The sequence below is a fragment of the Bacillus cereus group sp. BfR-BA-01380 genome (genome assembly GCF_022663535.1).
Taxonomy (GTDB): Bacteria; Bacillota; Bacilli; order Bacillales; family Bacillaceae_G; genus Bacillus_A; species Bacillus_A cereus_BB.
On sequence record NZ_JAKUFS010000029.1, the window covers coordinates 1 to 57,671 of the forward strand.

Consider the following 57,671-nt stretch of genomic DNA (forward strand, 5'->3'; position numbering starts at 1 on the left):
GTGTAACATGAGTAAGCTTAGACATAAAATGGGTCATCCTTCCATGCAGTATGCATGGAAGGATGACCCATTTCGTTAAATTTTATTCATTTCCTTAACTTGATGGCTATGGCCTCATAATGGCTGGTTTTTTCGTTTACTGAAATATTTGAGGGAACTGCTTTACTATTCCTTCAGTAAGCGCATCCGCCATTTCTAAGGCTTCCTTCTCAATTTTGTCATACAATTTCACACTTGATTGATAATCTTTCTTTAGCATGGATACTGCTTCAGATTTAGTCAATGCTAGATGCTCATAAAACATTTTCCTGAATTTTTCTTTAGGTATATAAGGATTTATACTGCTTAAGAACTCAACAATTTCGTCTCCATTGGCGTACCATTTTTTTTCTGCGATTGATGCAGCGTGTTGATCGCCGGCCTTTGCTGCCTTGACAAGGTCTGCGGCAATTACTAAATGATCTTTTATCAAATTACTATATTTTGTCGCTGCATTTTGACCATAGAAAGGTTTGAGTAAATTCCCCATATCTGGAGCGTTTTGAAGGAGCCGTGTAATAGTAACGTTAACATCTGGTAAATTAAAAATAATGCTAATGATAGCCAGTCTTGTCCAAGCGACATGCTGTTCCCATAGTGAGCGCATATAACTTTTCAAATCAACTTCATTTTTACTGATATGGTTATGTCGTGCCATTGAAAACGCATATTGTGGATCCCAACTTACATAAGGTATATCATATGTGAAATAATTGGGTTGCCAATAAGGGTACATAATGATTACACTCCTTTGAACATATATATTTCACGATATGATAAACTTCATTTTTAAGTTCTGTGTCCAAGTGCGGGATAAAAAAAGAACGCTCATTAGTTGGCGTCCTTTTTATCTTCTATAATGATTTCTTCAATCTCATATGTTCGTATAAAGTGAAACTGCCATCAGTGAGGGTTTTTCTTCATTCCCCCACTGATGGAAAGCTCTCACCAATCGGGCTCTTACTGCCCTAAAGTAGCGGGATAAAATCATCTTCTGAAATCACCGTAAAACCATGTCGTCTAAATAATGCGGTGGTAACGCCGTAACCATCTTGTTTTTGGCCATTAAATTCCCCTGTGTAAATGACGGAACTTCCGCATGATGGACTGCGTTCTTTTAGGATCATATACTCTGGGTTTAAATCTTTGATTTGATCTAATGCTTTGTAAGCACCCGCAATAAAGATTTCTGTCACGTCATTTCCGCTGCGATCTATAACCTTCGCATTTCCATCTAGCACATCATCCCCGTTGCCTCCAATGATTTCAGCAGGCATGCGAGGCGTTGGTAATCCGCCTAATACTTCCGGACAAATAAGAATTGTTTCTTCTTTTTCAAGTAGTTCTTGAATCTTTGCGATGGGATTATCGTTTCCGTCATAACGACAAGCAATTCCAGCTAAACACGCACTAATGACAATCATGTCTTCACCTCATTTGGAAGAATTTATTTCCATCATACAATAAATTTTCCCGCCAATTGTATAGATTTACTTTTATTTATAAATGGGGTGATATATATGAGTAAATTGTATTTATTAATGAAGGAACATAGTGAATTTCAAAATAAAGAAGAATTTAATACATATCAGCAGCAAATTTTGATGCAGTATCAAAATCAGATCAACAAAACGGATTTCCTTGTAATTTGTTTGCTAGGAAGATATGCGATTAATGAAAAACAAAAAACAGTTGGCGTTGCATGTCCGTTAATGGAAACGATCGCTCTGAAAATAGAAAAAGGTATTCGAACTGTGCGCCGTTCTGTCGCGAAGCTTGAACAACTCGGGATTATTAAGCGTGTGTTTACGAAAGAAAGACATAAGCGAGGCGGATATAGTGCCAATTTGTATGTTTTTTGTAAACACGCAGCTGACCGCATGAGTGACCGTATGCAAATGACCGCATGTGAAAATGGCGAAAGTGCAGGAGACCGTAAGAAGGAACTGTTAAATGAGACCGCGGAAACTAGTGTTTATGAAAACAATTTAAAGATACAACAGAAAACAAAAACGTATGACATGGATGCAACGTATTGTCGTCATGATATACCACAGCGATTTATAAATGCAATTGTGCCCATGTCACAAAATCCACAAACAATTAATTTTGCTTGGAGTAAAGTGGAACTCGCTTACAAAAAGAGCGAGTTGTTCGAGGTAGGGTTGTTGTGGGAACAACTTATGAAGCATGATGATATACAAATACAAGTCATTCGGCGGACAAAAAGTGTTGTCAGAGCGTATAAGTGCGGTGAGATTCGCAAAGATTTTGGGGCGCTTTTATATAGTACGATGCGGGAGTTATTTCTAGATGTCGAATTAGAGTGGGGGGCGGCAGCGAGAAGGAACGGCGGGATTGTTTTATATAATCCATTTGAAAGGGAAAAAAGAAAAGAGTCATGCTTATGGAGCATAACTCCTTTCTTTTAATCAAATTTCCGTACAGTTGGAACGCGGATCGCGATAAAGAGTACAAAGACAATGACAGCAACTGCACCGCTTGTCATAACTGTAACAATAGGTATTCCAGCTGCTAAGGCAAGTGATGTAACTGCATAAGAAATAGGGATAAAGCCCATCGATGATAGCATAAGTAAGCTCATAACGCGGCCCATCATTTCTTCTTTCACAGTCGATTGAATCATGGCCATTAACGGCACAATTGCCATTGCGATTGTAATGCCGTAAAAGCAGCCTGAAAGTAGTGCTTGCCAAAGTGTTGTACTGAAATTAATAGACAAGAAGAAAACACCTGACAGCAGCATCATAATAATGCAAAATAACCCGCGGCGGCGACTAATATTTCGAAGTCCAACGATAACAGCGCCAATGGCCATCCCGCCGCCAACGGCTGCCTCTAAATAACTAAATTGTAAAGAATCACCGTGCAATACATTTTTAACAAATAGCGGAAACCCAACTTGCATCGGCCCGATTAAAAATAAATTCAAAAAGGCGCTGCAGATAAGAAATGTTGATAAAAATGAAGATTCTTTCACATAAAGAATGCCTTCTTTAATAGATGTAAACATGCCCTTATTTTCATGTTTATCTTCTTGACCTACACTGGAGTGAACTTTTTGAATCAGTATAGCAGCGATAATTAATAATAAAATCGTTATTGTAAAGATTGTCTCATAATTACTGAATTTGATCAGTATCCCGCCAAGGACAGGACCGAGAATAACTGATGCCTGGTTCGTCATTTGTGTAAGTGAATTTGCTTGTGTAAGACGACGTTTCGCTACAAGCTCAGGTAAGATAGAACCATCAGCTGACCAGAAAAAGGCATCGGCTAAGCCAAAGAAAAGTGCAAATAAAGCAAATGTGTATAGTGTGACGTGACCAATAATAAACCAAATAAGGATGATAGTGACAAGAAACGCCCGAACAATATTAGAATAAAACATGATATTCTTTTTCGGGAATTTGTCTGCAACAGCTCCGCCAATAATCATGAAAATGAGGCGCGGAACACTAAGAGCCACAAAGACAACACCGAGTGATGCTTCTAAATTTAATGTTTTTGCTATGTACCACGTTTGGGAAAATGTAAAAAATGCTAAGGCAAAGCTTGAAAATAGAGTGGCCGCCCAAAGAAATAGGAAGTTTGTATTTTTTAATAAAGGCATTTCCGTTTCTTCTAGAACAAGTTTACTTTTCTGTAATTCCTCCATATGAATTCCTTTCTGTCATATGTCTTTTTATCTTTGTTAACAGTTTCTAATTTTTCTATACAGATACTTTTTTATTGTATTCAAAAAAGTAGAATTTGCCCAGCGGATTTTTCATGTTGAAAAAGGAAAAACCACCAAACGTCTCTTATGTGAGATATGGGGTGGTTGTGTTTTTAGCTTTGGGAACCTTTCTTTAATTAATTGAAAGAAGTTATCCTTTAAGTACTTGAATTCCTTTTACCATATTCCAAATAAAGTAGTATAGGCTAAGTAGGGCACAAATGCATACGACAATCACTGCGCTAAGGGCAAGTGTCTCATCTGGTTGATTAAAACCAACACCCATAACTCCTAATACTGCAAGCCCTATAAAGATAGCGATGCTCGGAAGAATATGTGTCCATAGAGCGCGTTTAGCATGAGTTCTTGTTTCATAATCGCCTACAATCCAAACGATTATCGGGAACAAGATAGGTGCAAAGAGAACACTAAAGTAAGAAAGCGAAGATAATATTTTATTTCCATTCATATATATCACCTCATAAAGTTGTGTTTGTTTGTTGTTTATCCCGCTATTTGTAGGCAGTAATACTCCCACCTCAAAATTCGGCGAAAGCATTGTCCAGCTCTAGCGGCTAGAATCTCCGGTCGTTTCGCCCCCTCGGACGAGGCAGAAAGCGCCTCTCCGCCCTGTGCGTGGGCGTCCTGCGATTCTGAACGAGCCGCTTCCGCCTTTCTTAAGAAGTTAGGTGGGAGATAAACTGCCCGTAAAAGCCCGATTGGGCGGGCTTTCCATCAGTGGGGGATGAAGAAAACCCCCACTGATGGAAGTTTCACTTTATACGTTAATTATGTAGGAGAACATATGGACTCGCTATCGACGAATCTTACAGAAACATAACAGTTTTGTAAGATTTGTCGATATGTAATGTAAGGATTTTTTTGGAGTTAGATGTTATATTCGTATATTTATTAAAAATATATATATATATGAAAAAGACACAGCAGTTACTGTGTCTTTTTTGGTATTAAGCAAGTGCAATATAAATATCAACTTGAGCATCATTTGGATCGAAAGCACGTTCATCATACAGCTCGAAGTCCGTTGTAAACGCACGTTTATTTTCTTTTGACCAGTTCCAAATAACTTGCCATGTTTCTGCGATGATTTCGGATAGTGGCCCTCTGCGTGTTGTAAATACGGCGTATGTAGCAGCTGGGATAGTGAATGATGTCATGTTTTCTGGTGTATCAATGACAGTGGAAACAGGAATACCAATTGTAAACGTATAGCGACCTGTTTCATCGGATTCATAGTTGGAATACAATGCGAGCGTTTCTGTTTGTGTCGCCTTGTTTGGAATTTGGTTGGTGATTTGTTCTTGGAAGAATTGATTCCATAGATGAGGAATTTTTCCGTCGCCCGACATTTCCACTTCATTGTTTGTAGTAATAGAAATACCAATAGCGTGAAAAGCTTCTTTTTTTACAATTGTAGGTTGAATCATCGTATCATCCTCTCTTTTTAACGGGAACAAACGTTCTTGTTAATTGTACCATAATTATACAGTGTGAGGATAGAGGATTGTGTGCCGAACATCGTCGAAGGCTCTTTAAATTGCGTTGAACCGCCGATATATTGTCGGGCACATAAAAAAGAGGCTGATTCCAAAGGTACATCTTTGGAATCAGCCTCTTTCTATTAAAACATACTAGAACTATGCATTGGTTGCAGCTTCGCATTTGGATCGAAGTACGCTTTTGCATTGTTTACTGCTGTTGGTGCTTCGCCAAAGCCGCATGCGATTAGTTTTACTTTTCCTTCATATGTGCAAATATCACCAGCTGCGTAAATGCCAGGGATGTTTGTTCCCATTTTAGAATTTACAATGATGCTGTTTTTTTGGATGTCTAATCCCCAATCTTTAATTGGACCAAGGGAAGAGACGAATCCGTAATTGACGATGACATCATCAACATCAATGACAACTTTCTCTTCTGTTTTCACATGTTGAAGGACAACTTGTTCAATTTTCTCTTCACCGATCAGTTCAACTGGAACGTATGGTGTTTTTACTTGTGCGCGCGAGTTCATTAACGTTTCGACGCTATGCTCATGTGCGCGGAATTTATCACGGCGGTGAACGATTGTTACTTCTTCTGCGATTGGCTCTAACATCATTGTCCAGTCTACAGCAGAATCTCCGCCACCAAAGACGACAACGCGTTTGCCGGCAAATTTATTCATATCATCAACGAAATAGTGTAAGTTTGCTTTTTCGAATTTCTCTGTGCCTTCTAATTCTAAGCGACGTGGCTGGAATGCGCCGTTTCCAGCTGTAATGATGACGGACTTAGAATAGTGTGTTTCTTTATTTGTTACAAGTTTGAACACGCCATCTTCTTGTTTTTCTAACGTTTGTACAGCTTCTTCTAAGCAAATGGTTGGTTCGAACTTGTTCATTTGTTCTTTTAAGTTGTTAATAAGTTCTTGTGCACGAATTTTTGGAAAACCTGCGATATCATATATGTACTTTTCAGGATACAATGCGGATAATTGACCGCCGAGTTGTGGCAAGCTTTCGATAATTTTTACGCTTGCTTGTCTCATACCGCCATAAAAAGCTGTGAATAATCCAGTTGGGCCTCCACCAATAATAGTGATGTCGTATACCTTTTGATTTTCTGTCACTGTTTACTCCCCCTATAATTAGGAAATTTTTCGTGCTTCTCCTATATATACACTCGTATGTATGTTATACGAAACTTCCATGAGCGGAGTGCAAGCGCACTCAAGACAAATGATATCATATTTTATAAAAAAAAACCGTAGTAAACGATTGGATTGTGTATGCGCCTTGTATAGATTTGTTATACAAAGAAGAAAATAACCAATAAGTAAAGGATGTAATGTTTGGTAATTATGTGTATTTTTTCGTAATTTTAATATATATAAGACATAACAGAAAGCGAAAGAATCCGGTAAAAAGCTTTATACGCTTAGCAAATAAGTGAATGTCGAAAACCTTAAAAAGACTACGTTATTTTAAAATATTGATAATTCTACAAGTGCTTGAAAAGTAAAGAGAAAACGACTAATATAGGAAAGTGAATGTATTAATTTTTTATGACAAATTTCGTAACATTTTTCAAACTTGTTTTTGGTTTTGTTAAGAATGTGAGGAATTTTACATTCTTGGCATTTTATTTGTTTTAGCACTATTTTTATTATTTTTAACTATCTATATAAAGAAGAGGGTTGTGATTAGGGTGAAGAAGCCAAAAATCGTAGTTCTAGGCGCAGGTTATGGCGGAATGATTACTACTGTTCGTCTGCAAAAAACATTATCTGTAAGTGAAGCTGAAATCACATTAGTAAATAACAACAGCTATCATTATCAAGCAACTTGGTTACATGAAAGTGCAGCTGGTACGTTGCATCACGACAAAGTTCGTTTAGATATTAAAGATGTAATCGACACAAACAAAGTAAACTTCGTACAAGACACAGTTGTAGAAATTAAAGCAGCTGAAAAGCGTGTTATCTTAAAAAATAGCGAGCTAGAGTATGATTATTTAGTAATCGGTCTTGGTTTCGAGTCTGAAACGTTTGGAATTAAAGGGTTAAAAGAGCATGCATTCTCTATCGCTAACATTAATGCAACTCGTCAAATTCGTGATCATATGGAGTACATGTTCTCTCTATATGCTTCAGAAAAACGCGATGAATTAGTTACAATCGTTGTTGGCGGTGCTGGATTCACAGGTATCGAGTATGTAGGTGAGCTTGCAAACCGTATTCCTGAGCTTTGCAAAGAGTATGATGTGCCTCGCGAAAAAGCGCGTATCGTTTGTGTTGAAGCTGCTCCAACAGCACTTCCTGGTTTCGATCCAGAGCTAGTTGAGTACGCTGTAAAACAATTAGAGAAAAAAGGTGTAGAGTTCCGCATCGGTACAGCAATTAAAGAAGCAACTGAAGAAGGTATTATTGTTGCAAACGGCGACGATGTAGAATTACTAAAATCTGCAACTGTAGTTTGGGCTGCAGGTGTACGCGGTAACGGTATTGTAGAAGAGTCTGGCTTTGAAGCAATGCGCGGCCGTGTAAAAGTGGATGAGTACATGCACGCTCCAGGTCATGAAGAAGTATTCATGGTTGGTGATGCAGCGTTAATTATTAACGAAGAAATTAACCGTCCATACCCACCAACAGCACAAATCGCAATTCAACAAGGTTACAACATTGCACATAACTTAGCTGTTCTAGTTCGTGGTAAAGGCGAAGTGCAGAAGTTTGTATTCGATAACAAAGGTTCTGTATGTTCATTAGGCCATGACGATGCAATGGGCGTTGTAATGGGCAAAAAATTAACTGGCTGGAAAGCTTCATTCATGAAGAAAGTAATCGATAACCGTTACTTATTCATGCTTGGCGGACCTTTATTAGTTCTTAAAAAAGGTAAGTTAAAATTATTTTAATTTGTAATTCAAAACAGAAACAGCTATTGGCTATCGGTTGTTTCTGTTTTTTTTGTTGCTTTTATTTTACTGAATATTGCAAAATAAATAAAGTTCTTTTTACAAAGAGAGCGCATTTCACCTCGTTCTCCTTTTGAAATCTTTATAGTATAATGAAAGAAAAGAATGAATATTCTGTTCATTTTATCGGAAGGAGTTTCTAATAATGAGTAAACGTGGGAAGGTGTGGTTAGCGGTAAGCGGTCTTGTCATAACGTCAGATGGAAGATGGCTTGTCGTTAAGAAAAAATATAGTGGATTAAAAGGAAAATGGTCATTGCCTGCTGGTTTTGTCAATGAAGGAGAAACAATCGATCAAGCAGTGCAGCGTGAAGTGTTAGAGGAGACAGGAATTGCTACGAGTGTGAAAGGAATAATGAGTGTACGATCGGGTGTAATACAGGGTGAGATTAGTGACAATATGATTATTTTTCTTTTAGAACCAAAAGGAGAAGACATTATCATTCAGGAGCGAGAATTGTCTGAAGGAGCATTCTTATTTCCAAAAGATATGGCACATGATGAAAATGCTTCCGTGTTAATACAGTATTTATTAGAAGCAATGCCAGCTCCGCTTTTACAAATGGACGGAACGTTAAAACCAGGAGAGCAATTTGGTTATACAACATATAACGTTTTTGTAGGAAATACAGAAAATAAATAAGAAGGGATGGAAATAATGAGCATACCCGTTTTATTAATTTCTATGATGTTATTCTTAGTTTTATTTTTTGGAATTGGTTTTTTATTAAATATGATTTTACGAGCAACATGGGTCACGGTTGTCGTATATCCGCTTATTTGTGTGTGTATTATTGATAAAGTTGATTTTTTAGATTATTTTGTAAAGCCGAAAGAGGCGTTCGCTTCATTAGGAACAAGCTTTCTTCACCTTGGACAAGCTGATATTATGATTTTATCAACTGGCTTAGTTGGTGCCGCTTTATCTGGTATTGTGATCAAATCATTACGGCAACGTGGATATCAAATGTTTTAAAGCTCCTTTTTAGGAGCTTTTTTCATGAATATTTCCTTCATCAGTTGGGGCACAATAACGATGAAGGAGTGTGGAAAACGAAAATGATAAAACGATATAGCATTCGCATGATAATGATTTGCTTATTTATAGCTGCATTATGTGTAACTTGGCAAGCTATGTCAGGAATCTCTCTTTCTGAAATGATTGATATGTATAAGAAAAGTGAAGTGAGAGTAGTACACGCAGCTGAACAAAATAAGCAGGTGATTCCAAGTGCCGAAGTTATTCGTGCTTTAGAGAATGCAAAAGATTGGTCAAAGTATCGCCAGGTGGAAGTTACTGCCACAGGATATACAGCTGGTATGGAGTCAACAGGAAAAACAAAAGGGCATCCTGAGTACGGGATTACATATTCTGGGGTGAAAGTAAAGCGGGATATATATTCAACAATCGCAGCTGACCTTCGCGTATTTCCGATTGGGACAATTCTGTTCGTTCCTGGATATGGCTACGGTGTTGTGGCGGATAAAGGCGGTGCAATTCAAGGAAGCCGCCTTGATTTATATTATGAAACGGTGCGAGATGTATATAAGCAATGGGGAAAGAAAAAATTGAATATTTACGTTGTGAAAATAGGGAATGGAAAACTTACAGAACAGGACTTAACGCTTTTAAATGAAGACGAAACAATGCAAGTATTTCGCGGACAATATTTCAAGCAACGATAGTCTAGACGCTTATAGCGCTAGACTTTTTTCGTTTGTTATCATAAAGTGAAACTTTAATCAGTGGGGGGTATCCCCCACTGATTATTAGTTGAACCAATCGGGCTTTTATGGGCAGTTTATCTCCCACCTAACTTCTTTGATTTTGCCAAAATTTGAGGTGGGAGTATTACTGCCCGTTAATGCGGGATAAAGTGAAATGGAGAAGAAAAACGCAGAAAAGGGAGAGAAGTGATGGAAGATTATCCTTTAGCGTATTATGAGTTTTTTATAAAGTATAATGAAGGTGATTATTATACGTGCCATGACTTATTAGAAGAAATGTGGCTCGAAGATCGAGGGAATTTGTTTTTAAAAGGTTTATTGCAAATGACAGTCGCACAGTATCATTATAGCTACGGAAATATAAAGGGGGCACGGATCATGATGGAAGTAGCTGAAGTGTATTTAACTCCGTATTGCCCGATTTATTGGAATTTGAATGTTGAAAAAGTCGTACACTTCATTCAAACGTGTTGTAAAATGTTACCGAGAGAGGTAAATCGAATTTCATATGAGGAAATTCAGGATTTGCCGCAGCTTCCGCAATTCATTTTATACATGGAAGAAGTTTGAATTATCGCATTTTCTCAAAAATAAGGATATAATAGGGACAGAAAAAACAGGGGGTGCTAGCATGTTTCAAGTGCAAAAAGAGTTAGTAAGTCATGAAGCGGTAGTTGTTGCTTTATTTGAAGATGAGGTAATGAGCAGTTTTGTGAAAGAATTAAATCAAGCGTTTGATGGGCATTTACAGGTATTACTAGATGAAAAGGAAATTTCTCCAAAGAAAAAAGTCATTTCTAAATTACATAGTTTAGGAAAAACAAATGCAAAGCGTTATTACTTTGTTGGCCTTGGAAAAAAAGAAAGATATACGACAGAAACACTGCGAGGTGCGCTCGGAAAGTTAGCAAAAACATTACAAAGTGCGAAAGTGAAAAACGTTGCATTTATGTTAGATTCATTCGTTACAGATAAAATGGACGCTATTGATGTTGCGCATATTGCAGCAGAAACATACTTCCTTGGCACATATGAGCTATTAACATATAAAACAGATAAAAAAGAAGCGCATCAATTAGAAAGCTTTGTTGTGATTACAAAGGAAGATCCACAAGAAATTGAAGCTGCATTAACAGTTGGTTATGTACACGGACGTGCTACAAACTCTGCGCGTACGCTTGTGAATATGCCGCCAAATATGTTAACGGCAACAGCTTTAGCTGATTATGCGGTTGAACTAGCAGAAAAGTACGATATGGATTATAAAGTTCTTGAGAAAGAAGAAATGGAAGAGCTTGGAATGGGTGCTCTGCTTGCGGTAAACCAAGGTTCTACAGAGCCGCCAAAAATGATTGCTCTTTTATATAAAGGTAAAGAAGAGTGGACAGATGTAATTGGGTTAGTTGGTAAAGGAATTACATACGATACAGGTGGGTATTCTCTAAAACCGCGCGAAAGTATGGTTGGCATGAAAGGTGATATGGGCGGTGCGGCAGCTGTTCTTGGTGCAATGGAAATTATCGGTGAACTTCGCCCAGAGCAAAACGTAGTGGCTGTTATTCCTTCTACAGACAATATGGTGAGCGGCACTGCATTTAAACCAGATGATGTGATTACATCGATGAGCGGTAAAACGATTGAAGTATTAAATACAGACGCAGAAGGCCGCTTAGCGTTAGCTGACGGTATTACGTATGCGAAGAAGCTTGGGGCAAATTATCTTGTTGATGTTGCGACATTAACAGGTGGTGTTATTGTTGCTCTTGGAAATCATACAACGGGTGCTATGACAAATAACGAAGCATTTTATGAGCAAGTGCTAGAAGCAGCGATGGAAACAGATGAGCCAATTTGGCAATTACCGATTTTTGAACGCGATAAAGAGCGTGTTCGAAATAGTCAGTTAGCAGATTTAAATAACTCGCCAGGACGTGATGGTCATGCGATTATGGCAGGTGTATTCCTTGGAGAATTTGCAGAAAAAACACCTTGGGTGCATTTAGACATCGCGGGAACATCTGATACAAAGAGCGCACATGACTTAGGGCCAAGCGGAGGAACAGGAGCAATGGCACGTACATTGGCAACACTTGTTGAAAGCTTTGGAAATGAAGAGTAAGTGAGGGAAGAGGCTGTTCCGAAGGGTCGTTGAATAATGACCTTTTGGAGACGGCTTCTTTTTTTTACCTTTATATGGATGGTGAATCGTGATATTGTAGAAACATCCTCCTGATTTAGCCCTGTATTTGTGGCTCTTTTACTACTTGATTCAGGATTGTACTCCGTTTTCTCAAATTATATGCAGCACAAATAAGACCTCATCCCACCGTATTTTTGTAAAAAAAGGATTTGATATAGATGGAGATGGGGGGAGCGTCTTGCCAAAAGATACTTTAAAGTCTGACGTTACCGTGGAATATTAATTCTAATTAAAAGGAGTCTATTATGAAAAAAATATATACAGTAGTGCTTATAATTTTTATTGTAACTATTACTTATTTTTTGATAAATAAGACTGATAATTCTGTTAACGTCAATAAAAACGATGCTTCAGCATTTGAAAATATTGGTCTTCTGTATATGAAGCCAGGCATACTTCATAATAGCGAATTTGTATTTATTAAAGATCCTGAAAATGTTACTTCTACTAAATTAGAAGGAACAGATTATTATTTTGAGGAAACGATTAAAAACAAGGATCAATTTGTATTACCTTCCAAAACACAAGGAAAACGTGCATATATTGATAAAAATAATAATGCACAAATAAAGAAAGAAGAAAATGGGATTTCAGCTATTTATGAAGATGACAACATAATAATCAAAGGGTTAAATGATGATTTACAAAATTCAACTTTAGTTATTAAAGATAAAGAAGATAAAAATGTTAATCATCGTATTCAAGTAAACGGTTATATTACACAAATCCATTATGATTCCTCAAAAAGAATAGTATATGCCACGAGCGATTGGATTACCGAAGACAAAAAGAACGTTATTTATACAGTTAATATAGAAAATGGAGAATTAAATACGTATCATTTGGAAGCGCCCGGACACCCTCGAAATTTTATTACAACTAATAATGATGAATTGATACTAAGTTCTGAATCTAAATTAACCATTTTCAATAAAAACACATTATCTTCCAGATATATTCATTTACCCTATACTTATACACGAGCAATTCTTGAATATAAAGATTCGTATTTTGTAGTATTTGTCGAAGGTAACATTATAGAGTACGATAAAAATTTTAATGTAGTAAAAGAATACGTGAATCCAGATTCATCTCGTATAACAAAGGCTACAATTATAGATAAACATTTATATACTTTATCACCTGGAAGTTTTACTGAAAGTGGGAAAGATATAATGTATGCTTTTAATTTAGAGAAAAACATGAAAGTTAGTAAAATAATTTTACCTAAGAAAAAAGCTTTTGCAGTTGACTTTAAAATAATAAATTAAATCAAGGGGTTGTCTGAAAAATCCATTTTTAAAAAATGCCCCCAAATTAAAACCCCAAGAATGTTGATTTAACAGCATTCTTGGGGTTTCCTTTTTTATATTTCGGATTAAATACTACTTTTGTGACTTTAATGTGTGTCAATGTTTTTCCTCGATAAATAGGAATTAAATGTTGTAAAAAAATAAAAAATATTGAGGGAAGCATAATTTTTTTCATATAATGAGACTATGCTGATTGAGAGGAGAAAACAACATGGAATGGAAAAATGAATATGAACGCTGGATTTCCTTTGCAGATTTAGATGCAGAGCTAAAGCAGCAACTAGAAGAAATGAAAAGTGATGAAAAGAAAATTGAAGATAGTTTTTATAAAAATTTAGAATTTGGTACAGGCGGTATGCGCGGGGAACTAGGTGCCGGCACAAATCGTTTAAATGTGTACACTGTTCGCAAGGCGACGGAAGGTTTAGCTCGTTTCATTGAAAAGCAAGGTGAAGAAGCAAAAGCACGAGGCGTTGTTGTTGCATACGATTCTCGTCATAAGTCTCCGGAGTTTGCAATGGAAGTAGCAGCAACATTAGGTGCTCACGGTATTAAAACATATGTATTTGAAAGTCTGCGCCCAACACCAGAATTGTCATTTGCGGTGCGTTATTTACATACGTATAGTGGAATTGTTCTTACAGCAAGCCATAACCCGCCGGAATATAATGGTTATAAAGTGTACGGAGATGATGGTGGACAATTGCCTCCAAAAGAAGCAGATGAGTTAATTCATTATGTAAATCATGTAAGTGATGAATTGACAGTAGAGGTTGCTGATGTAGAGCAATTGAAACAAAATGGTCTTTTACAGATCATCGGTCAAGAAGTTGATGATGCATATTTAGAACAATTAAAAACAGTTATTCTTAATAAAGAGCTTGTGAAGGAAATTGGACAAGATTTAAAGATTGTCTTCTCACCTTTGCATGGAACGTCTAATATTCCGGCTCGCCGCGGATTAGAAGCAGTTGGATTTAAAAATGTAACTGTTGTAAAAGAACAAGAACAGCCAGATCCAAACTTCACAACAGTAAAATCACCAAATCCAGAAGAACATGCTGCGTTTGAATTGGCAATTCGATACGGTGAAGAAATTGATGCAGATGTATTAATTGCAACAGATCCAGATGCTGATCGTCTTGGTGTAGCAGTTCGCAATCATGATGGTGAGTATCAAGTGTTAACAGGAAACCAAACAGGTGCTTTAATGCTGGATTACTTATTATCACAAAAGAAAGAACAAGGTATTTTACCGGCGAACGGTGTTGTATTAAAAACAATCGTTACATCTGAATTAGGACGTACAATCGCAAAATCTTACGGACTTGATACAATCGATACGTTAACTGGCTTTAAATTTATCGGTGAAAAGATTAAGCAATATGAAGCGAGCGGAGAATATGAGTTCCAGTTCGGTTATGAAGAAAGCTACGGTTATTTAATTCGCCCGTTCTGCCGTGATAAAGATGCAGTACAATCTGTATTATTTGCATGTGAAGTTGCCGCATATTATAAAGCGCAAGGCAAAACATTATATGATGGTTTACTTGAAGTATTTGAAAAGTACGGATACTTCCGTGAAGGACTTGTTTCCTTAACGTTAAAAGGAAAAGACGGAGCAGAGCAAATTCAAAATATGATGACATCGTTCCGTGAAAATAGACCGACAGAAGTGGCTGGTTTAGAAGTAACGATTGCAGAAGATTATAAAGCAAGCGTTAGAACAAAAGTGAAAGAAAATGTAACAGAAGAAATTGAATTACCAAAATCAAATGTATTAAAGTATTATTTGGCAGATGGATCTTGGTTCTGCCTACGCCCATCTGGAACAGAGCCAAAGATTAAGTTTTACTTCGGTGTACAAGGAGATTCCTTGCAGCGTAGTGAAGAGAAGCTTGAAGCGATTAAAGAAGATATTATGAATCGTCTTTAATATGACTAAAGAGGGGATATTCCCCTCTTTTTTTATGTCTTTATATAAAGACGGAAAATGTTAGATAAGCATGAAATTTTTCTTGTTTTGTGATAAAATTTTGTTTCGTGTGGGTAAGTATACGCTTTCAAAACAGGGGTTTGTGTAAGAAATGAAAGTTTCATTTTCTATTTAGGTTTTAATTCATAAAAAGAGAGTTGAGTGTATGAAAGTATCTACTAAAAATTATGTGTTTTTACATGCAGCCTTTTTTTTATACTCTATCATAATGGTGTATATGAAATGGGCGGCAAAATTTTCAGTTACTTCAATTAGTTTTTTCGTGGCTTACATGGGACTTATTATTCTGTTGTTTGGATATGCAATTATTTGGCAGCAAGTAATTAAACATTTTGAAATATCTAAAGCGTATTCACATCGAGGGATTATTATTTTATGGGGGCTTCTATGGTCCGTAGTGTTTTTTGGGGATGTTATAAAATGGAATAATTTGCTAGGTGCAGCTATCATTATAATTGGAATTGTTGTGGTGACAAGAGATGAATAAATTTGTACTGCTATATATTTTTGGAGTTATTTTGGCGAACTATTCCCAAATTTTATTAAAAAAAGCAACGTTAGCTGTCTATGATACGAAGTGGAAAGAATATGTGAATCGTTATGTAATTATTGGATATTCTTTATTTGTAATAAACGCGGGTTTAAATGTGATTGCATTGAAAGGTGTTCCGTTAAAGCAAGCACCTGTTTTAGAATCGCTTAGTTACGTTGTTATTTTAGTATTCAGTTGGTATTTTCTTGGCGAGAAAATCACGAAAAGAAAAGTAATAGGAAATATGATTATCATTATAGGAATTGCTGTGTTTTGTATACAGTGAGAAGAGTGTATTTCTAAAATAAGTAGTGTTAATGTAAGAAAAATAATATAAATGGAGTGTTATGTTGTATGATAAATAGGAAAAAGATATTTTTGTCTTTTTTTGTAGTTTTTTGTGCAGTTTTTTATGTATTCCTGACGGGACCTCTTCATACTGTAAACAAAAGTCTTGCTTATAGCAATTATAAAATGATTGATTTAGCCGAGGGCGATGAATTACGACAAGAGTTTCGTTTTGCTGGAGAAAACCCGCAGTATGTGTTATTACCTCTTACAAGCGAAAGTTATCATAAAAATGCACTATTAGAGTATGAACTTTCAGTAAAAGGAAGAGTAGTGAGTAAAGAGACAATCGATTTGAAACAATGGGGTGGAGAAGGCTATATTAAAGATCCTCATTTTAAAAGTAGTATCATAGTTCCTGTTGCAAAAGATCTAGATAATGATATTGTCTTAAAAGTGAAAATAGTGAAAGCGGAGAATGGTGAAAAAATTTCTATTCGTACTGGGACATCATTATCATCAGATGGAAAATTGATTGTTAATGGTAAAGAAGATAAAGGACAAGCAGTAGCAGCTAAAGTATTATACGATCAACTAGATTGGCTAAAAATTAGACAAGCTACAATTACCGCATTCGTTACCTTAGTTGTTTTGGCTTTAATTGGGAAAAATACAATTAAGAATTTTATTGTTGTGGTCGGAGCAATGGGGATTATGTTTAGTTTTAATAATCCGCTCTTTGAAGCAACTGATGAGAATTTTCATTTTGCAAAAGCTTATGATATTAGTTTAGGGAACCTTCTATCTACTAAACAAGGCGATAAAGTAGGCGTTAACTTGCCAGAAAATATAGAAGACATGCCAAGGCCGAATCAATTTGAGACAACTTATGGATTGCTTGCACCTGGCGAAAGATATGATCGGGCTAAGAGCGAGGCTTGGGATACGTATACCTTTGCAAATAAAACAAAATTTGTCGAGCAACCGACAACGGCTGTTTATACACCAATTCCATATATTCCACAAGCGCTGGGTTTGTTTATTGCCCATATATTAGGTTTAAAAGCTTTTACTGCTTTAATGTTGGGAAGGATTTTTAATTTAATTGTTTATATCGCTTTGACTGTAAAGGCGATAAAAATAATTCCAAGATTAAAAAATACGCTAGCATTTTTAGCTTCATTTCCATTATTTGTATCATTGAGTGCGTCGTTTTCTGCTGATGCAATATTGATGGGATTGAGTTACTTATTCCTTGCTATTATGTTACAGAAAATGATGTGTTCAGAAAATAATACGTTACGAGTTAAGGATTTTATTATTCCGACTGTGTTATTAATGCTTATCGTATTGTGTAAATTTACGTACTGGCCATTATCTTTCTTAATATTTACATTTTGGGGAAGAAGATTATTCCATACGAAAATGCAAGGCATTATCTCTTTCTTTATGCTGGCGGGTATACCGGGCTTAATCATGAGTTTTTGGAATTTATTTGTGATGAAGTTTGTTGGAACAATTAATCCAAATCCTAAAATTAATCCAGTTGAGCAATTGAAATTCATGCTTGGACATCCAGTTGAAGCTATGAAAACATTCTTTGGCACGTTTGAAAGTGGAATGAGTATGTGGCTGAATATGTTAAATGAAGTTGGATGGGTAACGCATTTAATGAGTGGTATTGTAATTATTAGTTTGGTTGGGCTTGTTATGACGGCAATCTTTGATTATACAGGAGATAAGTTTAAATTACGCAACTTCGATTATGGGATTTTTATTTTAACAAGCATAAGTATAATTGGCCTCGTTATGTTAAGTTTATATTTAACTTGGTCTGAAGTTGGTGCAGATGCCATAAGTGGGCTACAAGGAAGATATTTCTTACCTATTTTACCAATTATATTGTTCATTCTTAATGAAAAAATGAATGTGAAACAGTATTCGGAATTAACGGCACAAAGATCAGCGCAGTTAGCATGTTGTATGTTGTTGTATGCAAATGTTTTTATGTTAGGTTATTTTTATTAAAATTAATGGAGTGAGGGATTACGTTTGTTTAAAAAGAAGCTCATTATTATTCCTGCTTATAATGAATCAACGAATTTAATTCATGTTGTAGAGGATATAAAAACGAATGCACCAGATTTTGACTACGTTATTATTAATGACTGTTCAAAGGATGATACAGAGCAAATCTGTAAAGAGAATAATTTTAACTATGTCAGTTTGCCAATTAATTTAGGAATCGGTGGGGCGATGCAAACGGGGTATAAATATGCGCAGCGCTACGGTTATGATATTGCAGTACAATTTGATGGTGATGGTCAACATGATGCTGCTTATTTAGGTGTTCTTCTTGAGACGATGCAAGAGAAGCAAGCAGATATGGTCATTGGTTCGCGTTTTATTAATAAAGAGGGCTTTCAATCTTCCTTTACACGAAGATTAGGAATTCGTTTCTTTGAAAAGTTAATTAAAGTTGTATCTGGAAAAACAATCACGGATGCTACTTCTGGTTTTAGAATGGTGAATCGCAATATTATTAATGAGTTTTGTGATTATTATCCAAAAGATTATCCAGAACCAGAAAGTATTGTTTCTGTATTAAGAAATGATTATAAAATAGAGGAAGCACCTGTACTTATGCGAGAGAGAATTGGTGGCACATCTTCGATTGTAAATTACAAAGCAATTTATTATATGGTTAAAGTGACACTTGCGATTACAATCGATAGATTAAAACCTAAACGAAAGGAGATTGTTTCATGACAATTCGCCTTCAAATATTAATTATTTTAGGTGTATTAGCAGGGTTAGTTATTTTTACAAACTTAGTACGTAAAGAGAAATTAGACCTGAAGTATGTACTAACATGGTTTGGCGTTTTAGTGGGTATTCTCATCATTGGAATCTTTCCAAAAACGATTAATGTTGTATCGGATATATTAGGCGTTGCAACGCCAATTAATGCACTGTTTTTTTTAGGATTTGTATTTGTAACATGTGTATTGTTCTTTTTAACGATTGTTGTTTCAAGGTCGTCTGCTCGTATTAAAGAGTTGACCCAAATCGTAGCGATTCATCAGCATGAAAATGAAAAAGTGAAGAAACAGTTGGATAACTATTATAAAGAAGAAAAGCAAAAAATGACTATGTAATGAAGTGAAATTCTCATCAGAACGCTTTCTCCACTGATCGTTAGTTGAACGAATCGGACTCTAACAGGAAACCTAACTTTTGGGATTTTTGAGGACTTATTGTCTATTAGAGTAGGAGAAAGAAAACGAAGAGGAGTGAACTTTGCATTCACTCCTTTTAACTCATTTATATATCCCATTTTCATTTTTCGATATATAAGTCACGTCTATGCATGGCCAGATGCTCTTGCCCGCCTGAAAAGAAAGAGGGATTTATGCCAATTTTTTAATTTGTATTTATATAGTTGAATATAAAGTAGGAATATTATAGTTATGGGTGGCTTTTATATAATAATCTATTAGGTCTTCTTCATTTTCTTACTATTTAAGTGGATTTTTCCTTTGGAAAAGTCTGGTGTATTTTTATTTTATTGAAGTAAAAAAATGAAGAAGTACAGGCATGAGTATATGGTAACGCTAGAATAAAGCATGTTGCGTTTTTAGATATTACAGGAAGCAAAGTGACAAATAAAGGACAACTATAAAGTAACCTTGACGAATAAAGAAGCAATCATGTAGAATTTGTAGGAAGTGTCATTTTCGATAAGGGAAAAACAACATGTAAGAAAACTGTAATATGACACTTAGATTAATAGATATATAATATAGAAGTTGCGTTTTTTCTATAAGAAATGTCTTGTCAAGGAATAAAATGTATTCAATAAATATATTTTGACGGGGCAAATTAAAAAATATATATTTGTATAAATGCGCATATAGACCAACAAAGAAAGAGGTTATAAGCATGAAAAGAGTAAGAAAAGCTATTATTCCTGCTGCTGGTCTTGGAACACGTTTCTTACCAGCAACGAAGGCAATGCCAAAAGAAATGTTACCGATTGTTGATAAACCAACAATTCAATATATCGTTGAAGAAGCTGTTGCTGCAGGTATTGAAGATATTATTATTGTTACAGGTAAAGGAAAACGTGCAATTGAAGACCACTTCGATAATGCCTTTGAATTAGAGCAAAATTTATTAGAGAAGAAAAAGTATGAGCTACTTGAAAGAGTGCAAGCTTCTTCTAAAATGGTTGATATTCACTATATCCGTCAAAAAGAACCAAAAGGTTTAGGGCATGCAGTATGGTGCGCACGCAAATTCATTGGTGATGAGCCGTTTGCTGTATTACTTGGAGACGATATTGTACAAGCAGAAAAACCTTGCTTAAAACAGTTAATCGATGAGTATGAAAAAACATTGTCATCCGTAATTGGTGTGCAAACAGTTCCGGAAAATGAAACACATCGTTACGGTATTATTGATCCATTAGAAAAAGATGGCCGTCGCTATCAAGTAAAACAATTTGTTGAGAAACCAGCACAAGGTACAGCACCTTCAAATTTAGCGATTATGGGTCGTTATATATTAACACCAGAAATTTTCCGTTTCCTAGAAGAGCAACATATCGGTGCGGGCGGTGAAATTCAATTAACGGATGCAATTCAAAATCTAAATGAGATTCAACGCGTATTCGCTTACGATTTTGAAGGAAAACGTTATGATGTTGGTGAGAAGCTTGGCTTTATTCAAACAACAATTGAAATGGCGCTGCAACATGACGAATTAAAAGAAGATTTACTACAAATTATGCAAAGCCTTGTGAAAGAACAAGGAGAAGCGATTAAAAACTAATTTTTAATAGATGTGCAAGATTAGACATAGTGAATTGGAGAAAGAGGTATTCTAAGGAAAACATCCAATTTACTATGTCTAATCTGTGCTTATAAATTGTTCTTTACTTGGAAAATTTGAAAAAGAAAGGGGTACCTTCTTTGAAGACCATTACAATTTTAGTGCCGGCCTACAATGAAGAAGAAGTGTTAGATCAGTTGTATAGTCGGTTAACAGGAGTAATTGAGTCGGTGCCAAATTACGACTTTGAGATTTTGTTTGTGAATGATGGAAGTAAAGATAATACATTAGATATCATTAAGGAGTTTCGAGTACGCGATAAACGCATTTCTTATGTAGATTTATCTCGTAACTTTGGAAAAGAAACAGCGATGATTGCTGGACTGGATCATGCAATGGGAGATGCAGTTATCATTATTGATGCTGATCTACAAGACCCGCCGGAATTAATTCCGGAAATGATTCAATATTGGGAGCAAGGCTATGATGATATTTATGCAAAAAGACGTTCTCGTGCAGGGGAATCTTGGGCGAAAAAATGGACAGCTGGAAAATTCTATAGCCTCTTAAAGAAAACAACAAGAATCCCGATTCAAGAAAATACAGGAGATTTCCGCTTACTGGATAGACGCTGCGTGGAAGCATTAAAGAAAATTCGCGAAACACAGCGTTATACAAAAGGAATGTTCAGTTGGATTGGATACAATAAGAAAGAAATTTTATTCGACCGCGATCCACGTGCAGCTGGTGAAACGAAATGGAACTACTTTAAGCTAATCGATTTAGCAATTGAAGGAATCACATCCTTTACAACGGCTCCATTACGTCTTGCATCCTTCTTCGGATTCACCGTATCATTTGGTGCATTTTGTTACATGCTTTGGATTATTATTAAGACGCTTATTCATGGGGAATCTGTAAGCGGATATCCATCTATGATGACAGCGATTTTATTCCTTGGCGGTGTCCAATTAATTGCAATTGGAATTATCGGTGAATATTTAGGGCGTATCTTTAACGAAACGAAAAATCGTCCACTATACTTTGTAGATGAGTATAATGATGATAAAGTAACAAATTTGGATGAAAAGCCGACAGCAAAGTTATATCGCGTAGAAGATCATAAAGTAAAATCAAATCGTTAGGAGATTAAAAACGTGAATAGCAAAACGAAAGAAATCTTTAACTATTTGCTTTTTGGCGGTTTAACGACGCTGGTTAATATTGTCACATATTTTGTTTGTGCAACTTTATCGGGAATGGATTTCAAAGTTGCCACGACAATTGCATGGATTGTATCTGTGTTGTTTGCGTATATTACAAATAAAAAGTATGTATTTAACAGCCAACAAACGAGCTTTTCTCAGGTAATGAAAGAGTTTTTCTATTTTATGGGCTTTCGCGTCTTATCGTATTTCATCGATCTCTTCTCCATGATTGCATTAGTGGAATGGTTAGGTATCAATGATTTAGTATCTAAAATTATCGCGAATGTTATTGTTGTAGTTGTTAACTATTTTGCAAGTAAATATATAATTTTTAAAAAGAAGGTCGAAGTGAAACAAGGCCAAAATGCATAAAAATAAATAGCTGGGCTTTATGCCGGCTATTGTTTTTTATACATATATTTTTGAACTCAGAGTGATATGGAGGAGTATAATGCAACAACTGTTGGATTTATTTAAGAAAAAGAAATTTTTATATGCATTAGCTTTTTTCCTTCCGTTTTCTATTTATGCTGTAATGTTTATACTGATTGGTATTGCTCCATTTGGACAAAAGTCAATTCTTATTACTGATTTGCACACACAGTATGTACAGTTTTACACATATTTATATGATGTTATGAAAAATGGAAAAAGCATTTTTTATAGTTGGGAAGGCGGAATGGGACTAAATTTTCTTGGCGTATTTGCCTACTATTTAGCAAGCCCGTTTTCTATTTTAATTTTCTTTTTTGATCGTGCTCATATTCCAGAAGCAATTATGATTATGACATTATTGAAAGTTGGATTAGCTGGTGTGACAATGACGCATTATTTAAGTCATATGATGAAGCGTCGTGAGATTACAATCGCATTATTCTCAACTTTTTATGCATTAATGTCATTTGTAACAGTGTATTCTTTCTGCGTTATGTGGCTGGATGCGATTTATTTGCTTCCGCTCATTATGCTTGGAATTGAGAAGTTGTTGACGACTAAAAAATACGGATTGTTTATTTTTAGTTTAGCTCTTACGTTTATTACAAACTTCTATATTTCCTATATGGTAGGTATCTTTACATTTATTTACTTTGTGGCACGTTTCTGTGTTCTTTATGATGTTCGTAATGTAAAGCAATTTATGCAAAAGTTTGTATGGTTCTGCATTGGAACAGGTTTAGCAGCTGGAATGTCAGCATTTATTACGGTGCCGACGTATTTGGACTTAAAGAGCAACTTTGCGGAACGTACGAAACTTCCGTTTTCTACAGCGTTTAATTTTGATCCATTTGACTTTTATAGTCGCTTCTTTAATGGAATTGTCGATACAACGGTTAATGGAATGCCAAACGTGTATGCTGGTGTATTAACACTATTACTTGTTCCATTGTTCTTCGTAACAAAGAAAATTTCATTAAAAGAAAAAATTGTGTATGGGGCAGTGATGCTGTTTTTAGTTCTTTCTTTTGAACTACCATTTTTAAATATCGCTTGGCATGGCTTTGAGCCGCCAACAAATTTCCCGTATCGTTATTCGTTTGTATTGTCATTTTTACTTATTTATGTGGCTGTTCGAACGTTTATGGTATTTGGAGAAGAATTATTACCGGCATTGAAAAAGATTGTTTTCTTTAATCTATTTATGATTGTTTTACTTGGAAAAGTAGCACCTTCTTATATGCAATCCAACAAAATGATGGCAAACATCTTTTTCGTGGTTGTGTATGCGCTGTTACTATATGCAAAAGTTCGAGTGAAAAAGAACAAAGCGTTAGTATCTGTCGCATTGGTGGCTGTAGTCGGGCTAGATGCCGCACTTAACACAGTGTATATGATTAAGTTAATGGGTTATGAGTATGGCTACATTAATCGTCAAGAATATGCATCTCCATATCCGAGATATGAAGAAACGATTCAAAAGCTAGCTGAAAACGATAAAGGCCTATATCGCATGGAAACGACAATGGGAAGAACTTGGAATGATGCAATGCGCTTTGGATATAAAGGGCTTACTCATTTTAATTCTGTTGCAAATGGGCACTTAAATTTATATATGCAAGATTTAGGTTACGGTTATTTGGATGCATTAATTTTGCAAAATGGCAAAGGGATTGTTTCAACCGATGCCCTACTTGGTATGAAGTATATGATTTCGGATCTTCCAGTAAATAAATATGGTTTTGAAAAAGTTGACAGTATCGGAGATATTTCCGTATATGAGAATAAAAATGCCCTTCCGTTTGGGTATATGGTCAATAAAGATGAGTTTGATACAAAAGGAAAAGAGAAATTAAAGGTTGAAAAAACGAACTATACAAACTCATTTGAAGAGCAAAATAAACTAATGGGCAAGTTAAATGGACAAACTGTTAGCTATTATAAGCCGTTTGAACCAATTTCTGTTCAATATAATAACTTGGAAGTAGCAGACACAGAAAAAAGTAAAAAACAACTTGCTGCTGATAAGAAAAAAGCGGCTCTTACAAAACAAAAACCAATTGAATTGGTAAAACAGCAAGATGATAAAACAGCAAGTATTAAATACGTGTTTGACGTTAAAGGAAAACAACAATTATATACAAAATTACGCGTAGAACCAACTGGTGTAACAAAGGTTTACGTGAATGGAAAAACATTAGGTAAAACAATTGGTGAGGGACCAGACAGCGATTTATCTAGTTATCCAGAGTATTATTGGAACAATGGTATTCTTGACCTCGGCTCTTTTGAAAATGAAAAAGTAGAAGTAGAAGTGGAAGTGAAGGTAAGTCGTCATTCCATTGAATTAGATCAACAGTTGTTCTACGGACTTGATGTAGACACATTTGAAAAACGTGTGGACGAATTAAAGCAACAACCATTGAACGTAACTAACTATACTAGTCGCAGTGTTCAAGGAAAGATTGATGTAAAAAAAGATAATCTTCTGTTCTTATCTATCCCATATGATAAAGGATGGAAAGCAACGGTTGATGGAAAAAATGTGAAAGTACTGAAATTAAATGATGCATTTCTTGGAGTAGAACTACCAAAAGGCACACATACGATTGAATTGAAGTATACATCCCCAGGATTTGTAGTAGGAGCCATCGTTTCTGTTGTTAGCTTACTGGCAACAATTCTACTAGTAGTTATTCTGCGGAAGAAGAGGAAATAATGTAAAGTAAACCCCTCTCAAAGCAGGAATCACACACTGTTTTGAGGGGATTTTTTATCTGTGTTTTACGATATGATAAAGAGGAAGAAATAAAAAATAATGATTCAAGTAGGGAGGAAAGATAATGAAAATATCAAAAGGAGTTAACTTTGCTCTCTTTTTCTTTATACCATTTGGCATATTGTTAGTAAGTTACGCTTTATTTGGAATGTATCCGTTTGGAAAGTATTCGGTATTAATTAGTGATTTAAGCTCACAATATGTTCAATTTTATTCTTATTTACATAGCGTATTTACAGAAGGAAAGAGTTTACAATACACAGTGGAATTAGGCGGAGGGCTTAACTTTATTGGAACATTCGCTTACTATTTATCAAGTCCGTTCTCTATTCTTCTTTATTTCTTTAATAAAGAAAACATTCCAGAATTTATTTTTCTTATTACACTTTTAAAAGTGGGGTTTGCAGGATTCACATGTGGCTGGTTTTTACGTTATGTGATAGGAAAACAGCATAAAGGGTTATTATTGTTTTCAACAGCTTATGCATTGTCAGGTTTTGTTATGGCCTATTCGTTTCATGTCATGTGGCTAGATGGGATTGTATTACTACCTGTCGTTTTAATAGGCGTTGAAAAGATTTTACGTGATAGAAATGTTATTTTCTATACGGCTATGTTAGCAATTATGTTTATCGCTAATTTTTATATCTCCTTTATGTTTGGAATTTTTACATTCCTGTATTTTGTTATTCGCCTCTTTTCACAACATAAGTTTCGCGATATAAAAACATGGGGAAAATACTTTCTTCTCTTTTGTATTGGAACGGGACTAGCTGCTGGCATAGGAGCTGTGATTATTCTTCCAACTTATGAAGCATTAAAGAGTAACCCATATAGTATCAGTTCAATGAACTTCAAATTAGAATGGAAGCTTGATTTACTCCTTTTCTATTGGAAGCTATTATCTGGTGGATATGATTCAAGTTTATTTGGTGCTCCGAATGTATATGCATCCACATTAGTACTCGTATTATTACCTTTATACTTTGTTAATCAAGAAATTAATAAAAGAGAAAAATTCTTATCTATATTTGCATTTCTGTTCTTAATTTGTAGTTTTGCAATTCCTTTTTTAAATTTAGCTTGGCATGGAAATAAGCCGCCAAATGCATATCCAAATCGTTTTGCGTTTGTCTTTGTTATGTTAGCAGTTTTTATGGCAGCTAGAGTATTTCAACATATAAATCGAAAATATGTTTTGCCGTTATGGATTAGTTATATCATACACCTGATTTTATTGTATGCATTGTCAGTGAAACACTATGAAGCAGTTCGGAGTAATCTACTGCTCATAAACGCTATTCTTATAACAGTTGTTGTTGTAATACTGCATATTCGTATGATGAAACCATCATTAACAAAAGTAACGACAGGATTATTGCTCCTTTGTTTAATATTTGATGTTGGTTTAAATACAAATGTCTATATTGGGGGTCTTCATAAAGAAATAACTTATGCAAAGCGTGAAGAGTATGAATTGAACAAGGATGCTAAACAGGCTATTCAATATGTAAATAAAATCAATACAGAGCAGTATCGTGTAAGTTCTAAATATTTTCGAACGCTAAATGATTCATTACAATATGAATATTCATCTTTCCAAACATTTAACTCGATGGCAAATGGCTCATTTCATCGCTTTTTAAAGCAAACTGGATATTCAACGTCTCCAGACTTTTTAGTAGCCAATAACCATGGTGATACGTTGCTAATGGACGCTATTTTAAAAATTGGATATAAAATTGAAGATGGAAGCTTACCAAAATATGGGCATGAGAAAATAAAGCAATTTGGTTTTGCTAATGTATTTAAGAATAATAATATGATTCCATTTGGTTATCCAATCGAATATATACCTTCTAAAAATGAAGAAAATCCATTTGTTTTTCAGGAAAAATTGATTAATGTAAAAGAAGGAACAGTATTTAAAAAGCTAGAAGATCCAAAAATTTCACTCGAAAATATGGCTGCTGTTTCAGGAGCAGAAGGAAGATATGAAAGAGTTAATAAGGCAGAACCGGGCTATATTACGATTCAAGTAAATATACCAAAAGAGGTTCAATTATATGGATTAGCTAATGGAATTGAAAATTGGAAAGAAATCGTAGTAAATGACCAGTATACGTGTTACTTACCGCCGGATATCGAAAAAACTTTAATTGATTTTGGATACTTCCCAACAAAAGGGATCACAACAATGAAGATAAAGGTTGAGAAAGAAGATTTCTTTTCATTAAAAGGTCTTAATTTTTATGGATTAGACATAGACCAATTTAATAAGGCAGTAAAAGAATTACAAAAGAGCACAATGAAAGTTACTGAAAACACGGGAGCAACAATAAAAGGAAATATAGCATTAAAGAATGAATCTACATTTGTATTTCCGATTCCTTATGATGCTGGTTGGACAGTTACAATTGATGGGAAAGAGCGGCCTACAACAGCAATTGTGGATGGTTTGTTAGGAGTGAAAGCGGAAGCTGGTAATCATGAAGTTGTACTTACTTACCATTCTCCAGGTTTAAAACTGGGTATCATTATTTCTGTTGTGAGCGTCATCCTTACTATATTATTTGCTATTGTACAGACGAGGGTGTTACGGAAAAACATTGAATAAAAAGTAAGGAAAAAAGCTACTGAATTCTTCAGTAGCTTTTTTTTGTACGGTGCTGTATATACCCGGCTGTTAAAAAGAAGTACATCATAAATGAAGCATTTTCTAATATGTTATAAAATGCACTGCCAATAATCGCTCCAACGATTAAATATAAAACAAGGGGAGCAAACGGTGATTCTTTTCTATATTTCCAAAGAAGAGAAAGGAATCCAAATGTAAATGCCGCACATAAGAGCACGCCAATTACACCTGTCTCAGCAAGTATTTGAATGTATTGATTGTCAGAATAAAAATCCCATGTAATCCCGTATTTTTTATAAATAGGCGATGAGAAAGTTTGCGTAGCAGCATCCCCAAATGTACCTAATCCATAGCCAGTTATCGGTTTATCTTGAAAGATTTCAACTGCTTTTTTAACGTAGTAAATTCGTCCGTCTTGTTTACTAAGTTCAACTGTGTCTTCTGATAATGCTTCTGTAAATCGTTTTACGCCTACTTGATCCCCCTCTAAATAGTTTGTCATTTTTGAGATGCATACCGCACATAGGAATGACAAAAGGGAGATGACTAGCAATAATCTCCAAATTGGAATCTTGCGGTGGATGCATAAGTAGATCATTCCAAAGACGATAACTGTTAGAAATGCACCACGTGAATATGTGAGCCATAATGTTGTGGCAATAAGCGTAAGTCCTGTATACGTAGCATATTTCATTTTCCCGGATACGTGTTGAAGAACATATAAAGAAATGAGGAAAGCTAGCGTCAAATATAATGCCAATTCATTTGGACCGCCTGCCATTCCGTATATCCGAATTTTATTTGTCGGAGCAAGCACAAGAGTTTTCCAAGCTTCCGGCAATAATATGGTGCGCAATGATAGTTTTTCAATTAAACCTTGCACGGATATAATGACAGAAGCGATAAAAGTAATTTTCGCAAAAAACAATATATCCTCATGATCAATAGTGATGCGAGACGCGATATAGTATATAAAATAAAATAGAAGCAATGTGTGTAATTGCATAGCAATTGCAATGAATGAAACGCCGTTTGATAGACCGATTCCAGCGCCAAACAAGCAGAAAAGAAAATATAATATTTCAAAGTACCGGAATGAAAAAAGCTTTGAAATATTATTGCGATATTGCCGTAATAGGCGCAATAAGAGAGCAATGATGATGAATAGACCGATAAACTTTAGCCCAGGATTAAAAGCAACGAGAAAAGGGCGCATCGGAATAAATAGTAATAAAAAAGCAATACCGAGCTTTTCATCTCGAAAAGCAGCACATGCTAGTACGAATGAAATGAAAAGCCCGGTATAAGTTGATGGAAACAGTAATCCCAATATAATGAAGAAGATACTTGCCCATATATAGTAGAATCGAGTTGAATGTGTCATATATATTCTCCTTTAACATGATGATGGTATGCGATAAATTGTTGTAACTTCGTTCACCATTTTTGAGAAAGTGAAGTTTTGTAAGTAATGTTCGCGTCCGCATTCTGCTAAGGAATGGTATAATTTTTCATCTTGTAATAATTGTGCTAAGGAAGCAGCTAGTGTTTCTTCCGATCCATACGGTATTAATAGCCCTGACTGATTATGAACAATTACTTCTGGCAAGCCGCCGACATTTGTTGCAATCACAGGTTTTTTCATAGCAATTGCTTCAATGGCGACATAGGATAATCCTTCATTTTCTGATGGGATTACAATAATATCATGTTCTGTATACGCTTTTACAATATCGTCTTGAAATCCTCTTAATGATACATGTTCACCTAGTGATAACTCTTGAATCATCTTTGTTAACTCTTTTTTTAATGGTCCTTCACCGATAATATCACAATGCCACCCTAAAGATGGATGCAGGGCTTTTAGCTTTTGCAAGCTTGTTAGTAAGAACGGTTGTCCTTTTTCTTTGCTCAGCCTCCCGATAACTGCTATTTTTTTCGGCCCATGCTGAGAAAGAGGCACATCTGTATATGGATCGGCAACGCCGTTATAAATAACATGTATCTTTTTTTCTGGTACGCCCTTTTGGCATAGTTGCTGCTTCATAAATTGAGAGATGCAAATGATCGCATCATTATAGCGAGTAAAAAAGGAATTGCTACACTTTAGGTGAAATGGCATTGGCACATTTACGTGATATGTCCAAATGACCCGAACAGGAGCACCTAATAGTTTGGCTAGAATAGCAATATAATTTTCACGTAAAAATTGTGCATGAACAATATCGATTTTTTCTTTTTTTATAATCTTCTTTAATTGCATGGCAGCTTGTATATCAAAAGGATGACGCATTTTAATGCGGTACATCGGTACGTTTAATTGTTCGAACTTTTTTAAGAAAGGACCAGGGATAGAGTATACAAGGATACAGTGCTCTGGACCAATAGATTCTATTAAGTCTAGAACGTATTTTTCTGATCCTCCATCCCCGATATAATTTAAAAGGTACATAATTTTATTCATTTATATCCTTCCTTTTACCTAAAAATAACGATAGCAACTGTTGTAGCTCCTTTATCTTTAATATGTAAGTGACGAGTAAGTAAACGATGGCACCAATTGCTATTGCTAATAAGATAAGCAACTTTGTATCATGTAAGAAATGAAGCAGCAGTTTGGAAGTATATAAACTTACAAAAGATGCAACAATACATTTGAGTAAAAAGCCACCGTAGCGCAAGTTCACTTGTTCTTTCTCTTTCATGAATTTTTGGAGCATCCATAATAGCATGAGTACAGTGCTAGCCGATGCTATTGAAGTGGAAAGAGCTGCACCAGCTAAACCAATCTGGTTAACAAGTATAATACATAATATAACATTTATAATCATGGAAAGAATCGATGCATACATAATGTATCGATTTAACTTCAAAGAAAAAAGCAAGCGGTCAAGTAAGTCTTTTAATGGCTGCATGAGGGCAGCTAACGCATAAAATTGCAACGCGGTTGCTGTCATCATAATAGAATCTTTCCCAAATGCACCATAGTTATAAATCACTTTGACAATTTCCTCTGTAAAAAAGGTGAAATAAATAAAGACAGGAATAAATAAATATAACAGCACCTTTATATTTGTTTCCATTAATTTTGTGAAGTCTTTCCAGTTTGATTGATTTACATATTCAACAAATTTAGGATACATAACTGTTAAGACAGGAGCTGCAATTAACCCAAGCGGAATAAAGTATAGCTTTTGGGAATAATTAAGAGCCGCAATAGATCCTTCTTTTAATCCGGAGACTAGTGTACGGTCTACAAGTAGATTAATTTGAACAGACGTACTTGTAATAAAAGCAGGAATGCTCAAAGAAATCATCGTTTTTAAAGAAGGGTCTTTCCAATCGATTGCAAATTGATAGCGATATCCTTCCCTCTTGGAAGCGAAATAAACGAGTGTATTTTGTACGATGTTTCCGACAATAACACCGAGTGCAAGTGCATAAATTCCAATCCATTTGACAAGGAGAGCGAAAATAATAAGTGTAATCCCGTTTAATATAACCCATTGCATACTCGTAATACGAAATTTATGTAAACTGTTCAAATAAGCATTAAAAATATCAATCATGAATGTACAAAATACAGTCGGAAAAATAATTTGTAATAGGTAAGCCGATAATAAAGCTGTTTGCTCAGGGAGCCCGTGCGCAAATACTGAAATAAAGAAGCGAGGCTGCAATTCAATGAGCAAAAGCGGAATGAAAAAAATAAGTAGAACAATGTTTAAAAAATTATTCATGAATCGATATGCTTTAACCGGATCTTTTCCCCTTAATTCCATAAAAATAGGAATGAAAGAAAAGGCGAAAGCCCCTGTAATACCAGTGAAAACAATCGTAGGTATATTTAAAGCTACAACGTATGCATCAACAGCATAGTTTGTACCGAAATAAGCTCCAAGTGTTACTTCTTTTGCAAATCCAAGTAGTTTTCCTAAAGCTGTCCCAAGGGTGAAAAATAGTGTTACAATGAGAAATCTTTTTGTCTTGTCTTGAGAGGCTTCCCCACTCATTTCTAATCAAATCCTTACTGTAATTTAATTCTTTTTCAAGCATAATTTATTTGTATGTAAAAATCAAATATATATCTTAGTAATAGAAAATGTTTCCCATGAAAAAGAGGATATCATCCAATAGGAGAATATCCTCTTTAGCTCGTAATAAAGTGAAACTTTAATCAGTGGGGGTTTTCTTCATCCCCCACTGATTATCAGCCCTCACCAATCGGGCTTTTACGGGCAGTCTATCTCCCGCCTAACTTCTTAGGAAAGGCGGAAGCGGCTCGCTCAGAATCGCAGGACGCCCACGCACCGAACATTCTAGCCACTGGAACTGGACAACACTTTCGCTGAATTGTAAGGTGGGAGTATTACTGCCCACAAATAGCGGGATAAAAGACAATAACGATGCCGTCTTTTATAGCAAAACAATCGTATAAAATAATGTGTTCAATTTATCACGCTATTCGCGAGAAATAAGCCCCTGCTGATGGTTATGATGCAAAGCGGCTGTTTTGATACGCAGAACGGCGAACAGCATAGTAGATACGAGGTGCAATGGTTGCACCAATCACTGTAAAGATAATATCTTTTACAGCAAACCACATCATAACTTTCCAAGCAGCTACATAGCTAATGTGACCGCCCATCCAGCTATTGATAGCTAAGTACATATAAGTTGTTCCAACGACATAGATAAGAATGATTCCGACAGTAGAAGCTGTAAAGAATGTCCCGAATTTTGGTTTTTTCACTTGCTCAACGATTTTACCTGTTACATAAGCAACAATAATGAAAGCAATAATAAATCCGCCAGTTGGACTTGATAGTTGACCAAATCCAGCTTTAAAGCCGGCGAATATAGGTGCTCCGGCAATTCCAACTAATGTATAAACGATCATAGATAAGGCCCCAAGACGACTTCCAAGAAGAAGACCAGCTAAAATAGCAAAGAATGGCTGCATAGAAAGCGGAACACCCGCAACTTGTAGAAATGGTGCCCAAGATGTAATATTGGCACCAATCGCCATAAGTGCAACAAACATTGCGGCTAAAGCTAAGTCTAGTGCACGAAGTTTACTCATAATGTCAACCTCCTGTTGTTAACAAGTTAACATTATAGTACTGAATCCATTTAGGCATTGTCAATTAAAATATTTTGATATTTCGGCTCTAACACTTCACGAAGGAGCGTATAAGGAATACGGAATTGTGGAATGCCACTGACGTATGGCGCAATTTCGTACAACGGGAAATAAATCATTAGATTGTCTTGTTCTAAAACGTATTTGAGTTTTTTTTCATTCATTACTTTCTCGGCAGCGTCTGGAAAGAAATTCTCCTTATTTTGCTCAATTTGTCTAACGATTTCGGTCTTAATGATGTTTTCATATTGACTATCTTTTTGAAATAAATCTGCTAAGCGAAGCGGTTTGTTCTGCTGAACATCGAACGTATTTGCTTTCCATTCATACATGCCGTGAGCACCGCCTGTGTATTGATAATAGTTTATATACAGACTGAGTAATGGAAATGTATTGAATGGGACCTTGTAGTCAACATTCAATACATATGGATGAAATGGAGCATTGGTTTCTTTTGATTGTTCATAATATATTTTTGCATCTTTTTCTAATTTCTTTTTGAACCTATTTATGCTTTTCTCATAATACGTATTTAATTTCTTTTGAAATTGTCTATCTGGAATGTTACGAAATTGTGGGTAATTGAGTTGATATTCTAAATAAGGTTTCTTGCCTTTTTGTGTTGCAGTATGAACTTCAATTGTAATGTTAGATGCTTGGGCTGCTATTGTTCCTTTTGGTACAATAGCAGTAGAGAAGAAAAAAAGTAACATGATATATAATAGTTTCTTCATATAATATACCTCCATGTATTATAGATTTACTAATAGTTTGAAAAGAAATAGATTTTATTATGCATTTTTTGGTAATTCGGAAGGGGATAGTCATATGTCTAAAACATTAATGGAAGCGTTAGGTATTGAATTATTAGAAATGACAGAGGAAAAGGTTGTAGCGACAATGCCAGTACATGGAAGTACGCATCAACCATTTGGTTTTTTACACGGAGGAGCTTCTGTTGCTTTAGCAGAAACAGTTGCTAGTGTGGGTACATACAATTTAATTGATCAAGAGAAATATATTTGTTTTGGTCTTGAAATTAATGCAAATCACTTGCAGTCTAAACGAGACGGCATAGTCACAGCGATTGGAACACCGCTTCATAAAGGAAAGACGACTATGGTTTGGGACATTCGAATTATTGATGAAGAAAATAATTTAATTTGTATTTCAAGATGTACAATTGCGGTGAAAGAAAAAAGATAAGAACGATTGCCGATACGGGCAATCGTTTTTACCTTTTTTGTGCTGCATTTCGCGTGTCGAACGTTGTCGAGGGGTCTTTAAATTGTGTCGAAGCGTCGATATATTGTAAAAAGCGCCGATAAATGCTCGACTTTCGCCGATATATCGGTGGGCACGTAAAAAACGACTGCTTCAAGCAGTCGTTTTTTCATTAGAATTGAATTTTCTTCTCTAAGAAGTCTTTTAGTTCGCTAATTGGCATACGTACTTGTTCCATTGTGTCACGGTCACGTACTGTTACTGCTTGATCTTCAACAGAATCGAAGTCATATGTGATACAGAATGGTGTACCGATTTCGTCTTGGCGGCGGTAACGTTTACCGATAGAGCCTGTTTCGTCGAAGTCTACCATAAAGTCTTTCGCAAGTTCCGCGAACACTTTCGTAGCACCTTCAGATAGCTTTTTAGAAAGCGGCAGGATAGCTGCTTTAAATGGTGCTAATGCTGGGTGGAAACGAAGAACTGTACGAGAGTCGTTTTCTAATTGTTCTTCTTCATATGCATCACATAAGAATGCTAATGTTACGCGATCTGCGCCAAGAGATGGCTCGATGCAGTAAGGTACATAGCGTTCGTTCGTTTGTGGATCTACATAGTTAAAGTCTTCAGTAGAATGTTCCATATGACGGTTTAAGTCAAAGTCAGTACGAGATGCAATACCCCAAAGCTCGCCCCAGCCAAATGGGAATTTAAATTCGATATCAGTTGTTGCGTTGCTGTAATGAGATAATTCCTCTTCACCGTGGTCACGAAGGCGCATGCTTTCTTCGTTCATACCAAGTGAAAGAAGAAAGTTTTTACAAGTGCTGCGCCAGAACGTGAACCACTCTAAATCGTCGCCAGGTTTGCAGAAGAATTCAAGTTCCATTTGTTCAAATTCACGCGTACGGAACGTAAAGTTACCAGGTGTGATTTCGTTACGGAAGCTTTTACCGATTTGGCCGATACCAAATGGAAGCTTTTTACGCATAGAGCGTTGTACGTTTTTGAAGTTTACGAAAATACCTTGTGCTGTTTCTGGGCGAAGGAAAATTTCGTTTGTGCTAGATTCTGTAACGCCTTGGAATGTTTTGAACATTAAGTTGAACTGACGAATTTCAGTGAAGTCTTCGCTGCCGCAATCTGGGCATTTTACTTCGTGTTCTTTCATTAATCCAGCCATTTGATCGAAAGTAAGACCGTCAACGATCATTTCGATACCTTTTGCTTCTAATGCATCTTCAATTAATTTATCAGCACGGTGGCGTGCTTTACATTTTTTACAGTCGATCATTGGATCGTTGAAGTTTCCAACGTGTCCAGATGCTACCCAAGTTTTTGGATTCATTAAAATTGCTGCATCTAAACCTACGTTATACGGAGATTCTTGAATGAATTTTTTCCACCAAGCTTTTTTCACGTTGTTTTTTAATTCGATACCAAGTGGACCGTAGTCCCAAGTATTTGCAAGACCGCCGTAAATTTCAGAACCAGGGAAAACAAAACCACGATGCTTTGCTAAGTTTACGATTTGCTCCATTGAAGCCATTTTCAATTCCTCCTTAAAAGATAACGTATTGGCGATGAAAGGTAGTGTAGTACTTGGAGAAGCGATTAGGTGAGCGAGAGCCGCTTCCGCTTTTCAGTAGATCCAGCTCCAGCGGCTAGAACAGTCGGTCGTTTCGCGCCTTCCTGTGAGGTAAAGAGCACCTCTACGTCAGGAGCTCCAACACCCTCCTGTTCTGAGCGAGCCGCTTCCGCTTTTCAATAAAAAAAACGCTCATCCCAAGGCTTATTTGCCTAGGGACGAGCGTTTGCCCGCGGTTCCACCCTAGTTGACACACAACAGTGTATGTCCACTTTATATTGTATTGCTCGGGACTGCCTGTTTCCTTGCAGTTTCAGGCTTGCACCATCCCTGAATCGCTTCTTTTTTGCAAGTACTTATTTGTCCTTCATCGCTACCATATTTAAAAAATAGATGACCATATTTTATCATGTTCTTTTCTAATTCACAATAGAGAGACGCGTGTTTCGCTTAGTATATGTAGTATCTAGTATATATAATACAAACTGAAAAACCGACATAAAACCATTTTTTTTAGGTGGGCGAGAGCATCTGGCCATGCATAGAAACGGTCAGGGCCTTTTTCTTCCATGTGCGAAGTTAAAACAAAGAGAGAAAGAAAGTAGCAGGTTTCTTTTTTCCTGCATAGCAGCGACTTGTATGTCGAAAAATCAAAGCGGATTTGTATAGTATAGCCAAAAGTCTACGGCTCGAATACTTCTTTGATATGTTTAATCGCTTCACGCTTACTGAGTGGTGCTAGTTCATGCGTTTGGACGAATTCCCATACAGCTTTGGGATTTGTTTTTGCGTATTCACGAAGTGCCCAGCCGATTGCTTTTTGAATGAAAAATTCTTTAGAGTGACTCAGCTGTTCGATGAATGAGAAGAGAAGTTTCGTATCTGTCTTTTCTTTATATTTGAGCTGGAATAAAAGGCATGTTCTTTGGAGCCACATATTGTGAGATGTCATCCATTTTTGCACATACGTTTCGATTAAATGTGGATGTGCTGCTAAAATAAGGCCGACAAAATGACTTGCGAGCATATCCACGGAATCCCACCATGATTTTGTAATAATGAGTTCTTCTAAGAGTGGTAAATGCGTTTCATTTACATGTTTACGATATTTATCCAGTAGCGTTAAAGCAACCATTTGAAATTCTCGTTCTGGCAGTTCCCAAAGTTCGCGAATAATTACGGGAAGATCTGCTGCTTTCGGTTCTTCATTGTTTTGCAGTACTTCACGAACTAATTGCTTTCGTTCTGGTGTTTGAATGCCGAGAAAGGGAAAGTGGTGTTTCATATAACGTTCCATTGGTTCTGCTTTTTCACGGTTTCGATGTGCTTCAAAGTGCTCTTGTATGCTTACGGTAAAAGGATGCATAAGGCTCACTCCACATTCATATTTTTCAATTTAAGTGTAGCATAGATAAAGTGAAACTTTAATCAGTGGGGGGTTTTTTCATCCCCCACTGATTATTAGTTGAACCAATCGGGCTTTTACGGGCAGTTTATCTCCCACCTAACTTCTTAAGAAAAGCGGAAGCGGCTCGTTCAGAATCGCAGGACGCCCACGCCCCTGACAGAGAGGCGCTTTTTGCCTCGTCCGAGGGGGCGAAACGGCCGGAGATTCTAGCCGCTAGAGCTGGACAATGCTTTTGCTGAATTTTGAGGTGGGAGTATTACTGCCCGTTAATGCGGGATAAAAAATTTTATATTCACTTCTTAATACTTTTCGTAATGAATATATAGAAAAAGAATGGAACTAAGACAGAAGGGGGTATTAAAATGGATAACCAAATTGTAATAGACGGTGTATCGAGTGATGGGATTATCGCTGGATTTTTAGCGTTAGGACTTATTTTTATTATCATTGCTTTAATTTGGGCAGTGGCTGCTTATTTGTTAACAGCATTTGCGCTATATAACATGGCAAAAGCGGATGAGCGCGAAGATTCTTTCTTTGCATTTATCCCATTTTTAAACTCTAAAATATGGGGAGATTTAATTGGGAAGAAATTACCGCAATTTATGCAGCCGCAATCAGGTTGGAAACTATTCGGTGTATATGTAGCCTGTTTTATTATTAGATGGATTCCGTTTTTAGGGTTCATATCCTCACTTCTCTTATTGGTGGTAGGGGTTTATATCGTATATTTATTATTAGAAAGATATACAACAAATGCAGTACTATATACGGTTCTACACGTTATTACATGTTCTATTTTTCTTCCGATTCACTTATTTGTAATCCGAAACAATGAACCGAGATATTGAAAGAACGAAAAAACGGAAGGGACTCCCCTTCCGTTTTTTATTACATTAAATAACGTAAATAAATATAAATGTTTGAAATGATTAATGAAACAATTGTAATTGGGAAGCCAACTTTTAAGAATTCCATATAGCTAAAGCCATGCCCTTCACGGTTTGCGATACCTGCAACAATTACGTTTGCAGATGCCCCAATTAATGTTCCATTTCCTCCTAAACAAGCACCGAGCGCTAATGCCCACCAAAGTACATCAACTTGTGCATCGGATGGTGTTAAGCCAAGTCCAACTGTCATGTCGTTAATAAGTGGAATCATTGTTGCAACGAATGGGATGTTATCAATCGTTGCAGAAGCGATACCTGATACCCATAAAATAAGTACAGAAGCGAAGGAAATGTCACCGCCAGTTACATTTAATACGTGCTGTGCTAACGACTTAATTAAACCAATATCAATAAGACCGCCAACGAGAACGAATAAACCAGCAAAGAAGAAAATTGTAACCCATTCTACATGCGCAAACACATCTTCAATTTCATGTTCTTTCACACCGATTAACATTAATACAGTTGCTCCTGTTAAGGCGATAACGGCTGCATCAATGTGAAAAATAGAGTGTGTCATAAAGCCGATGATTGTAAGGCCAAGTACCGTTAATGATTTTTTCATCAGCACTGGATCTTTAATATATTGCTTTTCATTTAAGCTCATTAATTTTTTAATTTGAATCGGGTCAGCTACCAATTGTTTTCTGTATATGAAGTACAACATAACCGTTGTTACAGCGATAATAATAATTACAATTGGAGCTAAGTTCACTAAAAAGGCATTAAAGTCTAAATGTTTATTTGATGAGCCAATCATAATGTTTGGCGGGTCACCAATAAGTGTAGCCGTTCCACCTATATTTGAGAAAATGATTTCTGATAGTAAATACGGAACAGGGTTAACTTGTAAAATACGTGTGATAGATAGTGTAACTGGTACAACGAGAAGAACAGTTGTTACGTTGTCTAAAAAAGCGGAGCCCACTGCGGTTAGTAAGGAAAGAACGATTAAAATGCGAATTGGATTTCCTTTTGCTTTCTTAGCGGATTTAATCGCAACGTACTGAAAGACTCCTGATTTACTTGTAATGTTAACTAAAATCATCATACCAATGAGTAAGGTAATCGTTCCCCATTCAATATGCTTTGTAAAAGCGTTATGTAAATCAACAACGCCTACAATGACCATTAAGGCTGCACCGAGCAGCGCGATGACAGCACGATTAATTTTTTCAGAAATGATAATGGCATATGTAACTAAAAAGACAACAATTGCAAAATAGTATTGCCAGTTTGCAATTTCTTGTGTTGTTTCATGCAAAAATCTCAGCTCCTCTCAGTAGTTTTTCTTATTATTTGATATAATTGCGAGATAAACACAATTAAAGTCATTATAAAGTAGAAAAATGTATGATGTAAATGGAAGCATCTGTTTTGTCATATTTTTTGCAAAAATGAATTAAGCTATTTTCTTGTTTTTGAAAATATTTGCTGCTATTTGACATATATATAAGATACATCTCATGGAATGTATGAAGTGAAATTTTCATTCTCTACATTGAAATTCGTAAATTCAAAAGTGTTCGTCGTTATTTGTTATTGTATGATGGATGAATATGGAAGAGTTTATCCCGCTATTTGCGGGCAGTAAGACCCTCACCTCCAGATTTGGAGAGAAGCGTTGTCCAGCTCTAACGGCTAGAATCTCTGGTCGTTTCGCCCCCTCGGACGAGGCAAAAAGCGCCTCTCTGTCAGGGGCGTGGGCGTCCTGCGATTCTGAGCGGGCCGCTTCCGCTTTTCTAAAGAAGATAGGTGGGTGGCAACTGCCCGTAAATGCCCGATTGGGCGGCTAACCATCAGTGGGGGATGAAGAAAACCCCAACTGACGGAAGTTTCACTTTATAAGGAAGGGATCGTATGGATGAACAACAACTTTTATTTTTAGATTTTGAGTTCACGATGCCTCAAAATCGCAAAAAACCAAAAGGATTTTTTCCAGAAATTATTGAAGTAGGAATTGTCTCGGTTGTGAATCATGTTGTAGCTGATACGTATTCTTCTTATGTAAAACCAGCAACTTTTTCGGTGTTAACAGAGCGGTGCAAAACATTTTTAGGAATTCAGCAAGAAGCGGTGGACAACGGAATTTCATTTGCAATGCTTGTTGAAAGACTAGCAGACTATGAAAAACGCTGCAATACAACAGTTGTGACGTGGGGAAATATGGATATGAAAGTGCTGAAGCATAATTGTGAAGTAGCTAATATTCCCCATCCATTTGCAGGACAATGTCGTGACTTATCATTAGAATATAAGCGTTTTTTTGGAGAGCGCAACCAAACTGGATTATGGAAGGCAATTGAAGCATACGGAAAGGTCGGGACAGGCAAGCATCACTGTGCGTTAGATGATGCGATGACGACATATAATATTTTTAAACTTGTTGAGAAAGATAAGCAATATTTAGTAAAACCGGCTCCCCCGACACTTGGTGAGCTTGTAGACTTTTCGAAAGTATTAAAAAGAGTGAGTGCACAATAACGACCAAATTACAATTTTAATTGTAGTTTGGTCGTTTTGTTGTTTTTACAATTGATAATCATGCTTTAATTGTTCTAGTATTTGTAAGCTGCGCTGCGCGAATGGAGTGTCGTCTTCTTGCAATTGTCTTATTTGCTCTGTTAATGCTTTTTGCAGTGATTCTTTATAATCTGGCACATCACCTTCATAACGTTTCACCATTGATTGCGGAATATTTGTTTGTTCGCGAAATGCTAAGGCGCGGCGTTCATGGAAAAAAGGCACGTCAGCTTGTTTTACATTATGCAGGTCGCCTTGCGTAGGATGTTTCATAACAGCGAGCACTTTTACAAGATAATGCTGCGGACGAACGTTTGTAATTTCTCCAATGTACTTACCTGTTTTATAAATACCTGTTACAACATCGCCAATTTGGAATGTTTCATTCATATTTTTCACCTCTTTTTCATAGTAAGCAATGGAAGAGAAGGAGTCAAAGAAGAAAGGAAGTTTTATTCAGACTGAATTTTCTGTATAATTAATTATAGCAAGGAAATGAACAAAGGAGTGAATAGTTATGATGCCTTTATACTTTCCGGAAGATAAGACAGAATATATTATACCTGCCATTGTATGTGTACTATTTATAATCGGGGCAATTGCTACGTGGCGTATGTTTATTAAATCATCAGAACGAGAAGCGGAAAATTTGAAAGAGATGGAAAAACGAATTATGGGAAAACGGTAAAGGTTAGCTGAACGAATCGGGTGATTAGGTACGTCTTTTTTTCGAGACAGGATAAGCTGTTTTTGTATGTTTCCTTCTAGGCTCGGACAATATAAGAGCAGAATGAGTTTGGAGGGAATACGGATGAAAAAGCAACTCGTATTGGGGTGTTTTGCAGCGATCCTCTTTGCTGGATGTGCGAAAGAGAACCCGAAAGAAATAGAAGTGAAGCTGTATAATGCTTCCGGGGATAAAGTAGGAACAGCGAAGGTCGCCCAGCAATCAAGCGGTGTAAAGATTTCGATTAAAGCAGAGGGGCTTTCACCTGGTGTACATGGATTACATATTCATGAAGTAGGACAATGTCAAGCGCCTGACTTTGCTTCTGCTGGTGGCCATTTTAATCCAAATAATAAGAAGCATGGGTTATTAAACCCAAAAGGGTTTGAAAACGGAGATTTGCCGAATGTGATTGCGGATGGAGAAGGGAAGATTAAGGTGAATATTACGGCACCGCAAGTGGCTTTAAAAGAAGGGAAAACAACGATGAATAGAAAAGACGGTGCATCGCTTATCATTACGGAAAATGCTGACGATGGGATGACACAACCGGCTGGAAATTCTGGTAAACGTATTGTATGCGGTGTGATTGTGAAAAAAGCTTCGGATCTAAAAAAAGAGAAGGAAAAAGGGAAATAAAGAAAACTGTACGTTTTAAAGGCTGCCAGGAAGGTCTCGGTGGCCTTTGTATATTTCGATATTAAAATCACCGATACAAGTTCTTGGATGCGGGCACAAAGTGATTCAACAAAATTTGGTCTTTCGTGTAAGGTAACTCATATTCGCGTGCGACATGGACGATTTCACGAAGATAAGTAGCCGTCGAAGAACGAACATGAAAGCTTTACTTTATAATTTTATCACCTGAAAATATTTGTTTTACTACTTGATACCTTAGTTTGCATTCATATAACCTATTAATATACAATACTACCATTTTATCCCGTCTTAACAGGCGGTAATACTCCCACCTTAAAATACAGTGAAAGCATTGTCCAGCTCTAGCGGCTAGAATTGCAGGTCGTTTCATCCCCTCGGACGAGGCAAAAAACGCCTCTCTGCCTTGGGCACGGGCGTCCTGCGATTCTGAGCGAGCCGCTTCCGCTTTTCTTTGTTGTCCAGTTCCAGTGGCTAGAATGTCCGGTGGCTTCGCTTCTTCCTACGAGGTAAAAAACACCTCTACGTCAGAAGCTCCATCCCCCTCACATTCTGAGCAAGCCATTTCCACATTTCTAAAGAAGATAGGCGGGGGATTAAGAAAGGGGATTACATGAAAAAGAAGCTTCTATATATTGAGGACAATAAGGAAATTGGTGCCTGGGTATGTGAAGATTTATTCGAACGGGGCTATCAGGTAACTTGGATTACCACAGGCGAAGGTGCTATTGAACATATGGCGGAAATCGATCTAGTAATCCTTGATATTATGCTTCCGGGATTGGATGGTTTTTCAGTTGGACAGCGGTTGAAAAAGGAATTTCCAAAGACCCCTATTTTAATGCTATCCGCCAGATCATCGATTGATGATAAATTGCAGGGACTGCAGTTTGCAGATGATTATATGACAAAGCCTTTTCATCCTGATGAACTCGCGGCACGGGTGGAAGTGCTTCTCAGACGGTTTGATAAGATATGCTCCCCGCTCATTGTACTATCACATCTCCGCATTTATTTGAACGAGAACCGCATTGTGGATTCCAGATCGAATAATGATATCATACTTACGGCTAAGCAGTTTCAAATTTTTACCTATTTACTCCGCCATCCAAACCAAATCTTAACAAAAGAACAAATTTATGAGGCCGTATGGGAAAATCCATATATCGAAGGAGATAAAACCTTAATGGTACATATCCGCCATTTACGTGAAAAAATAGAGCAGGAGCCAAGTAAACCACAAATAATCGAAACAATTCGCGGTATTGGATACAGGGTGAAACAATGAAATTCCGCTATTCGCTGTTAGTTAGATATTTGTTGCTCATTACGGCTGCGCTCGTTTTATGGCCGTTTGTTTTACCTCTTTATTATTTACCGAAATATACCCTAGACAAGGAGATGCAACAAAAGGTCAAGTATATAGATACAAAAAAGTTGGAACAAATGTGGAATGATGAGGCGGAAAAGTTGGACGGGGCGTCACCAGATCAAGTGGACAAACAAATCCATTCGTTAAAAGAACGATATTCAATGGCGACAATGTTCTGGGTTGACGCCGCAGGCAAAACACAGATCAAGCTTCCCCAAAAAAAGAGTATACCTGACCAATGGACGTTTCAGGAAAGCACTAAGTTTATGAAAGAAAATGTTGATAATGACCTGTTCACAATTGTTGCCTTTATTGGCGGTGACCAGAGCCAAGGCTTTATGGTTTTTCAAGTCCCTCTTTTCGTTACACAACCACCCAGTGCGTCCGTCATCGATGATAAGTTTTTGTTAGTATATTTTGTGCTTGTCTTTGCAATTTTTCTAATTGCATCTTGGGTATTTTTCTCGAAAATTCGCAGGCGTCTCGTTCAACTACAAACCGCAATGACCGAAGTCGATGAGGACGGCATTCCTCAGAAAATTCTCGTTCGTAAAAAGGACGAAATTGCACAACTAGGGTCGGCATTCAATCATATGATTGACGAGTTGAAAAGCAGTAGGAGACGGGAACTGGAGGAGGAAGCTCTTCGTAAACAATGGATTGCTAATATATCACATGATTTAAGGACACCGCTCACCACCATTCGTGGACATGCTTATTCATTGCAAAAGGAAACTTTATCTCCTAAAGGGAAGGCATCGCTTCACTTGATTGAAGGAAAGGTAGATGCTCTTAGCCAATTGCTCGAAAACCTTCTTTCCTACACGTTATTATCGGCGGGGAAATATACTTTGCAACAGAAGGAGACAGATATTATCCGATTAACCAGGACTTCCGTTGCAGGGTGGTTTCCTATATTTGAAAAGGAAGGATTTGAAGTAGAGGTTCATTTGGCAGAAAAAGCTTTAATATGGAATGTTGACCCGCACTGGTTTACCCGTATATTAGATAATCTATTCCAGAACGTTGTTAGACACACAAAAGCTGGACGGTATGTTGGTGTAAGTTTGGAAGAGTTAGATGGAAGGACTGCTATTGTTGTTGAAGACAAAGGCCCTGGAATGGATAGCATCTCCAGTGAAAAAGGAGCAGGAATTGGTTTATCCATTGTTTCATTGATGCTCCAAGAAATGAATCTTGAATGGAAAATAACAAGTTCTACGAACGGAACTCGTATTTATCTATATGAAAAAATTGAAATGTAATAACTACTCAGTCACAAAAGGCGGAAAAGCATTTTTTAAATGGTCGAGAGGGACTGGCTATGTATAGGAGCGGTCAGGGCCTTTTCCTGCCACGCGCAAAGTTGTAAAACAAAGAAAGACAGCAAGGTGTAGGTCCACTTTTACCTTCATGGCAGCGATCTATATGCTGAAAAATGAAAAGAACTTTCTATAGGTAATAAACGGCGTATTTTCACTGGAATCATACCCCTTACCAAACTTTTAAATGAAATGTATGGCTGAATAGTTACGAAATGCAAATGAAATCTCCACTTCTAAGCGTAGGCTCTGGAAATGCATGATCTCGCCTAGCAAAAGTTAAACGAAATTTAAACTAGACCCCACCATTATTTTAATCTTCACTGATTAGAATGATGGTGGGGTTAAATTTTGAAACATAAAGTGAAACTTTAATCAGTGGGGGTTTTCTTCATCCCCCACTGATTATCAGCCCTCACCAATCGGGCTTTTACGGGCAGTTTATCTCCCGCCTAACTTCTTAAGAAAAGCGGAAGTGGCTCGTTCAGAATGTGAGGGGGATGGAGCTTCTGACGTAGAGGTGTTTTTTACCTCTTAGGAAGAAGCGAAGCCACCGAACATTCTAGCCACTGAAGCTGGACAATGCTTTTGCTGAATTTTGAGGCGGGAGTATTACTGCCCGCGAATAGCGGGATAAATAAGTGCCAATACCCCATTCGGTTCGTTTCGTAGGTATGTAAAATAGTAAAGAAAAGAGGAGAATTTCAATGGAACCTTCATCGCCGATAATTGAAGAAAAGATTGGGAAAGGCTTTAAACGATGGCCCTTATGGATTGGATATGGCGCCGCGGGGTGGTCACTGCTTTACGGCGTTGTACAGCTTTACTGGTTATTTGGAGGGACGGGTTATCCCTTCAAAAGTGATGGAATGGGATTGTTTGCGGCTATGGTTACTTATCTTCCATCCAAAGCTGGTGGCATCATTTTTGTGATTTTTTGTTTATTAGGAACAGTGATTGGTGTAGCTATGCAAAAAATGTGGAGAGGTGTTCTTCTTAGGTGGCTATTCCTGACTTTTGCTTGGTGTTTTGCCGTTGCCTTGCTTCTTTTTATTCCTGATATTAGCTTAATCGCAGTTATGGCTTATGCCTTTTTATTTAAGTTTGCTTTTAACTGGATTATGTTCAATCAGATTATTTGTATTATAGGTGCTCTGCTTTGGATCATGACTGCTGTTGCATATCAACGTAGGACCCGTGATGCTTGTGAATATTGTGGACGGATAGAGAATGGAAACACATTTTTATTGGTGCGCTGGGGAAGATGGCTGACTATTATCGCGGCTCTTGCGCCTATTCCTTATGCCCTGACACGTTTTGCGTGGGCACTTAATATCCCTTTAGGGGTCGATTCGCAGTTCTTTCACGATTTCTCAACAGTTAATTCTATGGCACATATAACAGAGTGGGTATTTGGGTCTGTTTGCATAGGTGGAGGGATTCTTACACTTGGATTAATTCAAAAATGGGGTGAAATCTTCCCTGATTGGTTCCCATTCATTGGCGGTAAAAGAGTCCCCGTCATGCTCGCGGTAGTTCCAGCTTCTATTATAGCCATTGCGGTAACTGCGGCTGGTTTTGTCTTTACCTTTAATTTTTTTGCTGTCATATTTCACTTTATGCCAGCTGATACCCTCCTCCTCAGTCAGATATGGGGAACGATTGGACCTATGATTTTCTGGGTGCCATGGGGAGTAACACTTGGCCTTTCTGCCATTGCTTACTATTATCGCCGGCGTGGTAAATGTACTCATTGTGGAAGAGACGATCAAAATTGAAGCAGAAAAAAAGAGAGTTGTATGAATAGGAACAAAGTAACTAATTATGCACAAGCTTCCGGTGTTCGCTATAATTTTTGACTTCAGAAAATTTTAATTACCGCTACTGCGTCGGACACTTTATGAATCTATCATCATACAGATTTTGGTTTGGCGCAGAAGCGGATTTTTATGAAAGGATATACGTCATATATTTTCCGAATTACGTATATCCTTCAGTTGATTTTTGTAAAATCCTTTATAATAGAACATGTACATACAAAAAAGGGGGATTCTATGAAATTATTACGTTCACTGCTTATTCTTACACTTGTTGTATTGTTAAGCGCATGCAATAATGTAGCAACAAAAATCACAAAGGTTCAAAACAACGGCGAAACTACTTTAAAAATCGGCTCTCTGCAAGGTTCTCACGAGGTGCAAACGATTAAAGTTGAAAATGGAAATGTGGAAATTCCTTATGAAGCATCCGTTGAAGAAGGTACAATTTTATTGCAAGTCATAAAAGGTGATAAGGTTATTCAGGAAGAAGAAATCACTTCCAAAAAAGAGGGTCTGCTTTCTTTTGAAGCACCGAAACCTGGCTCATATGAATTGAGTGTACGTGTGAAGGGTGAAAAAGAGAAAGCAAAAGGAATTCAAATACATACGAAGCTATGAAAAAACGGCAAGCGAGTGGTACGCGCTTGCTCTCTTTGTTTTAAACCTCGCATGTGGCAGGGAAAGAGGTTTTTATGTCGTTTTTTTAACTTGGGTATATAGAGAACACATACATAAGATAAAGTGAAACTTTAATCAGTGGGGGGTTTCTTCATCCCCCACTGATTATCATCCCTCACCAATCGGGCTTTTACGGGCAGTTTATCTCCCGCCTAACTTCTTTGCTTCCGCTGAATTTTGAGGCGGGAGTATTACTGCCCACAAATAGCGGGATAAATCCTAATCGAACTTCTAGTATAGCTAGAAGTTATGTTAAATCGTAATGATGAGAGGAAAGAAGAGAATGGAACCTAAAATAATAAGTATTCCAGCGAAAAAAATTGTTGGAATTAGGAAAGAAACAACTTTTGCAAAAGATCCCGAAGTTACAATGGGAATATGGAAAACATTTATGCCATTAAGAAATAGCATTCCTTACAGAAGTAACTCTTGTTTTCTTTCTGTAAAAGTGTTAAACACTCCTTTAAATTTGAGTGATATGAACTATAGTTATGAAAAATGGGCCGCTGTTGAGGTGGAACATTTCGAAAAGGATACTGTTTCAGAATTATCCACGCATACGCTAGCAGGAGGCTTATATGCTGTTTTCATACATCAAGGAACAGCATCTGATATGAGCACATTCCAGTATATTTTTCAAGAATGGTTACCGAATTCAAATTATAGTTTAGACTTAAGGGAACACTTTGAAGTTATGGACGATAATTATCGCCCGGACGATGTAAACGCAAAAGAAGAAGTGTGGATACCGATAAAAGCTAAAAGAACCGATAAGTAAAGGAGCTGGGAAGAATATTTCCAGCTCTTTTATTATAATAACTACATTCAAGTCACATAGATAGCTTTTCCTTGGAAGTACACGCAAATGTACATTGTAAGCGGCGGAGCGCATCTTCTAATACAGGGCGCGGACAGCCGATATTTAAACGAATGTGATGCTCACCGCCAGCACCAAATTTTTCTCCAGGCTCTACAATGATTTTTCCTCTTGTCTCTAATAATTCCATTCGTTCACTTTGCGTTAGTCCAAGTTTGGAGCAGTCAATCCAAAGTAAGAACGTACCATCTGGCTGAATGACGGATAGTTTTGGGATATGCTGTTTAATAAAGTCACATGCAAATCGTGCATTCGCTTCTATATAGGCTAACAGATCTGCTAGCCATTCATTGCATTCTGTGTACGCACTTTGCATTGCTGCGTAAGCAAATGTGTTTAAACCATGAAAGCCTTGGCGATGCTGTACAGCGGTAAAGGTATCTCGCAACTTTTCATTTGGAATAATAATAACCGATGCTTGCAGCCCAGCAATATTAAATGTTTTACTTGGGGCGATGCATGTAACAGTTCGCTTCGCTAAGTTTGGTGATAAAGAGGCAAGTGGAATATGCTTACGTCCATTAAAGATAATGTCAGCATGAATTTCGTCTGCAATGATGGTTACATCATATAATTCGCAGAGTGCACCGAGTTTTGTTAATTCTTCTTCTGTCCATACACGCCCAATCGGATTGTGCGGGCTACAGAGAAGCATCAATTTTACACCTTGCTGAAATTGTTGTTCTAGCTGATCAAAGTTCATTTTATAAACGCCGTTTTCGACCTGTAATGGATTGGCAAGTATTTGGCGTCCATTCGTTGTTACCATTTCGAAAAATGGTGGATATACAGGCGGTTGTACAAGCACTGAATCTTGCTTTTCAGTAAAGGCTTGTACAGAAACACTAAGTGCAGGAACGATGCCAGCGCTAAAGACAAGCCATTCTTTTTCAATAACCCAATTGTATTGTGTTTTTACCCAATGACAAATTGCTTCTTTTACTTGTTCACTTGAAGTGTTATAACCGAAAATAGGGTGTTGTAAACGTTTTGTTAAAGCATCTTGGATTGGTGAGGGAACAGGGAAGTCCATGTCTGCAATCCAGGCATGAAGAAGTTCCTCGTTTTTATGTGTATCCCATTTAACGGAGTTTGTTCCGCGGCGATTTATCATTTCGTTAAAGTTCCCCATGTTTACTACTCCTTTCGATTCTAGGGTGAATATACTGAAAGTTCTATCATTTCTTCTAGCATAGCTGATATGATACGATAAAGGGAAGAGGAATTTAAGGAAAAGGCGGGAAGTGTATGGGGACATATGAGAAGATGATAGACTTTGTGAAGAAGTGGGACCCATTTCAAATGGGGCCGGAATTTTATGAAACAGAAGCAAGCGACATCGTCTACATTGTAAGTACATTTGATGATGCGAAATATATCGCAAAGAAAATACAGCACATTTATTTAATATCATTTGATCGAATGTTACCTATTGAAAAATGTCAATGGTTAGCAGAACAATTATTATTATTAAAAGACGGCGGAAGCTGTAGTCTATAAATTCTTATTGAATAGCAAGGGTAGTAAGAAGCGGATATTGAAAAGTTTACGGGAGGCGGGCTTTTCAATATCCGCTTCTTGTTTTAGGTTAATTAGCTAAGAAAGTCATAATTTCTTCGTATACGTGTTCTGGTTTTTCTTCAGGTAATAAATGTCCTGTGTTTTCATAAGAGATAAAGTGTGAATGCGGCAGGTCATTGTGCAGACGGTGTCCAACTTCAATAGGAACAACACGGTCTTTTTCTCCCCAAATGAGCAAAGTAGGTGTTGTGATTTTTTGCAAGTCTTTTGAAGTTAAGTCTCCTTCGCGATCTCGAAGCATGCGGGTTAGTGCAGGAAAGATGCGATTATCATAAAAAGGCGCTGCATATCCTTGCATCATTTCGTCATCGATTAAAGAATGATCGTGAACAACATTCATTAAATTATGGATAATCCCTCGCCTTACAATCCAATTCTTTACGTATAAATGAAAAAACGGTAAATAGGAAGTATAGATAAGCGGCAGTTTCGCCCGTGATAAATAACTTGAACTGCATAAAAGAACTGTCTTTTGAATTAAGTCAGGTCGCAATTTGTTTACATATAACGCAATTTGTCCTCCCATCGAATGTCCTACTAAAATAACGCTTTTTGTTTGTAAATGTTCCATAAGCTCAATGACAATCGCTGCGAGGTTCTCATAAGAGTATGTGAACTGAAACGATTTATCACTTTTTCCAAATGGAGGTAAGTCTAGAGCGATCACGCTCCCTTGCTTTGTTAAAAGCGGAATGAGACGCCGATAACTAAAGGTTGAAGAGAGAAACCCGTGAATTAAAACAAATGTTGGTTTTTCTTCGGCATTAAAAGACTGGTAGAGCTCATAATGAATCGTAATCCCTCTTGTAGAAAAGGTGAAGTGAGGGAGTTGAACTTCGTTTTCCATCTTCATCACTCCGTTGTTTTTTGTTCATATCATCTCCTTTTCAGGTGGGAATTATCCTAGATGAAAAGAGAAGGAAAAGCAGTAGTAAGGCAGGGATTTTTCAAGGGAAATTGAAAGTTTTCACTAACGAAAGATAAAGATAGGAGAGTTTACATGAACCTTGATTATCAAACCCGAATTGAAACGGTTATAAAATATATTGAAGACCACTACGCTGGAAAAATTGATCTTGATTCATTAGCCCAAGTATCGCACTTTTCTAAGTATCATTTTAGTCGGATTTTTAAAGCTATTATTGGTGAAACCCCGATGTCTTTTGTAAATAAAAAACGTCTTCAAAAATCGATATACTACTTAACAGAAACGAACAAGCCGATATTAGAGATATGTAATCTCTGTGGTTTTGAATCAGCTTCAACGTTTCATGCATTGTTTAAAAAACACTTTCATATCGTTCCTACTGATGTTAGGAAAAATAATTTTCATAATAGCAATTTTTCGTTATATATGAGCAAGAAACAAGAAGAGATGTCCAATTCTCTTTGCTACGCTAATGATAGCAACAATAACTTTTTAAGGAGGATATGGACAATGAATATTAAGATTAAAGAATTACCTGACTATGAAGTAGCGTATGTTAGACACATTGGGAGTTATTTAGAAACTTTTCGTGCATGGAGTAAATTAGGGGAATGGGCAAATAAAAATGGGATTGACCAAACACAATATTCGATTGGAATTTCATTGGATGATCCTAATTTTGTTGATGAATATGCTTGTCGCTATGATGCGTGCGTCACAATCCCGAAAGACTTTAATAAAGAAAATAATGATGACGTACAATATAAAACTTTGAAAGGCGGAACTTACGCTTTGTATCAGTTTTATGATACTCTCGATAAATTTGCTCTTGCTTATCAAAGTATCTTTGGACAATGGCTACCTAATAGTGAGTACGATGTGGATGATAAACCGTGCCTTGAGTTTTGTATGAATAACCCGGCAATTGATCCGGAAGGGAAAGCAAAGGTTGACTTGTATATTCCTATTAAAAAAGTAGTATGACTCGACTACTAGTATGTTGAATATCGTCGAAGAATCTTTAAATCGTGTCGAAGCGCCGATATATTGTGAAAAGCGCTGATATATTATAAAAAGTGGTCGATAAATCGTGAAAAGCGCCGATATATTGAAAAGAACGGTCGATAACGGGAAAAAGGAATGCCCCCAAAGGTACTTATGTATCTTTGGGGGCAGTTTGTTTCTCATTATTTTAGTTCATCTACAACGTTCGGTGGTGTATGTCCTTGCAATCCAGCTACTAAATTCTTTGCTGCTGTCATTGCCATAGTTCGGCGTGTTTTTAATGTCGCAGAACCAATATGAGGGAGTGTAACGACATTTTGCAGAGATAACAACGGGTTATCCTTTTCAATTGGTTCTTGTGTAAATGTATCAATGCCTGCCGCGAAAATTTTATTTTGCTGTAGCGCCTTAATTAATGCAGTTTCATTTACTGTTTTCCCGCGGGATGCATTAATAAAAATGGCTGTTTCTTTCATTATATTAAATTCTTTTTCCCCGATTAAATGATACGTTTCTTCTGTTAATGGTGTCAGAAGAATGATAAAATCTGCTTTTTGCAGTAACGTTTCTAATTCGCAATATGTTGAGCCTATCTCCTGTTCTGCTTTTTCTTTTCGGCTCCGATTGTAGTATAAAACGTCCATATCGAAGCCGAATTTTGCGCGTTTCGCAACGACTTCTCCGATGCGCCCCATGCCGATGATTCCGATCGTTTGATGATGAACATCTAAGCCAAAATGCTCTTTTCCAATTTCCGCATTCCATTGTCCGGATTTTACGTAACGGTCAAGTTCACAAACGCGGCGCGATGCAGATAACATTAACGCAAAGATAAGATCAGCGACAGTATCGTCTAACACATATGGCGTATTCGTTCCAATTATGTTTCTTCGCTTCATGGCTGCGATATCGAAGTTATCATAGCCGACAGAAATATTACTCACTACCTTCAATTGCGGAGCTGCTTCGAGTAGTTCATCATCAATAATAGCCCCGAAATTTAATAGTCCGTGTTTATCTTTTACTTTCTCTAATAGTACATGGCGCGAGATTTTTTCATTACTATCCCACTTTTCGTATTCATAATGCTCAGCAATATATTTTTCAACAAATGCAGGCACTTTTTCTGCAATGTAGATTTTTTGTTTCATAGTGTCAGCCCCTTTCTATTTTATTGTCACATAATTCCTTAAAAAAATCTTCTTTTCAAATCGGAAAAGCAGTCTGTATAATTTAGAAAATATATATATAGGAAAGGGAGATTGTGATGACAGAAAAAGAGTTAGAATTGTTAGCTTGTCTTGAAAAAAGTAGCCGACTATCTGAAGAAACATTAGCCAAAATGTTAAACATAGATGTAGAAGAAGTAATAGCAATCCTTAAAAAATTAGAAAAAGAAAAAGTGATTGTCGATTATGTAACACTGATTGATTGGACAAAAGTAAAAGAACATACAGGGTTAACAGCAATGATTGATGTGAAAGTTACACCGAAGCATGGCGTTGGGTTTGATGCTGTAGCAGAACAAATTTACCGATATTCAGAAGTGAAGTCCGTGTATTTAATGTCAGGGGCATATGACCTTTCCATTACGATAGAAGGAAAAGGGATGGCTGAAGTTGCGACATTTGTAGCAGAGAAGTTAGCGACAATTGAATCTGTTGTATCAACGACAACGCATTTTATTTTGAAAAAGTATAAACATGAGGGAATTATATATGAAAACAAAGATGATGATAAGCGAATTGTGGTGGCACCATGAGTAAATTTGAATTATCAAAAGTAGCACAATCTTTACAACCATCCGGTATTCGTAAGTTTTTTGATTTGGCTGCCGGTATGAAAGGGGTTATCTCATTAGGAGTTGGAGAGCCTGACTTCGTGACGCCTTGGAATGTAAGACAAGCATGTATTCGTTCGTTAGAAGAAGGGTATACAGCTTATACTGCGAATGCTGGCTTGTTAGAACTGCGTGAAGAAATTTCAAAATATTTACACAAACAATTCTCGGTAACTTATGATCCGAAAGAAGAGATTATTGTAACAGTTGGGGCAAGCCAGGCGTTAGATGTGGCAATGCGTGCCATTGTTAATCCTGGTGATGAAGTAATTATTATTGAACCAAGCTTTGTATCATATGCACCGCTTGTTACGTTAGCGGGCGGTGTACCGGTACCGGTGTCTACATTTCCAGAGGATGAATTTAAAGTGCAGCCGCAGCAGATTGAATCTGTGATTACATCGAATACAAAAGCGATTTTACTATGTTCTCCAAACAACCCGACAGGAACACTCTTAAATAAAGAAGAACTGGAGAAACTTGCTGTTATTGTGGAGAAATACAATTTAATTGTATTATCTGATGAGATTTATGCGGAGCTTGTTTATGATGAAACATATACAAGTTTTGCAAGTGTGAAACATATGCGTGATCATACAATTTTAATCTCTGGTTTTTCAAAAGGCTTCGCGATGACAGGCTGGCGCCTCGGTTTACTTGCAGCTCCTAAGCACTTTACGGAACTCATGTTAAAAATTCATCAATATTCGATGATGTGCGCACCGACGATGTCTCAATTTGCGGCATTAGAAGCACTACGTTCAGGAGAACAAGAGGTCATTCGTATGCGTGAGAGCTATAAACAACGCCGAAACTTTATGACAACTTCGTTTAATGAAATGGGGTTAGATTGTCATATGCCTGGCGGAGCATTTTATGTATTTCCCTCTATTCGTTCGACGGGATTATCTTCGGCGGAATTTGCTGAACGTTTATTGTTAGCGGAAAAAGTCGCTGTTGTACCTGGAAGTGTATTTGGCGAGAGTGGAGAAGGATTTATTCGCTGTTCGTATGCAACGTCACTTGAACAGCTTATGGAAGCGATGAAACGTATGAAGCGGTTCGTAGAGAATGAAAAAAGGACAAAACGTAATACGTTTTGTCCATAAAAGGGGGGGAATACTAGAAAGCCATGTGTTAGTATTTTATCCCCATATTTGAAGATTTATACATGTTAAAGGAATTTTTTTCATGAATTTTGAATGAAACCTAACTAGGTGGTATAATTTACTAATACAAAAGGTAAACATATGGGAGTGTTTCTTATGTCAAATAAATATCCAACTGGAGTGGTTGTGAAGGGAAAAGTAACAGGAATTCAAGATTACGGAGCATTCGTTGCATTAGATGAAGAAACACAAGGACTTGTGCACATATCTGAAATTACAAATGGATATGTAAAAGATATTCATGATTTTTTAAAAGTCGGAGATGAAGTGGAAGTAAAGGTACTTACAGTTGATGAGAAGAACGGAAAAATGAGTTTGTCATTGAAAGCTGCCAAACGGAAACAAGGGAAAGTACGTATTCCAAATCCGTCTGCAAATGGATTTAACACATTACGAGACAAGTTAACAGAGTGGATTGAAGAATCGCAAATTACAAAATAAAAGCAGGGAGTTATGCTCCCTGCTTTTATTCGTATTACATTATGATATAAAATAATCAAACGTTTCTTTTGCTGTGCTTGTAATCAGTATAAAGAAACGCCCGTATGTCGGAAGATAGTGAAGCATTATAATCTCCACTTGTTTTTAAACAAGCGGAGATATGTGTTTTATAATAGAGTCATCGAACTTGACGTGCTTCTGGGTGTGTTCCAAGCTCTTCAGAAGGTTTAAATAATAAACCAAGGTTAATTAAACCTGAAATACCTACGATACCGTAGATAATTCGAGCGAGCGCTGCATCTTGTCCGCCGAAGATAGCTGCTACTAAATCGAATTGAAAGAAGCCAATGAGTCCCCAGTTTACTGCGCCAATAATCGTAAATACTAAAGCAATGCGTTGTAATGTACTCATTTTAAGCAGTCCCTCCTTAAATGATGAAGCGCAAACGAGTTACGTTTACTCGCTTAATCAAGCTTCTTTTATAGAATGGATACCTTTTGCCCTTCTTATACAAAAAATTTAAATTCCTCATTGTATACTTGTTTATATAAAAAAACAGAAGTTATGACGATTTTGTAAAAAAAACAAATTGGGTGCGCTTACAATTTGTAGTTCGCTTGATTTACAACGGTGGTTTCGCTAAAGTGAAGACAGAAATACATATACATATTGTATTGGAGGCAGAAAAATGAGCACACATGTAACGTTTGATTATTCAAAAGCATTATCGTTCATTAGTGAACACGAGCTAACATACTTACGTGATGCAGTAAAAGTATCACACCATGCAATTCATGAAAAAACAGGAGCAGGAAACGATTTCTTAGGGTGGGTAGAACTTCCCCTTGCATATGATAAAGAAGAATTTTCTCGCATTCAAAAGTGTGCGGAGAAAATTAAAAATGACTCTGACATTTTACTTGTTGTTGGTATTGGTGGTTCTTACTTAGGAGCACGAGCAGCGATTGAAATGTTAAATCATTCTTTCTACAATACGCTATCTAAAGAACAGCGCAAAACGCCACAAGTGCTATTTGTTGGACAAAACATTAGCTCCACTTACATGAAAGATTTAATGGATGTATTAGAAGGTAAAGACTTCTCAATTAATGTTATTTCCAAATCAGGTACAACAACAGAACCTGCAATTGCATTCCGTGTTTTCCGTAAATTATTAGAAGAGAAATACGGAAAAGAAGAGGCGCGTAAACGTATTTATGCAACAACAGATAAAGCGCGCGGTGCTTTAAAAACATTAGCTGACGAAGAAGGCTACGAAACATTCGTGATTCCAGATGATGTTGGTGGCCGTTTCTCTGTATTAACACCAGTTGGTTTATTGCCGATTGCTGTAAGTGGTTTAAATATCGAAGAAATGATGCAAGGGGCAGCTGCAGGTCATGATGATTTTGCGAAATCAGAGCTTGAAGAAAATCCAGCTTATCAATATGCAGTTGTACGTAATGCTTTATACAATAAAGGAAAAACAATTGAAATGCTTGTCAACTATGAACCAGCACTTCAATATTTCGCTGAATGGTGGAAACAATTATTTGGTGAGAGTGAAGGAAAAGATCAAAAAGGTATTTTCCCATCTTCTGCAAACTTCTCAACTGACCTTCATTCTTTAGGTCAATACATTCAAGAAGGACGCCGTGACCTATTTGAAACAGTTCTTAAAGTAGGCAAATCTACACATGAACTAAAAATTGAATTAGATGAGAACGATTTAGATGGATTAAACTACCTTGCTGGTGAAACAGTAGACTTCGTTAACACAAAAGCATACGAAGGAACATTACTTGCACATAGCGATGGCGGTGTACCAAACTTAATCGTAAACATTCCTGAACTAAATGAGTATACATTTGGTTATCTCGTATACTTCTTCGAAAAAGCATGTGCGATGAGCGGCTACCTACTAGGCGTAAATCCATTTGACCAACCAGGCGTAGAAGCATACAAGAAAAACATGTTTGCATTGCTTGGAAAACCAGGATTCGAAGAACTAAAAGCAGAATTAGAAGAACGTTTGAAGTAAGAAAAGCGGAGCCGACTGTTTAGGCACGTCGGCTAAGATTCTTTCGCACAGAAAGTGTTTTTTACTTTCTCGTGCGGAAGGTTCTTAGACGGGAGGGCCTAGGAGGCATAGCTGGACAAAGAAAAGCGGAAGCTGTTGGGATCATCCCAACAGCTTTTTTTATAGT

Annotated in this window: 54 protein-coding genes; 35 read left to right on the forward strand and 19 right to left on the reverse strand. The window is 36.8% G+C overall.

The window, feature by feature from the left end; all coding sequences use genetic code 11:
- Positions 1-136: 136 nt before the first annotated feature.
- A complete protein-coding gene (locus tag MR076_RS21080; RefSeq protein ID WP_242223937.1) occupies positions 137-775 on the reverse strand; it encodes an acetylglutamate kinase in 639 nt (212 codons plus the stop codon).
- Positions 776-1,007: 232 nt separating this feature from the next.
- Positions 1,008-1,463, reverse strand: coding sequence for a 2-thiouracil desulfurase family protein (locus MR076_RS21085; protein WP_242223938.1), 456 nt, complete (start codon positions 1,461-1,463; stop codon positions 1,008-1,010).
- A 96-nt stretch (positions 1,464-1,559) separates the two neighbouring features.
- On the opposite strand from MR076_RS21085, the gene MR076_RS21090 reads away from it, so the two are divergent.
- Positions 1,560-2,471 (forward strand): helix-turn-helix domain-containing protein, encoded by a 912-nt coding sequence (locus tag MR076_RS21090; protein WP_242223939.1) that lies wholly within the window; start codon positions 1,560-1,562, stop codon positions 2,469-2,471.
- On the opposite strand, the gene MR076_RS21095 is transcribed toward MR076_RS21090, so the two are convergent.
- From MR076_RS21095 to MR076_RS21110, 4 genes are all read right to left on the reverse strand, one after another.
- Positions 2,468-3,718, reverse strand: coding sequence for an MFS transporter (locus MR076_RS21095; RefSeq protein WP_242223940.1), 1,251 nt, complete (start codon positions 3,716-3,718; stop codon positions 2,468-2,470). The genes MR076_RS21090 and MR076_RS21095 overlap by 4 nt on opposite strands.
- Positions 3,719-3,929: 211 nt before the next feature.
- Entirely contained in the window at positions 3,930-4,247 is a 318-nt protein-coding gene (locus MR076_RS21100; RefSeq protein WP_242223941.1) for a magnetosome magnetite crystal formation protein family, read from the reverse strand.
- Between the two features lie 499 nt (positions 4,248-4,746).
- Complete coding sequence (locus MR076_RS21105; protein ID WP_242223942.1) at positions 4,747-5,226, reverse strand: GyrI-like domain-containing protein; 480 nt, start codon at positions 5,224-5,226, stop codon at positions 4,747-4,749.
- 194 nt (positions 5,227-5,420) lie between these two features.
- A complete protein-coding gene (locus MR076_RS21110; protein WP_242223943.1) occupies positions 5,421-6,410 on the reverse strand; it encodes an NAD(P)/FAD-dependent oxidoreductase in 990 nt (329 codons plus the stop codon).
- A gap of 578 nt (positions 6,411-6,988) precedes the next feature.
- Here MR076_RS21110 and MR076_RS21115 point away from each other — a divergent pair.
- From MR076_RS21115 to MR076_RS21200, 18 genes are all read left to right on the forward strand, one after another.
- Complete coding sequence (locus MR076_RS21115) at positions 6,989-8,197, forward strand: NAD(P)/FAD-dependent oxidoreductase (RefSeq protein WP_242223944.1); 1,209 nt, start codon at positions 6,989-6,991, stop codon at positions 8,195-8,197.
- Between the two features lie 205 nt (positions 8,198-8,402).
- The gene (locus MR076_RS21120; protein ID WP_242223945.1) at positions 8,403-8,900 is read left to right on the forward strand and encodes an NUDIX hydrolase; all 498 of its coding nucleotides are present in this window, start codon (positions 8,403-8,405) and stop codon (positions 8,898-8,900) included.
- Positions 8,901-8,915: 15 nt separating this feature from the next.
- Entirely contained in the window at positions 8,916-9,233 is a 318-nt protein-coding gene (locus tag MR076_RS21125; RefSeq protein WP_242223946.1) for a YuiB family protein, read from the forward strand.
- Between the two features lie 83 nt (positions 9,234-9,316).
- Positions 9,317-9,943 carry a 3D domain-containing protein gene (locus tag MR076_RS21130; RefSeq protein WP_242223947.1) on the forward strand — a complete coding sequence of 209 codons (627 nt, stop codon included), beginning with the start codon at positions 9,317-9,319 and terminating at the stop codon, positions 9,941-9,943.
- Between the two features lie 231 nt (positions 9,944-10,174).
- Positions 10,175-10,555, forward strand: coding sequence for a DUF309 domain-containing protein (locus MR076_RS21135; protein WP_242223948.1), 381 nt, complete (start codon positions 10,175-10,177; stop codon positions 10,553-10,555).
- Positions 10,556-10,616: 61 nt separating this feature from the next.
- Positions 10,617-12,104, forward strand: a complete 1,488-nt coding sequence (locus MR076_RS21140; protein WP_242223949.1) for a leucyl aminopeptidase — start codon at positions 10,617-10,619, stop codon at positions 12,102-12,104.
- Positions 12,105-12,430: 326 nt separating this feature from the next.
- Positions 12,431-13,456 carry a hypothetical protein gene (locus MR076_RS21145; protein ID WP_242223950.1) on the forward strand — a complete coding sequence of 342 codons (1,026 nt, stop codon included), beginning with the start codon at positions 12,431-12,433 and terminating at the stop codon, positions 13,454-13,456.
- Between the two features lie 253 nt (positions 13,457-13,709).
- Positions 13,710-15,434, forward strand: coding sequence for a phospho-sugar mutase (locus tag MR076_RS21150; protein WP_242223951.1), 1,725 nt, complete (start codon positions 13,710-13,712; stop codon positions 15,432-15,434).
- Positions 15,435-15,639: 205 nt separating this feature from the next.
- Positions 15,640-15,981 carry an EamA family transporter gene (locus tag MR076_RS21155; RefSeq protein WP_242223952.1) on the forward strand — a complete coding sequence of 114 codons (342 nt, stop codon included), beginning with the start codon at positions 15,640-15,642 and terminating at the stop codon, positions 15,979-15,981.
- Positions 15,974-16,312: an EamA family transporter gene (locus MR076_RS21160; protein WP_242223953.1), complete on the forward strand. Its 339-nt coding sequence runs from the start codon at positions 15,974-15,976 to the stop codon at positions 16,310-16,312. Before MR076_RS21155 ends, MR076_RS21160 begins: the two co-directional genes overlap by 8 nt.
- Before the next feature lie 92 nt (positions 16,313-16,404).
- On the forward strand, positions 16,405-18,342 hold the full coding sequence (locus MR076_RS21165) for a DUF2142 domain-containing protein (RefSeq protein ID WP_242223954.1): 1,938 nt from the start codon (positions 16,405-16,407) through the stop codon (positions 18,340-18,342).
- 24 nt (positions 18,343-18,366) lie between these two features.
- Entirely contained in the window at positions 18,367-19,083 is a 717-nt protein-coding gene (locus MR076_RS21170) for a glycosyltransferase family 2 protein (protein ID WP_242223955.1), read from the forward strand.
- Positions 19,080-19,472, forward strand: a complete 393-nt coding sequence (locus MR076_RS21175; protein ID WP_242223956.1) for a DUF2304 domain-containing protein — start codon at positions 19,080-19,082, stop codon at positions 19,470-19,472. Before MR076_RS21170 ends, MR076_RS21175 begins: the two co-directional genes overlap by 4 nt.
- A gap of 784 nt (positions 19,473-20,256) precedes the next feature.
- Positions 20,257-21,147, forward strand: a complete 891-nt coding sequence (gene galU, locus MR076_RS21180) for a UTP--glucose-1-phosphate uridylyltransferase GalU (RefSeq protein ID WP_242223957.1) — start codon at positions 20,257-20,259, stop codon at positions 21,145-21,147.
- A gap of 140 nt (positions 21,148-21,287) precedes the next feature.
- Positions 21,288-22,292: a glycosyltransferase family 2 protein gene (locus MR076_RS21185; protein ID WP_242223958.1), complete on the forward strand. Its 1,005-nt coding sequence runs from the start codon at positions 21,288-21,290 to the stop codon at positions 22,290-22,292.
- Positions 22,293-22,304: 12 nt separating this feature from the next.
- A complete protein-coding gene (locus tag MR076_RS21190) occupies positions 22,305-22,727 on the forward strand; it encodes a GtrA family protein (RefSeq protein ID WP_242223959.1) in 423 nt (140 codons plus the stop codon).
- Between the two features lie 79 nt (positions 22,728-22,806).
- Complete coding sequence (locus MR076_RS21195; protein WP_242223960.1) at positions 22,807-25,509, forward strand: YfhO family protein; 2,703 nt, start codon at positions 22,807-22,809, stop codon at positions 25,507-25,509.
- Positions 25,510-25,633: 124 nt separating this feature from the next.
- A complete protein-coding gene (locus MR076_RS21200) occupies positions 25,634-28,186 on the forward strand; it encodes a YfhO family protein (protein ID WP_242223961.1) in 2,553 nt (850 codons plus the stop codon).
- Positions 28,187-28,214: 28 nt separating this feature from the next.
- Here MR076_RS21200 and MR076_RS21205 read toward each other — a convergent pair whose 3' ends face one another.
- The 5 genes from MR076_RS21205 to MR076_RS21225 all read right to left on the reverse strand — a co-directional run bounded on the left by MR076_RS21205 (position 28,215) and on the right by MR076_RS21225 (position 34,084).
- Positions 28,215-29,591 (reverse strand): O-antigen ligase family protein, encoded by a 1,377-nt coding sequence (locus tag MR076_RS21205; RefSeq protein WP_242223962.1) that lies wholly within the window; start codon positions 29,589-29,591, stop codon positions 28,215-28,217.
- A gap of 12 nt (positions 29,592-29,603) precedes the next feature.
- Positions 29,604-30,671, reverse strand: a complete 1,068-nt coding sequence (locus MR076_RS21210) for a glycosyltransferase family 4 protein (protein ID WP_242223963.1) — start codon at positions 30,669-30,671, stop codon at positions 29,604-29,606.
- Complete coding sequence (gene murJ / locus MR076_RS21215) at positions 30,664-32,220, reverse strand: murein biosynthesis integral membrane protein MurJ (RefSeq protein WP_242223964.1); 1,557 nt, start codon at positions 32,218-32,220, stop codon at positions 30,664-30,666. The genes MR076_RS21210 and murJ overlap by 8 nt, the downstream gene beginning before the upstream one ends.
- A gap of 479 nt (positions 32,221-32,699) precedes the next feature.
- Positions 32,700-33,290: a biotin transporter BioY gene (locus MR076_RS21220; RefSeq protein ID WP_242223965.1), complete on the reverse strand. Its 591-nt coding sequence runs from the start codon at positions 33,288-33,290 to the stop codon at positions 32,700-32,702.
- A 50-nt stretch (positions 33,291-33,340) separates the two neighbouring features.
- Entirely contained in the window at positions 33,341-34,084 is a 744-nt protein-coding gene (locus MR076_RS21225) for a DUF3298 and DUF4163 domain-containing protein (RefSeq protein WP_242223966.1), read from the reverse strand.
- 94 nt (positions 34,085-34,178) lie between these two features.
- On the opposite strand from MR076_RS21225, the gene MR076_RS21230 reads away from it, so the two are divergent.
- Entirely contained in the window at positions 34,179-34,556 is a 378-nt protein-coding gene (locus MR076_RS21230; RefSeq protein ID WP_242223967.1) for a hotdog fold thioesterase, read from the forward strand.
- Positions 34,557-34,746: 190 nt separating this feature from the next.
- Here the strand turns inward: MR076_RS21230 and MR076_RS21235 are convergent, their stop codons facing one another.
- Positions 34,747-36,123, reverse strand: coding sequence for a glycine--tRNA ligase (locus MR076_RS21235; protein WP_242223968.1), 1,377 nt, complete (start codon positions 36,121-36,123; stop codon positions 34,747-34,749).
- Between the two features lie 721 nt (positions 36,124-36,844).
- The gene (locus MR076_RS21240; protein WP_242223969.1) at positions 36,845-37,528 is read right to left on the reverse strand and encodes a DNA alkylation repair protein; all 684 of its coding nucleotides are present in this window, start codon (positions 37,526-37,528) and stop codon (positions 36,845-36,847) included.
- A 404-nt stretch (positions 37,529-37,932) separates the two neighbouring features.
- Here MR076_RS21240 and MR076_RS21245 point away from each other — a divergent pair, with 404 nt between their 5' ends.
- The gene (locus MR076_RS21245) at positions 37,933-38,421 is read left to right on the forward strand and encodes a hypothetical protein (protein ID WP_242223970.1); all 489 of its coding nucleotides are present in this window, start codon (positions 37,933-37,935) and stop codon (positions 38,419-38,421) included.
- Between the two features lie 40 nt (positions 38,422-38,461).
- Here the strand turns inward: MR076_RS21245 and MR076_RS21250 are convergent, their stop codons facing one another.
- Complete coding sequence (locus MR076_RS21250; protein WP_242223971.1) at positions 38,462-39,787, reverse strand: ArsB/NhaD family transporter; 1,326 nt, start codon at positions 39,785-39,787, stop codon at positions 38,462-38,464.
- Between the two features lie 596 nt (positions 39,788-40,383).
- Here MR076_RS21250 and kapD point away from each other — a divergent pair.
- Complete coding sequence (gene kapD, locus MR076_RS21255) at positions 40,384-41,007, forward strand: 3'-5' exonuclease KapD (protein ID WP_242223972.1); 624 nt, start codon at positions 40,384-40,386, stop codon at positions 41,005-41,007.
- Positions 41,008-41,052: 45 nt separating this feature from the next.
- Here kapD and kapB read toward each other — a convergent pair whose 3' ends face one another.
- On the reverse strand, positions 41,053-41,436 hold the full coding sequence (gene kapB / locus MR076_RS21260; RefSeq protein ID WP_242223973.1) for a kinase-associated lipoprotein KapB: 384 nt from the start codon (positions 41,434-41,436) through the stop codon (positions 41,053-41,055).
- A 127-nt stretch (positions 41,437-41,563) separates the two neighbouring features.
- On the opposite strand from kapB, the gene MR076_RS21265 reads away from it, so the two are divergent.
- The 7 genes from MR076_RS21265 (at position 41,564) to MR076_RS21295 (ending at position 48,400) form a co-directional block, all read left to right on the forward strand.
- Positions 41,564-41,734 carry a hypothetical protein gene (locus MR076_RS21265; RefSeq protein WP_242223974.1) on the forward strand — a complete coding sequence of 57 codons (171 nt, stop codon included), beginning with the start codon at positions 41,564-41,566 and terminating at the stop codon, positions 41,732-41,734.
- 123 nt (positions 41,735-41,857) lie between these two features.
- Entirely contained in the window at positions 41,858-42,412 is a 555-nt protein-coding gene (locus tag MR076_RS21270; RefSeq protein WP_242223975.1) for a superoxide dismutase family protein, read from the forward strand.
- A 631-nt stretch (positions 42,413-43,043) separates the two neighbouring features.
- The gene (locus MR076_RS21275) at positions 43,044-43,718 is read left to right on the forward strand and encodes a response regulator transcription factor (RefSeq protein WP_242223976.1); all 675 of its coding nucleotides are present in this window, start codon (positions 43,044-43,046) and stop codon (positions 43,716-43,718) included.
- Positions 43,715-45,067, forward strand: a complete 1,353-nt coding sequence (locus MR076_RS21280) for a HAMP domain-containing sensor histidine kinase (protein WP_242223978.1) — start codon at positions 43,715-43,717, stop codon at positions 45,065-45,067. Before MR076_RS21275 ends, MR076_RS21280 begins: the two co-directional genes overlap by 4 nt.
- Before the next feature lie 764 nt (positions 45,068-45,831).
- Entirely contained in the window at positions 45,832-46,902 is a 1,071-nt protein-coding gene (locus tag MR076_RS21285; RefSeq protein ID WP_242223980.1) for a hypothetical protein, read from the forward strand.
- 276 nt (positions 46,903-47,178) lie between these two features.
- Entirely contained in the window at positions 47,179-47,562 is a 384-nt protein-coding gene (locus MR076_RS21290; protein WP_242223982.1) for a hypothetical protein, read from the forward strand.
- A gap of 343 nt (positions 47,563-47,905) precedes the next feature.
- Positions 47,906-48,400 carry a GyrI-like domain-containing protein gene (locus MR076_RS21295; RefSeq protein WP_242223984.1) on the forward strand — a complete coding sequence of 165 codons (495 nt, stop codon included), beginning with the start codon at positions 47,906-47,908 and terminating at the stop codon, positions 48,398-48,400.
- A 52-nt stretch (positions 48,401-48,452) separates the two neighbouring features.
- On the opposite strand, the gene MR076_RS21300 is transcribed toward MR076_RS21295, so the two are convergent.
- On the reverse strand, positions 48,453-49,631 hold the full coding sequence (locus MR076_RS21300; RefSeq protein ID WP_242223986.1) for a MalY/PatB family protein: 1,179 nt from the start codon (positions 49,629-49,631) through the stop codon (positions 48,453-48,455).
- 116 nt (positions 49,632-49,747) lie between these two features.
- On the opposite strand from MR076_RS21300, the gene MR076_RS21305 reads away from it, so the two are divergent.
- Positions 49,748-49,999 carry a DUF1871 family protein gene (locus MR076_RS21305; protein ID WP_242223987.1) on the forward strand — a complete coding sequence of 84 codons (252 nt, stop codon included), beginning with the start codon at positions 49,748-49,750 and terminating at the stop codon, positions 49,997-49,999.
- An 88-nt stretch (positions 50,000-50,087) separates the two neighbouring features.
- Here MR076_RS21305 and MR076_RS21310 read toward each other — a convergent pair whose 3' ends face one another.
- Positions 50,088-50,927, reverse strand: coding sequence for an alpha/beta fold hydrolase (locus MR076_RS21310; RefSeq protein ID WP_242223988.1), 840 nt, complete (start codon positions 50,925-50,927; stop codon positions 50,088-50,090).
- Positions 50,928-51,080: 153 nt separating this feature from the next.
- Here MR076_RS21310 and MR076_RS21315 point away from each other — a divergent pair, with 153 nt between their 5' ends.
- Positions 51,081-51,992, forward strand: coding sequence for an AraC family transcriptional regulator (locus tag MR076_RS21315; protein WP_242223989.1), 912 nt, complete (start codon positions 51,081-51,083; stop codon positions 51,990-51,992).
- Between the two features lie 203 nt (positions 51,993-52,195).
- Here the strand turns inward: MR076_RS21315 and MR076_RS21320 are convergent, their stop codons facing one another.
- Positions 52,196-53,164 carry a 2-hydroxyacid dehydrogenase gene (locus MR076_RS21320; RefSeq protein ID WP_242223992.1) on the reverse strand — a complete coding sequence of 323 codons (969 nt, stop codon included), beginning with the start codon at positions 53,162-53,164 and terminating at the stop codon, positions 52,196-52,198.
- Between the two features lie 113 nt (positions 53,165-53,277).
- Here MR076_RS21320 and MR076_RS21325 point away from each other — a divergent pair, with 113 nt between their 5' ends.
- The 3 genes from MR076_RS21325 to yugI all read left to right on the forward strand — a co-directional run bounded on the left by MR076_RS21325 (position 53,278) and on the right by yugI (position 55,463).
- Complete coding sequence (locus tag MR076_RS21325) at positions 53,278-53,775, forward strand: Lrp/AsnC family transcriptional regulator (RefSeq protein WP_242223993.1); 498 nt, start codon at positions 53,278-53,280, stop codon at positions 53,773-53,775.
- On the forward strand, positions 53,772-54,962 hold the full coding sequence (locus MR076_RS21330; RefSeq protein WP_242223995.1) for an aminotransferase: 1,191 nt from the start codon (positions 53,772-53,774) through the stop codon (positions 54,960-54,962). The genes MR076_RS21325 and MR076_RS21330 overlap by 4 nt, the downstream gene beginning before the upstream one ends.
- A gap of 156 nt (positions 54,963-55,118) precedes the next feature.
- Positions 55,119-55,463 carry a S1 domain-containing post-transcriptional regulator GSP13 gene (yugI, locus tag MR076_RS21335; RefSeq protein WP_242223997.1) on the forward strand — a complete coding sequence of 115 codons (345 nt, stop codon included), beginning with the start codon at positions 55,119-55,121 and terminating at the stop codon, positions 55,461-55,463.
- A 178-nt stretch (positions 55,464-55,641) separates the two neighbouring features.
- On the opposite strand, the gene MR076_RS21340 is transcribed toward yugI, so the two are convergent.
- Positions 55,642-55,875: a DUF378 domain-containing protein gene (locus MR076_RS21340; RefSeq protein ID WP_242223999.1), complete on the reverse strand. Its 234-nt coding sequence runs from the start codon at positions 55,873-55,875 to the stop codon at positions 55,642-55,644.
- 277 nt (positions 55,876-56,152) lie between these two features.
- Between MR076_RS21340 and MR076_RS21345 the strand changes: the two genes are divergently transcribed.
- Positions 56,153-57,505, forward strand: a complete 1,353-nt coding sequence (locus tag MR076_RS21345) for a glucose-6-phosphate isomerase (protein WP_242224001.1) — start codon at positions 56,153-56,155, stop codon at positions 57,503-57,505.
- The last annotated feature ends 166 nt before the right edge of the window (positions 57,506-57,671 follow it).

Excerpts from the sequence above, each read along its gene's own strand:
- MR076_RS21080 (WP_242223937.1), bottom strand. The coding sequence starts at position 775 with ATGTACCCTTATTGGCAACCCAATTATTTCACATATGATATACCTTAT.
- MR076_RS21085 (WP_242223938.1), bottom strand. The coding sequence starts at position 1,463 with ATGATTGTCATTAGTGCGTGTTTAGCTGGAATTGCTTGTCGTTATGAC.
- MR076_RS21090 (WP_242223939.1), top strand. The coding sequence starts at position 1,560 with ATGAGTAAATTGTATTTATTAATGAAGGAACATAGTGAATTTCAAAAT.
- MR076_RS21095 (WP_242223940.1), bottom strand. The coding sequence starts at position 3,718 with ATGGAGGAATTACAGAAAAGTAAACTTGTTCTAGAAGAAACGGAAATG.
- MR076_RS21100 (WP_242223941.1), bottom strand. The coding sequence starts at position 4,247 with ATGAATGGAAATAAAATATTATCTTCGCTTTCTTACTTTAGTGTTCTC.
- MR076_RS21105 (WP_242223942.1), bottom strand. The coding sequence starts at position 5,226 with ATGATTCAACCTACAATTGTAAAAAAAGAAGCTTTTCACGCTATTGGT.
- MR076_RS21120 (WP_242223945.1), top strand. The coding sequence starts at position 8,403 with ATGAGTAAACGTGGGAAGGTGTGGTTAGCGGTAAGCGGTCTTGTCATA.
- MR076_RS21125 (WP_242223946.1), top strand. The coding sequence starts at position 8,916 with ATGAGCATACCCGTTTTATTAATTTCTATGATGTTATTCTTAGTTTTA.
- MR076_RS21130 (WP_242223947.1), top strand. The coding sequence starts at position 9,317 with ATGATAAAACGATATAGCATTCGCATGATAATGATTTGCTTATTTATA.
- MR076_RS21135 (WP_242223948.1), top strand. The coding sequence starts at position 10,175 with ATGGAAGATTATCCTTTAGCGTATTATGAGTTTTTTATAAAGTATAAT.
- MR076_RS21140 (WP_242223949.1), top strand. The coding sequence starts at position 10,617 with ATGTTTCAAGTGCAAAAAGAGTTAGTAAGTCATGAAGCGGTAGTTGTT.
- MR076_RS21145 (WP_242223950.1), top strand. The coding sequence starts at position 12,431 with ATGAAAAAAATATATACAGTAGTGCTTATAATTTTTATTGTAACTATT.
- MR076_RS21150 (WP_242223951.1), top strand. The coding sequence starts at position 13,710 with ATGGAATGGAAAAATGAATATGAACGCTGGATTTCCTTTGCAGATTTA.
- MR076_RS21155 (WP_242223952.1), top strand. The coding sequence starts at position 15,640 with ATGAAAGTATCTACTAAAAATTATGTGTTTTTACATGCAGCCTTTTTT.
- MR076_RS21160 (WP_242223953.1), top strand. The coding sequence starts at position 15,974 with ATGAATAAATTTGTACTGCTATATATTTTTGGAGTTATTTTGGCGAAC.
- MR076_RS21175 (WP_242223956.1), top strand. The coding sequence starts at position 19,080 with ATGACAATTCGCCTTCAAATATTAATTATTTTAGGTGTATTAGCAGGG.
- galU (WP_242223957.1), top strand. The coding sequence starts at position 20,257 with ATGAAAAGAGTAAGAAAAGCTATTATTCCTGCTGCTGGTCTTGGAACA.
- MR076_RS21195 (WP_242223960.1), top strand. The coding sequence starts at position 22,807 with ATGCAACAACTGTTGGATTTATTTAAGAAAAAGAAATTTTTATATGCA.
- MR076_RS21200 (WP_242223961.1), top strand. The coding sequence starts at position 25,634 with ATGAAAATATCAAAAGGAGTTAACTTTGCTCTCTTTTTCTTTATACCA.
- MR076_RS21205 (WP_242223962.1), bottom strand. The coding sequence starts at position 29,591 with ATGACACATTCAACTCGATTCTACTATATATGGGCAAGTATCTTCTTC.
- MR076_RS21210 (WP_242223963.1), bottom strand. The coding sequence starts at position 30,671 with ATGAATAAAATTATGTACCTTTTAAATTATATCGGGGATGGAGGATCA.
- murJ (WP_242223964.1), bottom strand. The coding sequence starts at position 32,220 with ATGAGTGGGGAAGCCTCTCAAGACAAGACAAAAAGATTTCTCATTGTA.
- MR076_RS21220 (WP_242223965.1), bottom strand. The coding sequence starts at position 33,290 with ATGAGTAAACTTCGTGCACTAGACTTAGCTTTAGCCGCAATGTTTGTT.
- MR076_RS21225 (WP_242223966.1), bottom strand. The coding sequence starts at position 34,084 with ATGAAGAAACTATTATATATCATGTTACTTTTTTTCTTCTCTACTGCT.
- MR076_RS21230 (WP_242223967.1), top strand. The coding sequence starts at position 34,179 with ATGTCTAAAACATTAATGGAAGCGTTAGGTATTGAATTATTAGAAATG.
- MR076_RS21235 (WP_242223968.1), bottom strand. The coding sequence starts at position 36,123 with ATGGCTTCAATGGAGCAAATCGTAAACTTAGCAAAGCATCGTGGTTTT.
- MR076_RS21240 (WP_242223969.1), bottom strand. The coding sequence starts at position 37,528 with ATGCATCCTTTTACCGTAAGCATACAAGAGCACTTTGAAGCACATCGA.
- MR076_RS21245 (WP_242223970.1), top strand. The coding sequence starts at position 37,933 with ATGGATAACCAAATTGTAATAGACGGTGTATCGAGTGATGGGATTATC.
- kapD (WP_242223972.1), top strand. The coding sequence starts at position 40,384 with ATGGATGAACAACAACTTTTATTTTTAGATTTTGAGTTCACGATGCCT.
- kapB (WP_242223973.1), bottom strand. The coding sequence starts at position 41,436 with ATGAATGAAACATTCCAAATTGGCGATGTTGTAACAGGTATTTATAAA.
- MR076_RS21265 (WP_242223974.1), top strand. The coding sequence starts at position 41,564 with ATGATGCCTTTATACTTTCCGGAAGATAAGACAGAATATATTATACCT.
- MR076_RS21270 (WP_242223975.1), top strand. The coding sequence starts at position 41,858 with ATGAAAAAGCAACTCGTATTGGGGTGTTTTGCAGCGATCCTCTTTGCT.
- MR076_RS21275 (WP_242223976.1), top strand. The coding sequence starts at position 43,044 with ATGAAAAAGAAGCTTCTATATATTGAGGACAATAAGGAAATTGGTGCC.
- MR076_RS21280 (WP_242223978.1), top strand. The coding sequence starts at position 43,715 with ATGAAATTCCGCTATTCGCTGTTAGTTAGATATTTGTTGCTCATTACG.
- MR076_RS21285 (WP_242223980.1), top strand. The coding sequence starts at position 45,832 with ATGGAACCTTCATCGCCGATAATTGAAGAAAAGATTGGGAAAGGCTTT.
- MR076_RS21290 (WP_242223982.1), top strand. The coding sequence starts at position 47,179 with ATGAAATTATTACGTTCACTGCTTATTCTTACACTTGTTGTATTGTTA.
- MR076_RS21295 (WP_242223984.1), top strand. The coding sequence starts at position 47,906 with ATGGAACCTAAAATAATAAGTATTCCAGCGAAAAAAATTGTTGGAATT.
- MR076_RS21300 (WP_242223986.1), bottom strand. The coding sequence starts at position 49,631 with ATGGGGAACTTTAACGAAATGATAAATCGCCGCGGAACAAACTCCGTT.
- MR076_RS21305 (WP_242223987.1), top strand. The coding sequence starts at position 49,748 with ATGGGGACATATGAGAAGATGATAGACTTTGTGAAGAAGTGGGACCCA.
- MR076_RS21310 (WP_242223988.1), bottom strand. The coding sequence starts at position 50,927 with ATGGAAAACGAAGTTCAACTCCCTCACTTCACCTTTTCTACAAGAGGG.
- MR076_RS21315 (WP_242223989.1), top strand. The coding sequence starts at position 51,081 with ATGAACCTTGATTATCAAACCCGAATTGAAACGGTTATAAAATATATT.
- MR076_RS21320 (WP_242223992.1), bottom strand. The coding sequence starts at position 53,164 with ATGAAACAAAAAATCTACATTGCAGAAAAAGTGCCTGCATTTGTTGAA.
- MR076_RS21330 (WP_242223995.1), top strand. The coding sequence starts at position 53,772 with ATGAGTAAATTTGAATTATCAAAAGTAGCACAATCTTTACAACCATCC.
- yugI (WP_242223997.1), top strand. The coding sequence starts at position 55,119 with ATGTCAAATAAATATCCAACTGGAGTGGTTGTGAAGGGAAAAGTAACA.
- MR076_RS21340 (WP_242223999.1), bottom strand. The coding sequence starts at position 55,875 with ATGAGTACATTACAACGCATTGCTTTAGTATTTACGATTATTGGCGCA.
- MR076_RS21345 (WP_242224001.1), top strand. The coding sequence starts at position 56,153 with ATGAGCACACATGTAACGTTTGATTATTCAAAAGCATTATCGTTCATT.